The 57671-nt window shown below is 71.6% G+C and carries 48 protein-coding genes and 1 pseudogene (1 of these 49 running past the window's edge); 28 read left to right on the top strand and 21 right to left on the bottom strand.

All coding sequences use genetic code 11. The features are described 5' to 3' along the window. Nucleotides 1-587, top strand: partial view of an ROK family protein gene (locus tag AB0C75_RS29525; RefSeq protein ID WP_362894792.1) — the final stretch only. Its footprint begins 628 nt before the window's first position; only the last 587 of its 1215 coding nucleotides appear in the window; its start codon lies off the left edge, out of view; its stop codon occupies nt 585-587. Nucleotides 588-669: 82 nt separating this feature from the next. On the opposite strand, the gene AB0C75_RS29520 is transcribed toward AB0C75_RS29525, so the two are convergent. After that, the gene (locus tag AB0C75_RS29520) at nt 670-1251 is read right to left on the bottom strand and encodes a DUF4865 family protein (RefSeq protein ID WP_362894791.1); all 582 of its coding nucleotides are present in this window, start codon (nt 1249-1251) and stop codon (nt 670-672) included. Between the two features lie 10 nt (nt 1252-1261). Further along, nucleotides 1262-1840 carry a TetR/AcrR family transcriptional regulator gene (locus AB0C75_RS29515; protein WP_362894790.1) on the bottom strand — a complete coding sequence of 193 codons (579 nt, stop codon included), beginning with the start codon at nt 1838-1840 and terminating at the stop codon, nt 1262-1264. A gap of 197 nt (nt 1841-2037) precedes the next feature. On the opposite strand from AB0C75_RS29515, the gene AB0C75_RS29510 reads away from it, so the two are divergent. Then, entirely contained in the window at nt 2038-2340 is a 303-nt protein-coding gene (locus tag AB0C75_RS29510; RefSeq protein WP_362894789.1) for an SHOCT domain-containing protein, read from the top strand. Nucleotides 2341-2440: 100 nt separating this feature from the next. Here the strand turns inward: AB0C75_RS29510 and AB0C75_RS29505 are convergent, their stop codons facing one another. Beyond that, nucleotides 2441-2965, bottom strand: a complete 525-nt coding sequence (locus AB0C75_RS29505) for an ATP-binding protein (protein ID WP_362894788.1) — start codon at nt 2963-2965, stop codon at nt 2441-2443. Between the two features lie 214 nt (nt 2966-3179). After that, a complete protein-coding gene (locus tag AB0C75_RS29500; RefSeq protein WP_362894787.1) occupies nt 3180-3542 on the bottom strand; it encodes a hypothetical protein in 363 nt (120 codons plus the stop codon). A gap of 238 nt (nt 3543-3780) precedes the next feature. On the opposite strand from AB0C75_RS29500, the gene AB0C75_RS29495 reads away from it, so the two are divergent. Beyond that, nucleotides 3781-4914: a PLP-dependent cysteine synthase family protein gene (locus AB0C75_RS29495; RefSeq protein WP_362894786.1), complete on the top strand. Its 1134-nt coding sequence runs from the start codon at nt 3781-3783 to the stop codon at nt 4912-4914. 73 nt (nt 4915-4987) lie between these two features. Here the strand turns inward: AB0C75_RS29495 and AB0C75_RS29490 are convergent, their stop codons facing one another. Together AB0C75_RS29490 and AB0C75_RS29485 are read right to left on the bottom strand one after the other, a co-directional pair. Beyond that, the gene (locus AB0C75_RS29490) at nt 4988-5422 is read right to left on the bottom strand and encodes an SRPBCC family protein (RefSeq protein ID WP_362894785.1); all 435 of its coding nucleotides are present in this window, start codon (nt 5420-5422) and stop codon (nt 4988-4990) included. Nucleotides 5423-5504: 82 nt separating this feature from the next. Beyond that, nucleotides 5505-6335, bottom strand: a complete 831-nt coding sequence (locus tag AB0C75_RS29485; RefSeq protein ID WP_362894784.1) for a DeoR/GlpR family DNA-binding transcription regulator — start codon at nt 6333-6335, stop codon at nt 5505-5507. A 226-nt stretch (nt 6336-6561) separates the two neighbouring features. On the opposite strand from AB0C75_RS29485, the gene AB0C75_RS29480 reads away from it, so the two are divergent. Further along, a complete protein-coding gene (locus tag AB0C75_RS29480; RefSeq protein WP_362894783.1) occupies nt 6562-8958 on the top strand; it encodes a hypothetical protein in 2397 nt (798 codons plus the stop codon). Here AB0C75_RS29480 and AB0C75_RS29475 read toward each other — a convergent pair. From AB0C75_RS29475 to AB0C75_RS29460, 4 genes are all read right to left on the bottom strand, one after another. Beyond that, the gene (locus tag AB0C75_RS29475) at nt 8928-11354 is read right to left on the bottom strand and encodes a right-handed parallel beta-helix repeat-containing protein (protein WP_362894782.1); all 2427 of its coding nucleotides are present in this window, start codon (nt 11352-11354) and stop codon (nt 8928-8930) included. The genes AB0C75_RS29480 and AB0C75_RS29475 overlap by 31 nt on opposite strands. A gap of 134 nt (nt 11355-11488) precedes the next feature. Beyond that, nucleotides 11489-12103 (bottom strand): hypothetical protein, encoded by a 615-nt coding sequence (locus tag AB0C75_RS29470; RefSeq protein WP_362894781.1) that lies wholly within the window; start codon nt 12101-12103, stop codon nt 11489-11491. A 121-nt stretch (nt 12104-12224) separates the two neighbouring features. Then, a complete protein-coding gene (locus tag AB0C75_RS29465; RefSeq protein ID WP_362894780.1) occupies nt 12225-13049 on the bottom strand; it encodes an MOSC N-terminal beta barrel domain-containing protein in 825 nt (274 codons plus the stop codon). A gap of 45 nt (nt 13050-13094) precedes the next feature. After that, entirely contained in the window at nt 13095-13577 is a 483-nt protein-coding gene (locus AB0C75_RS29460) for a DUF6643 family protein (RefSeq protein ID WP_362894779.1), read from the bottom strand. A 240-nt stretch (nt 13578-13817) separates the two neighbouring features. Between AB0C75_RS29460 and AB0C75_RS29455 the strand changes: the two genes are divergently transcribed. Next, the gene (locus tag AB0C75_RS29455) at nt 13818-15122 is read left to right on the top strand and encodes a TerD family protein (protein ID WP_362894778.1); all 1305 of its coding nucleotides are present in this window, start codon (nt 13818-13820) and stop codon (nt 15120-15122) included. A 25-nt stretch (nt 15123-15147) separates the two neighbouring features. Here the strand turns inward: AB0C75_RS29455 and AB0C75_RS29450 are convergent, their stop codons facing one another. Further along, nucleotides 15148-16329 (bottom strand): glycosyltransferase, encoded by a 1182-nt coding sequence (locus tag AB0C75_RS29450; RefSeq protein ID WP_362894777.1) that lies wholly within the window; start codon nt 16327-16329, stop codon nt 15148-15150. 58 nt (nt 16330-16387) lie between these two features. On the opposite strand from AB0C75_RS29450, the gene AB0C75_RS29445 reads away from it, so the two are divergent. The 4 genes from AB0C75_RS29445 to AB0C75_RS29430 all read left to right on the top strand — a co-directional run bounded on the left by AB0C75_RS29445 (nt 16388) and on the right by AB0C75_RS29430 (nt 20003). Continuing rightward, entirely contained in the window at nt 16388-17179 is a 792-nt protein-coding gene (locus tag AB0C75_RS29445; protein ID WP_362894776.1) for an aspartate/glutamate racemase family protein, read from the top strand. Nucleotides 17180-17228: 49 nt separating this feature from the next. After that, nucleotides 17229-17792, top strand: a complete 564-nt coding sequence (locus tag AB0C75_RS29440) for a hypothetical protein (protein ID WP_362894775.1) — start codon at nt 17229-17231, stop codon at nt 17790-17792. A gap of 92 nt (nt 17793-17884) precedes the next feature. Beyond that, a complete protein-coding gene (lnt, locus tag AB0C75_RS29435; RefSeq protein WP_362894774.1) occupies nt 17885-19507 on the top strand; it encodes an apolipoprotein N-acyltransferase in 1623 nt (540 codons plus the stop codon). Between the two features lie 10 nt (nt 19508-19517). Beyond that, nucleotides 19518-20003, top strand: coding sequence for an NUDIX domain-containing protein (locus tag AB0C75_RS29430; protein WP_362894773.1), 486 nt, complete (start codon nt 19518-19520; stop codon nt 20001-20003). Nucleotides 20004-20128: 125 nt separating this feature from the next. On the opposite strand, the gene AB0C75_RS29425 is transcribed toward AB0C75_RS29430, so the two are convergent. Next, the gene (locus AB0C75_RS29425; RefSeq protein WP_362894772.1) at nt 20129-21001 is read right to left on the bottom strand and encodes a hypothetical protein; all 873 of its coding nucleotides are present in this window, start codon (nt 20999-21001) and stop codon (nt 20129-20131) included. Next, nucleotides 20998-21390, bottom strand: coding sequence for a helix-turn-helix domain-containing protein (locus AB0C75_RS29420; RefSeq protein WP_362894771.1), 393 nt, complete (start codon nt 21388-21390; stop codon nt 20998-21000). Before AB0C75_RS29420 ends, AB0C75_RS29425 begins: the two co-directional genes overlap by 4 nt. Nucleotides 21391-21508: 118 nt before the next feature. On the opposite strand from AB0C75_RS29420, the gene AB0C75_RS29415 reads away from it, so the two are divergent. Then, nucleotides 21509-22342, top strand: coding sequence for an enoyl-CoA hydratase/isomerase family protein (locus AB0C75_RS29415; protein WP_362894770.1), 834 nt, complete (start codon nt 21509-21511; stop codon nt 22340-22342). 29 nt (nt 22343-22371) lie between these two features. Here AB0C75_RS29415 and AB0C75_RS29410 read toward each other — a convergent pair whose 3' ends face one another. Beyond that, nucleotides 22372-23061 (bottom strand): SDR family NAD(P)-dependent oxidoreductase, encoded by a 690-nt coding sequence (locus AB0C75_RS29410; RefSeq protein ID WP_362894769.1) that lies wholly within the window; start codon nt 23059-23061, stop codon nt 22372-22374. A gap of 99 nt (nt 23062-23160) precedes the next feature. Between AB0C75_RS29410 and AB0C75_RS29405 the strand changes: the two genes are divergently transcribed. From AB0C75_RS29405 to AB0C75_RS29360, 10 genes are all read left to right on the top strand, one after another. Next, nucleotides 23161-23751 (top strand): TetR/AcrR family transcriptional regulator, encoded by a 591-nt coding sequence (locus tag AB0C75_RS29405; protein ID WP_362894768.1) that lies wholly within the window; start codon nt 23161-23163, stop codon nt 23749-23751. Between the two features lie 258 nt (nt 23752-24009). Continuing rightward, nucleotides 24010-24249 (top strand): phosphopantetheine-binding protein, encoded by a 240-nt coding sequence (locus AB0C75_RS29400; RefSeq protein ID WP_362894767.1) that lies wholly within the window; start codon nt 24010-24012, stop codon nt 24247-24249. After that, the gene (locus AB0C75_RS29395; protein WP_362894766.1) at nt 24246-25097 is read left to right on the top strand and encodes a siderophore-interacting protein; all 852 of its coding nucleotides are present in this window, start codon (nt 24246-24248) and stop codon (nt 25095-25097) included. Before AB0C75_RS29400 ends, AB0C75_RS29395 begins: the two co-directional genes overlap by 4 nt. A 99-nt stretch (nt 25098-25196) precedes the next feature. Then, on the top strand, nt 25197-26201 hold the full coding sequence (locus tag AB0C75_RS29390) for an ABC transporter substrate-binding protein (protein WP_362894765.1): 1005 nt from the start codon (nt 25197-25199) through the stop codon (nt 26199-26201). After that, complete coding sequence (locus tag AB0C75_RS29385; RefSeq protein ID WP_362894764.1) at nt 26198-27223, top strand: iron chelate uptake ABC transporter family permease subunit; 1026 nt, start codon at nt 26198-26200, stop codon at nt 27221-27223. Before AB0C75_RS29390 ends, AB0C75_RS29385 begins: the two co-directional genes overlap by 4 nt. 50 nt (nt 27224-27273) lie before the next feature. Continuing rightward, nucleotides 27274-28215: an iron chelate uptake ABC transporter family permease subunit gene (locus AB0C75_RS29380; RefSeq protein ID WP_362894836.1), complete on the top strand. Its 942-nt coding sequence runs from the start codon at nt 27274-27276 to the stop codon at nt 28213-28215. Next, a complete protein-coding gene (locus AB0C75_RS29375; protein ID WP_362894763.1) occupies nt 28212-28997 on the top strand; it encodes an ABC transporter ATP-binding protein in 786 nt (261 codons plus the stop codon). The genes AB0C75_RS29380 and AB0C75_RS29375 overlap by 4 nt, the downstream gene beginning before the upstream one ends. Before the next feature lies 1 nt (nt 28998). Continuing rightward, on the top strand, nt 28999-38970 hold the full coding sequence (locus AB0C75_RS29370; RefSeq protein WP_362894762.1) for an amino acid adenylation domain-containing protein: 9972 nt from the start codon (nt 28999-29001) through the stop codon (nt 38968-38970). Then, nucleotides 38967-40367 (top strand): MDR family MFS transporter, encoded by a 1401-nt coding sequence (locus AB0C75_RS29365; protein ID WP_362894761.1) that lies wholly within the window; start codon nt 38967-38969, stop codon nt 40365-40367. The genes AB0C75_RS29370 and AB0C75_RS29365 overlap by 4 nt, the downstream gene beginning before the upstream one ends. A 205-nt stretch (nt 40368-40572) precedes the next feature. Beyond that, entirely contained in the window at nt 40573-43581 is a 3009-nt protein-coding gene (locus AB0C75_RS29360; protein ID WP_362894760.1) for a family 16 glycoside hydrolase, read from the top strand. Nucleotides 43582-43674: 93 nt separating this feature from the next. Here AB0C75_RS29360 and AB0C75_RS29355 read toward each other — a convergent pair whose 3' ends face one another. Continuing rightward, nucleotides 43675-44463, bottom strand: coding sequence for a hypothetical protein (locus AB0C75_RS29355; RefSeq protein ID WP_362894759.1), 789 nt, complete (start codon nt 44461-44463; stop codon nt 43675-43677). 107 nt (nt 44464-44570) lie between these two features. On the opposite strand from AB0C75_RS29355, the gene AB0C75_RS29350 reads away from it, so the two are divergent. Beyond that, nucleotides 44571-45122, top strand: coding sequence for a YciI family protein (locus AB0C75_RS29350; protein WP_362894758.1), 552 nt, complete (start codon nt 44571-44573; stop codon nt 45120-45122). Between the two features lie 64 nt (nt 45123-45186). Here AB0C75_RS29350 and AB0C75_RS29345 read toward each other — a convergent pair whose 3' ends face one another. From AB0C75_RS29345 to AB0C75_RS29330, 4 genes are all read right to left on the bottom strand, one after another. After that, nucleotides 45187-47013 carry a sugar-binding domain-containing protein gene (locus AB0C75_RS29345; RefSeq protein WP_362894757.1) on the bottom strand — a complete coding sequence of 609 codons (1827 nt, stop codon included), beginning with the start codon at nt 47011-47013 and terminating at the stop codon, nt 45187-45189. Between the two features lie 89 nt (nt 47014-47102). Further along, a complete protein-coding gene (locus AB0C75_RS29340; protein ID WP_362894756.1) occupies nt 47103-48002 on the bottom strand; it encodes a carbohydrate ABC transporter permease in 900 nt (299 codons plus the stop codon). 3 nt (nt 48003-48005) lie between these two features. Then, the gene (locus tag AB0C75_RS29335; RefSeq protein WP_362894755.1) at nt 48006-48938 is read right to left on the bottom strand and encodes a sugar ABC transporter permease; all 933 of its coding nucleotides are present in this window, start codon (nt 48936-48938) and stop codon (nt 48006-48008) included. Nucleotides 48939-48960: 22 nt separating this feature from the next. Next, complete coding sequence (locus AB0C75_RS29330) at nt 48961-50331, bottom strand: extracellular solute-binding protein (RefSeq protein ID WP_362894754.1); 1371 nt, start codon at nt 50329-50331, stop codon at nt 48961-48963. A 271-nt stretch (nt 50332-50602) separates the two neighbouring features. Here AB0C75_RS29330 and AB0C75_RS29325 point away from each other — a divergent pair, with 271 nt between their 5' ends. Then, entirely contained in the window at nt 50603-51673 is a 1071-nt protein-coding gene (locus tag AB0C75_RS29325) for a LacI family DNA-binding transcriptional regulator (RefSeq protein WP_362894753.1), read from the top strand. On the opposite strand, the gene AB0C75_RS29320 is transcribed toward AB0C75_RS29325, so the two are convergent. Further along, on the bottom strand, nt 51654-52502 hold the full coding sequence (locus AB0C75_RS29320) for a sulfite exporter TauE/SafE family protein (RefSeq protein WP_362894752.1): 849 nt from the start codon (nt 52500-52502) through the stop codon (nt 51654-51656). The genes AB0C75_RS29325 and AB0C75_RS29320 overlap by 20 nt on opposite strands. Nucleotides 52503-52587: 85 nt before the next feature. Between AB0C75_RS29320 and AB0C75_RS29315 the strand changes: the two genes are divergently transcribed. The 4 genes and pseudogenes from AB0C75_RS29315 to AB0C75_RS29300 form a co-directional block, all read left to right on the top strand. Continuing rightward, nucleotides 52588-53385 (top strand): helix-turn-helix transcriptional regulator, encoded by a 798-nt coding sequence (locus AB0C75_RS29315; RefSeq protein ID WP_362894751.1) that lies wholly within the window; start codon nt 52588-52590, stop codon nt 53383-53385. Between the two features lie 90 nt (nt 53386-53475). Next, nucleotides 53476-54396 carry an AEC family transporter gene (locus AB0C75_RS29310; protein ID WP_362894750.1) on the top strand — a complete coding sequence of 307 codons (921 nt, stop codon included), beginning with the start codon at nt 53476-53478 and terminating at the stop codon, nt 54394-54396. 91 nt (nt 54397-54487) lie between these two features. Beyond that, nucleotides 54488-55054: a GNAT family protein gene (locus tag AB0C75_RS29305; protein WP_362894749.1), complete on the top strand. Its 567-nt coding sequence runs from the start codon at nt 54488-54490 to the stop codon at nt 55052-55054. 30 nt (nt 55055-55084) lie between these two features. Then, nucleotides 55085-55822: pseudogene (locus tag AB0C75_RS29300) on the top strand (SDR family NAD(P)-dependent oxidoreductase); the annotation flags it as partial. 54 nt (nt 55823-55876) lie between these two features. Here AB0C75_RS29300 and AB0C75_RS29295 read toward each other — a convergent pair. Next, nucleotides 55877-56422 (bottom strand): WHG domain-containing protein, encoded by a 546-nt coding sequence (locus AB0C75_RS29295; protein WP_362894748.1) that lies wholly within the window; start codon nt 56420-56422, stop codon nt 55877-55879. 104 nt (nt 56423-56526) lie between these two features. Here AB0C75_RS29295 and AB0C75_RS29290 point away from each other — a divergent pair, with 104 nt between their 5' ends. Further along, complete coding sequence (locus tag AB0C75_RS29290; protein WP_362894747.1) at nt 56527-57234, top strand: MBL fold metallo-hydrolase; 708 nt, start codon at nt 56527-56529, stop codon at nt 57232-57234. 112 nt (nt 57235-57346) lie between these two features. Continuing rightward, nucleotides 57347-57565 carry an MbtH family protein gene (locus tag AB0C75_RS29285; protein ID WP_362894746.1) on the top strand — a complete coding sequence of 73 codons (219 nt, stop codon included), beginning with the start codon at nt 57347-57349 and terminating at the stop codon, nt 57563-57565. The last annotated feature ends 106 nt before the right edge of the window (nt 57566-57671 follow it).

The raw sequence follows: 57671 nt of genomic DNA, 5'->3' as shown, positions 1-57671 counted from the left end.
ATCGGCACGGCGCGGGACGCGGCGCCCAGCACCTGCTCTGCGTCGCCACCGGGCACCGCGGGGTGGGTGGCGCCCTCGTCCTGGACGGCCGTCTGCACAGCGGGAGTTCGGGTCTTGCCCTGGAGGTCGGTCATCTCACGGTGAACCCCGAGGGCCGCCCCTGCCACTGCGGCGGACGGGGCTGCCTCGACGTCGAGACCGACCCCCTCGCCTTCCTCACGGCGGCCCGCAGGGAGCCCGGCCCCGAGGAGTCGCTGCTCAAGCAGTCGGGCGGCCTGCTGCGCACGGAGTACGGCGACCCCGATGTGCGGGCCGCCGCCGAGGAGCTGATCGACCGGCTCGGCCTCGGCCTCGCCGGGCTCGTCAACATCCTCAACCCGGACCGGATCATCCTGGGTGGCCTGCACCGCGATCTCCTGGAGGCCGACCCCGAACGCCTGCGCGCCGTCGTCGCCGACCGCAGCCTGTGGGGCCGCAGCGGAAGTGTGCCGATCCTGTCCTGCACGCTGAACCACAACAGCCTGGTGGGCGCCGCCGAGTTGGCCTGGCAGCCGGTGCTCGACGACCCGCTGGCCGCACTGGCCTGACCGGCGGCGGATCCACCTCATCGCCGAGCGAGTGCGCCGGCCGTGGCCGCAGTCGCCGCAGCAGAGGACCGTACGGACCGGGTCACCCCTGCTTGCCGTGCCCCAGCCGGTCACGCTCGGGCGACGACAGGTGCAGCACCTCGTAGCGGTCGCCCGGCGCGCCGGACGGCTCGTGCTCCCAGAGGGTGAAGTACAGCAGTTCCCAGTGGCGCGGGTCGACCGCCAGCGCGCTGACCACGGCTCCGGACGTGCCGGCCAGCCGGCGGCTCTCCTCCAGCGCGGCGTCCACCGCGTCGGCAGGGCGGACGGTGTCCGCGATCCACTCGCGGCGGCGGACAGCCGTGCGGGGGAGCGCACCCGAAGCCACTCCCTCCTGGTGGAGCAGCCCGGTCCAGTGCTGCACTTCGGGGCGGCCGAAGTCATCGACGATGCCCTGGAACCCGGGGCCCCGGAGGAAGGCGTTCATGCCCTCGGGGGCGGACCACAGATACAGCGGGGCGTACTGGTTGACCGGTGAGGCGGCGCCGCGTTCGCGGATCAGATACGCCTTGAGGCCCAGGCCGGGGAAGTCGTCGAGGAGGTGCCCCCGGGTCGCCACGCGCTCGCGGATGATCCCCATGTCGTAGTCGGCGGGCAGGGTGATCTCGTACTGCATGGCATGCATCGTGAGCTCCTCAGGCCGGACGGTTCGGTGTGACGTGTGTGCCGAGCAGGGCGAGCAGTCCCAGGACCGCCGAGTCGAAGGCGGCCGGCGAGCCCGACGCACGCGCCAGGACATAGCCGCCCTGGACCGTGGCCACGACGGCCGCAGCGACCTCCCGGGGTGCCAGGCCGGGGGAGAACTCACCGGTGTCCAGGCCCTCCTGGAGGATCTCGGCGATCCGGTCCCGCAGCCAGCCGATCGTCTCGTCCACCGGTGCGCGCAGCGCCTCGCTGGTCACCACATCGGGATCCATCGTCAGCCGCCCCACCGGGCAGCCCCGCAGCACCTCGCGCTCGCGCAGCAGATAGGCCGAGATCCGCTCGTACGCCGGTCCCGGGCCGTCCAGCAGTCGCCCGGCCGTCTCGCGCATCTCGGCGGAGGTGCGGAGCACGGCGGCGAGTGCCAGCTCGGGCTTGCCCGCGAAGTGGTGATACATGCTGCCCTGGCCCGCTCCGGCGTGCTGCTGGATCGCCTTGGGGCTCGTGCCCACGTATCCGCGCTCCCACAGGAGCTCCTGGGTGGCCTCGATCAACCGGTCCGGAGTGCTCATACCAGCACTGTACATACCAGTAGGTACAGGATCCATCGCGTCCGGTCCGGCCGGGAAGCAGGGTCTCGGCCTCGGCGTACTCCCGTGGCCGTACGTGAACTGCCGCCGCCCGTACGACGCTCCCGGCCCCCTCGCGGAGCGAGTCTCGTAAGTGACAGGAACGCACGGACGAAACCCTGACCGAGGAGCTGACCGAGATGAACACCCTGGCGAACCACGGAGGGCCAGGACCCTGGATCCTCTTCTTCCCGATCATCTGGGCGGCCGTCGCCGTCTGCGTCGTCACACTGCTGCGCCGCACCGTGTGGCGTGGCCGCCGGGGCCCGTGGCAGCGGCACGGTGTCCGGCGGGACGGCCCGGCGGGACGGCCGTCGCCGATCGATCTGCTGGGCCGGCGCTTCGCCGCCGGTGAGATCGACGAGGAGGAGTACTGGCGCAGGCTCTCCGTCCTGGACGAGCCCTACGGCCGCTTCGACAAGGGCGGCCCGGGCGATCTCTGAAGGCAGGTGAGGCCCGGGCGCGAACGGGCAGGAGCGCGTCGGTCACAGCGGACCGGCGCGCTCCTGTGTGCGCTGTGTACGGTGCGCGGCCGGATCCCGGTCAGCCGACGACGGCCGAGCGGGCCCGCGTCCGTGCTGCCGTCGGCTCCATGAGCCCCACGATGTCCGACCCGAACGGGCCGTCGGTCGTGGACCCGTACACCGGGAGTGGGGGCAGGGCGGTGGTGAACGACGGTGCGGGCAGGGTGAACCAGATGACCTTCCCCGCGTCGTCACTCGGTCGTACGCCCCAGCTCTCGCTGACCGCGGCGATCATCGCCAGTCCGCGCCCTGAGGTCGCGGACGAATCGGCGTCGCAGACGGTCGGCAGCCGGGGGTCGTGGTCGTGGACGGAGACCGTCAGCCGGTCGAGCAGCAGCTCGATCTCGACGGTGCATGATTTGTCCGGCTGTGCGTGCCGGTGGACGTTGGTCAGCAGTTCGGTGACACCGAGCGCTGCCGGGTCGATCAGAGGATCGAGATGCCAGTAGCGCAGTTGCGCCGAAATGATTCTGCGGACCTGACCGATCCGCGACGGCAGGGCCTTGAGCTCCACCGCGCAGTGCCTGCTTGGCTCGCTGATCACGGCTGCGACTCCCCGAAATAGGTCCGGAAGAAGACGAAGGAACGGATCCAGCAGATGGCTGACTGCTGTGTCTGGTCATGCGTGGTCCGCCCTGCGTGGCTCCCGGCGGGGGCGGCTTTCGCTGTCACCGCCGGTGCACCATCAGTGACGTGTGACCAGCGTGACTCAGGGGGTTGGGCTCCGCAACTCGCGGTGTGCGCACCGGGCCGTAGCGTCAGGTCCGTCGTCCCGCGGCACTGCGCAGCGCCTCCAGGAACCGGCGGACCGGCGCGGCACCGCCGGGCCTGCGGTTGCGCTGGCCCATGGTCAGCCGGTACCGCACCCCGTCGATGCGGGCGATCGCCGAGTCGGCGGCAAGGAACCACGGCCTGCCCGCGCTGACCGCGCTCACCGGGGCGCTGGCGATCTCCCGCCCGTTGCTCGTGAGCAGCGCGATCCGGCCGTCCTCGACGATCACTTGGCCGGCCCTGGTCAGGGACCGCGCCCACCGCCGGATACTGACGTCACTCGCCCTGAAGTCGGCCGCACCGAACCTCGGCGCACCGAAATCCGCAGCGCTGAACTCTGTCTCGGCCATGACGACTTCGCCCCCCTTGTACCGGCTCCTGCAAGTCTGCCCGGGGAGAGGGCCCGTACGCCAGCCCCCACGGCGACCGATTTGCGGCCGAAGACCCGGATCGGGACGTCCCGGTGTACGGCGGCGGGGCGCGCCTGGGCCAAGGGAGGCCTATGGGTCGTCAAAGTGAACGTTTGTGCAGGTAGGGGGCATATCGTGGAACGTACGGAGTACCGCCGTCACCCGAAGGAGACCGTTGATGGACACCGGTGAGCACACATCTGGCGGTGGCGTCATGGAGACCGTCGACGTCGACCGCAGCGACCCCGACTACCGGGCCTGGCTCAAGGAAGCGGTGCGCAAGGTCCAGGCCGACGCCAACCGCTCGGCGGACACCCACCTCCTGCGCTTCCCGCTGCCGGAGCACTGGGGCATCGACCTCTACCTCAAGGACGAGTCGACGCACCCCACGGGCAGCCTCAAGCACCGGCTGGCGCGTTCGCTCTTCCTGTACGGGCTCTGCAACGGCTGGATCCGCCGCGGCAAGCCGGTCATCGAGGCCTCCAGCGGCTCGACGGCCGTGTCGGAGGCGTACTTCGCGAAGCTGATCGGTGTGCCGTTCGTCGCGGTGATGCCCAGGACCACCAGCCCCGAGAAGTGCCGCCTGATCGAATTCCACGGCGGGCAGTGCCACTTCGTCGACGACTCGCGCCGGCTGTACCAGGAGTCGGCGGCCCTCGCGGCCGAGACGGGCGGTCACTACATGGACCAGTTCACCTACGCCGAACGCGCCACCGACTGGCGGGGGAACAACAACATCGCCGAGTCCATCTACCAGCAGCTGAGGCTGGAGCGGTACCCGGAGCCCGCCTGGATCGTCGCCACCGCCGGCACCGGCGGCACCTCCGCGACCATCGGACGCTACGTCCGCTACATGCAGCACGACACCCGGATCTGCGTCCCTGACCCGGAGAACTCCTGCTTCTTCGACGGATGGACCCGGCACGACCAGCTGGCGACCAGTGACTGCGGCTCACGCATCGAGGGAATCGGCAGACCCCGGATGGAGCCGAGCTTCGTGCCCGGGGCCATCGACCGGATGATGAAGGTGCCCGACGCGGCCAGCGTCGCCGCCGTCCGCGTGCTGGAGCGGGCCATCGGCCGCAAGGCAGGCGGCTCGACGGGCACCGGACTGTGGAGCGCCTTCAAGCTCGTGGCCGAGATGGTGGAGCGGGGGAGCACCGGAAGCGTCGTCACGCTGTTCTGCGACCCGGGCGACCGCTATCTCGACAAGTACTACTCCGACGCCTGGCTGAGCGGACAGGGCATGGACATCCGGCCCTACACCGGGACGATCGACCACTTCCTGGCCACCGGCACCTGGCCCGCCTGAGCCGGCCGGCCGTGGCGCGGACACGGCTCGCCAGGGGCCTGGAAGGCGTTCGACCGCGACCGCGTGCGGTGCGTCAGTCGTCGAGCAGGCTGGCGAGCTCGCGGGAGAAGACCCGCCTGCCCGCGGTCACCAGGAGTGGATCGGCCCAGCGGGGGAGCAGCCTCACACGCAGCTCCTCGACCCAGATCACATGCGAGCCCGAACCGGTCGGGCAGACGTCGATCGACGCGCGGCCACGCACCACGGAGCCCCGCTTCTCCAGCAGGCACACTCCCGCACGGCCGGCGGCGGGCGGGGTCCACCGCACCACTTCCATCGGATCGTCGAAGCCGAGCGGCCCCACGCCGGTACGGGCCACGAAGACCGTACCGGTGCGGGTGGGCAGGCCCGTCGGGACGGTGACCGAGGTGAGGGGGACGGTCCCGCCGTGCCGCTCCCAGTTCGTCACCCGGCGCCATGCCTCGGCGGCGGGCAGGGGAGTGAAGCGCTCTATGCGGAATACGGCCACCACCCGATCCTAGGACGTCCGCCACTCAGGAGAGCCGCAGCCGGAAGCCGCAGCCGCAACCGCGGGCAGCAGCCGTGGCCCGCTACTCCTCCGGCGGACCGCCCGCCACCACCAGGCCGGGCAGCTGCTCCTCGATCTCCTGCCTGGCCGAGTCCGGCAGGCCCGCGTCCGTGACGAAGGAGTCGACCTCGTCGAGCGAGGCGAACGAACTCAGGCCTACCGTGCCCCATTTGGTGTGGTCCGCGACCACCACGACACGCCTGGCCGCCCGCACGAAGCGGCGGTTCGTCTCGGCCTCGGCGAGATTGGGCGTGGAGAGACCGGCCTCCACCGAGATGCCGTGCACACCGAGGAACAGGACGTCGAAGTGGAGCGATCCGATCGCGCGGTCCGCCACCGGTCCGACCAGCGAGTCGGAAGGCGTACGGACCCCGCCGGTCAGCACCACCGTGGCGGCACCCGCCCGTGAGCCGACCGCCGTCGAAGGACGCTGCGCGCCGTGGAACACATCGGCGACCCGCACCGAATTCGTCACCACGGTCAGCCCCGGTACGTCCAGGAGGTGCTGGGCCAGCGCGTACGTGGTCGTACCGCCGGAGAGCGCGATCGCGCTGCCGGGCACCGCCAGCGTCGCCGCGGTGCGCGCGATGTCCTCCTTGGCACCGAGCTCCAGCGTCGACTTGGCCTCGAAGCCCGGCTCGTGCGTGCTCGCCTCGACGACCGGGACCGCGCCGCCGTGGACCTTCTCGATGACGCCCTGGCGCGCCAGCGCGTCGAGATCCCGGCGGATGGTCATGTCGGAGACGTTCAGCTTGCGGGTCAGCTCGTTGACTCTGACTCCGCCGCGCTTGCGCACATCGTCGAGAATCAGCGCACGCCGCTGCTCCGCGAGCAGGTTCTGGTTCTCGCTCAACGGGGGCCCCGGTCCTTCCCTCTGTCCGCACGGTCCGGCAGCGGTCCTGCGGGACGCCTTCATCCTGCCACGCACCCCCATGGGCCGTCCCACTGGGGAGATTCGGTGAGAGCCGCTGCGCCGGACGCCTCCCGTCCGCGATGGTGTTGACTGCGTATCAGCTCAGATCCAGCCGTCTCCCCCCACCGGCCGCGAGCCGGACGGACCAGAGAGCGAGTCACCGACCATGCCCCCCGACCTCACGCCCGAGGCCGCGCAGAGCAGCGGCGCCGCACTGGAACTGCTCGTCCACGGTGTCGGCGGCGCCACCCCGCAGGAGATGCTCGGTGATCCGCGTACGACCAGGATCACCGGAGACATCACCGCCGCCGTCCACCGGCGCACCGAGGACGTCGGCGCCGAACAGCACCCGGAGCGCCATCGTGACGGGCCCATCCCCGAGGCCTACTGCTGGTCCAACCTCACCTCGGGCAACGGCTCCCGGGCCCTGTGGCTGCTGCTGCTCCCCTTCATGGTGGTCAACCTCGCCCACTGGATGCGCCCTTCCGCACAGGGCCGCACCAGGACCGTCCGGCTCTACGGGCTGCTGGTGCGCCTCGTCGCGCTCAGCCTGACCGTGCTGCTGACCGCCGCGGTCTGCGAGGTCGCCCTCGACCTGGTGGCCTGGCAGTGCGCGGGGACACCCGACTGTGCGGGTCAGCGCTCCTGGCTCGGTTTCCTCTCCACCGGGCAGGGCGGATGGTTCGCCCAGCCCGGACGCCGCCTGGCCGTCGTGGCGCTCGTGCCCACCGCCCTGGTGGGACTGCTCTGGTACCTGTCCAACCGAACCTGGAGCGCCTACGAGTCGCAGCGCCCCCTGACCTGGGACGACCCGGAGAGCGACGAGAGCGACGAGAGCACGGACGCGGAGGCGACCTCCGGCGTCCCCGTGGTCCGCCCGGCCCTCGGCAGGCCCGGCTTCTGGTACGGCCGCAGGCTGGTGGCCAGGCTGCGCGCGGCCCACACCGCGGCCGGATTCCTCACGGTCGCGGCCACGGTCGGCGGCGCGGCCGCCCGGCACGACCGGGGCGCCGACGGACCCGTATCCGAGGTGACCGGCGTCCTGTTCGAGACCGTCCTCGTCCTGTGCGCCCTCGTCGTCGTCGCCGTGATCTGCCACCGGGGACGCAGCGAGCGGCGCCTCGACCACCGGCTCGACCGGGCCGTCACCACCTTCCTGCCGGGCACCGCTCTCGTCCTGCTGCTCTGGTCGGTGGTGTACGCGAGCTGGTCACGCCCCGGCTGGGTGTCCTCGGGCTCCCTCCCCGGCGAGGCCGTCTTCCGTACCCTCGCCCTCGGCCAGGGCCTGCTCGTCGTCCTGCTCGCCCTGGTGGCCCTGAACCTCCACCGGAGCGCCCCCGAGCCCCGCACCACCCTCAATGGTCTCGGTGGCCCGGCGGTCGCCATGCTCGCCTGCGCCCTCGGCGGAGTGATGACCGGCGGGATCGCCCAGCGCGTGGCCGACTGGCTCGACGGCCCCGGCACCCCCGGCATGGGCGAGGGCACCGACATCCAGGGACCGCCCGTGCTCCTCAGCTGGCAGGCCTCCGTCATCCCGGTCCTGCTGCTGCTCCTGCTGCCGCCCATCGTCTGGCTGGCGGTCCGCACCACCCGCCACGCCCGGCGGCTGGGACCCGCGATCGAGGCGGAGTACGAGGAGAAGCGCCCCGAGCCCGGACGCACCGCGCGGATCGCACGCACCCGGGCCACCGCGGCGCTCACCGACTCCGCCCCCGGCATCATCGGACTGCTGTCATCGGCCACCCTGCTGCTCGGCGCCGGAGCGGTGGCCGGTTCCTGGCTCACCGGCGACGTCCCGGGACTCGCGGCGGACAGCACAGGACCGTTCGTCGAATCGGTCGCCGAGACCGCCCAGTCGACCGGCTCCTGGCTGACCGGCTTCGGCGTGATACTGCTCGTCGCCCTGGGCCGCCGCGCCTACCGTGACGTCTCGGCCCGGCGCACCATCGGCATCCTCTGGGACGTCGGCACGTTCTGGCCGCGCGCCGCCCATCCGTTCGCGCCGCCCTGCTACGCCGAGCGCGCCGTCCCCGACCTCTCCTCCCGGATGAGCGCCTGGACCGGGCACACCCGCGGCAGGCTCGTCATCTCCGGCCACTCCCAGGGCAGTGTGCTCGCCGCCGCCGCGGTGTGGCAGCTCCCCGACCGGGCCCGGCGCAGGGTCGCGCTGCTCACGTACGGCTCCCCGATCGAGCGACTGTACGGGCGCTGGTTCCCCGCCTACTTCGGCCGGCTCCCCCTCGAAGGTCTTGAGCGGTCCGTGCACTGCTGGCGCAACCTCTGGCGGGCGACCGACCCGATCGGCGGGCCGGTCCGGATCGACGAGAGGGACGGCCAGGAGGTGGACAGGGGCCCGCTGAAGGACCCGCTGGTCTACGGCCGCACCACCGAACACCCGCTGCCCGAGCCCATCCTGGGGCACTCGGACTACCAGGCCGACCCGGTCTTCGCCGTCGAGCGCGCCGCCCTCCTGGAACGGCTCGGGCCCGTCGTGCCCCAGCAGGCGGGCGCGCACGACCTGGGTACGGCGGCTCAGGGCAGCGCCGGAAGGTCCTCGGGGTAGAGCATGGTGAGGTCGTCCGTGCTTGGCTCGCCGATCCGGGCGACCCGGCCGGCGTGCCGCTCCACCATCGACTCGAAGGTCTGACGGGCCGTTCGGCCGTTGCCGAAGGCGGGGCCCTTGGGAAGCGCCGTGAAGTACTTGAGCAGCGCTTCCCCCGTGCCCTCCGCCAGGCTGTACTCGTGCTCGTCGCTCTGCTGCTCGACGATCCGCAGCAGCTCGTCGGGCTCGTAGTCGCTGAAGGTGATGGTCCGTGAGAAACGGGAGGCCACGCCGGGGTTGACGCTGAGGAAACGCTCCATCTCGTGCGTGTACCCGGCCACGATCACCACCACGGCGTCGCGGTGGTCCTCCATCAGCTTCACCAGTGTGTCGATGGCCTCCCGGCCGAAGTCACGGCCGGAGTCCTCGGGCGACAAGGCGTACGCCTCGTCGACGAAGAGGACCCCGCCGCGAGCCCGGTCGAACGCCTCCTGCGTACGGATGGCCGTGGACCCGATGTGTTCGCCGACCAGGTCGACGCGGGACACCTCCACGAGATGGCCGCGCTCCAGGACACCCAGCGAGGCCAGGATCTCCCCGTACAGCCTGGCGACCGTCGTCTTGCCCGTGCCCGGGGACCCGGTGAAGACCAGGTGCCTGCGCACCGACGCCGCCTTCAGACCGGCCAGCCTGCGGCGCCGTCCCACCTCGATCATGTCCGTCAGCGCCCGCACCTCGCGCTTGACGCTGTCGAGGCCCACCAGCGCGTCGAGTTCGCCCAGTACGGCGCCCGAGTCGCGCGCCGGCTCGGCCGGGGCCGCCGGCTCGGCGGCCCGCTGCTCCGGTATCGCGCCGAGCAGCCCGGGCGTCGCCTGCGTCGCCGTCAGGACCGCGGGGGGCGGGGGAGCGGCGGCGTCGCCACGCAGACCGCTCTCGTCGCTGGTGCAGTCCTGTACCACCGGACCGCCCGTGTGCCCGTCGCCGCCCGCACCGTCGGCGAATTCGTAACCGCCCCGTGCGCAGCGCTCGGTCCTGCAACGCGTCAGCGTCGAGCGGCAGCCGTCCATCACATGGAAGCCGTAGCCGTCGCTGCCCGAGACCCGGCAGCTGTCGAAGGTGCCCCGGCCCTCTGCGGAGACATAGAAACCCGCCTCAGCGGGCGAGGTGACCGTGCACCTCTCGATGGTCGGATCGGCGCCCTTGGTGACGATGACGCCGGTCTGCGCCGCGTCGATGGTGCAGTTGTTCAGCGTGCCGCCGCTGCCGTGGTCGCGGAACCAGGCTCCGGTGGACGCCTCGCGGATCCGGCAGTCGTCGAGCTGAGCGGTGGCACCGTCGCTCACCGAGACCGCCGTGTTGCGGATCTGGGTCAGATCGCTGTCCACGACATCGGCGCGGGAGCCCCGGTCGAGGACGAAGAGCGCGTCGGGCACGTCGTGGACGCGGCACGAGTCGAGTATGACCGTGGCCCCGTCGCTGACCCACACGGCCGGGTAGTCGCCCGTACTGTCATGGATCTCGCACTGGTTGGCGTCGACACGGGTGCCGGGATCCCAGACCGAGAGGCCGTTGCGGCCGAACCGGCGGACGGTGGAACGGGTCAGGGTGAGGACCGAGCGGGAGCGCAGGTCGACCGCGTTCTCCGGGATGTCGTGGATGTCGCAGTCCGCGAGTGTGAGGACCGCGTCGGTGTCCAGGGTGACCCCGTCGGCGGACGTGCGGTGCACGGTGCAGTCCGTGAGGTGCGCGGTGCCGCGGGAGGCGACGTGCACCCCGCTGCCCTTGATCTCGTACACCTCGCAGCCCACCGCTTCCAGGCCGCTGCCCTCCCCGGTGACGCTCAGCCCCGCGCCCGACGCGTGGTGCACACGGCAGCGTTCGAGACGGGGGTGCGCTCCGCTGCGCACCGAGACACCCGACTGTCCGGCCGAGACGATCTCGCACTCGTCGAACACACCGCCGGCGCCGTCGAGTACGGCGATGCCCACCCCCGCCGGGTTGTCGACCGTGCAGCGGCGCACGGTGGGCCTGGCCGCGCCCCGCACCTCGATACCGGCGGCCGACCTGGTCACGACGCGCAGATCCGACAGCTCGGGAGCGCCCTCCTCGACCAGCAGCGCGGGAGCCGCCGAGTCCTGGCCCTCCACATGGATGTCCTGGACGACGGCGGAGGCACGGACCGTCAGGGGGACGCCGTCGGCCGGTGCGATCCGCACCGAGCCGGCGGACCCCTCGGGCCCGCGCAGTGTCACCGCGCGGTGGACGACGAGATTCTCCCGGTAGGTGCCGGGCGCGACGGTGAGGACGTCACCGTCCGCTGCGGCCTCCAGGGCGGCGGCGAGGGATGCGTACTCGCCCGTACGGCGCCGCCAGCGCGATGTGCCGGTGTGCGTCACCTGGACCGTGCCCTGTGCCATGGTGCTGCCGTGCCCCCACCTTGTGCCGTGTGCGCTGCCTCGTGCCGCCGGTCCACCGTAGCGCGCGCGAGGGGCGCGGGTTGACGGGCAGACCACCGGTCAGCCGTGTACGGGATGACCCGCGGCCTGCCGGGTCAGGTGCCCGTACCCGTTCTGCCCCAGTCGGGGCCGACTTGGGCCCAGGCGCGGTCGAGCCGGGCGTACCGTCGTTGCATCATGCGCCATACGACGAATCTGCGGGCCATTTCCGTCAGACCGCCGGCGAGCAGCGTCGAGCCCACGCCCGCGAGCACCCCGTGGATACGGGCCGTCGAGGTGTCCATGGGGCGCATCACCGAGCGGCCGTGGGCGTCCGTCCAGATCTGGATGCGGGTGCCCGGAGCCGTCTCCGTCGGCCCCGCCGTCACGGTGCCCGTCCGTGCCGTGCCGTCCGGGGCGAGCCACCGGGCCACCACCGAGGTACGCATGGAGCCCTCGGTGACGGCCGCGTCGGGGTCCTGGGCGATGCGGGACGTGCCGGGGACCGCGCGGACCACGAAGGCCGGGGTCGGGCGGCGCTGCTCGTGCTGGGTGCGCACCGTCCGCCGGAGTGCGTCGTCCGTGAGGGAGCCGGCTCTCCAGCCGAGCGCAGGAGCCGCCAGCATCAGCAGCAGCGCGACCAGCGCCACCCATGCCTCATGACGGTCGGTGGCACGGTACAAGGGATTGTGCCGCCATCGCCGGAGTCCCAGAACCGCTCGCACAGTCATGCACCCCCTTCTCCCTGTCCGTGATAGCCCGGGAGGACGGCGATCACGCCCTCCGGCAGAGAAGAGAGAGTAACCTCACGGCGCGGCCAACGCCCCACGCGCCCGCACGAGTTCCAGCCGGTCAGCACAGGACCCGCACGGGGTCCCCGACCCGGATCACGCCGGTGCCCTCCGGGATCAGGTTCTGGCCGAAGAGCAGGTGCCTCCCGTCCCGCCGGTGCCGGGCGAGCGTATGCAACGGCTCCTTGCCCCGCGCCGCCGTCCGCTGGTCGGTGGTCGTGATGACGCACCGCCCGCACGGCTTGGCGACGCGGAGGACGACCTCCCCGATCGCGATCCGCTTCCAGTCGTCCTCGGCCCAGGGCGGGGTGCCGTCCACGACCACGTTCGGCCGGAACCGGTCCATCGGCAGCGGACCCTCCCGCGGATGATCCCCCTGGGCCACCAGCGAGTTGAGGGCGTCCAGCGAGGCACGCGTGGTGAGGAGCAGCGGGAAGCCGTCGGCGAGCGACACGGTCTCGCCCGGCAGGGCGAACGCCGGATCGACAGGCCTGCGGTGCGACGGCGCGTCCAGATGGACGAGCCGGACCTCCGCACCGAGGCATGCGCTGAACCAGGCGTGCGCGGCGCTCCCGGCCACCGCCACCGTGACCTTGTTCCGGTGGAGCTCGGCGACGACCGTGCGGGCCGGATCGGGCACCTCCACCGTCAACGACGGCCTCCCCGGCGCCGACAGGGCCACTCCACCGCCGGTCAGTGCCTCGGCGGACAGCAGGGCCATACGTGGCTGCTGTCGCTGGGTGACGACCCTGTTCCCGTCGTCGATCAGCATCCAGCGGCGGTCCCCGGCGAGTCCCCATGGCTCGACGGCGACCGTGTCGGCCACGCATGCGGCCAGCGACTTGACCGGATGGACGTATGCGGCGCCGAGTACAGGTGAGAGCATGCCGTCATCCTGCCAGTGGTCACTGACAGTGGGCGGCTGCGTCCGTCAGTACCCGCGGCCCTGGTACGGGCGGTTGTACGGCTCCTCGTACGGCGACTGCGCGGGAGTGGGCGCGGGCCGGGGGGACGCGGGACGCATCGCCTCGTAACCCGTACCGGGCCGTTGCTGCTGTTGCGGCGGCTGCTGGTAGCCGCGGGGCGCCGACGGCTGCTGCGGGATGTACGGCGCCGGAGCCTGCTGCAGCTGTGCGGGCTGCATCATCGGTGCCTGCTGCATCCCGGCGTTCTGGTACTGCGGCTGCGGGTGGCCGTAGGACCCGGTGTGCTGCGACGGGGCCGCGGGCAGCGCCGGGAGCGCCGACGGCAGAGCCGGAAGGTAGCTGTTCCCGGTGTCGTAGGCGGCAGGGACCCGGATCGGCGCGATCTGAGGGGTACCCCGCTCGGCGACCAGGGAGTCGTAGATCGGCGTGTCGGGGAACGACGGCGCGGCGTAGTAGCCGCTGCCGTAGGTGGAGCGGGGGGAGGTCATGACACATAAGTTAAGCCCACGATGTGCTGGTTGGGGAGCCCCCAATCCTAGGGTTATCCGATTTACGCTGGTTTTGGGTGGCCGCCCTGTCAAAACCTCGCTAAAGGCTCCGTTAACAGCGAAGGCACTTCCGTGATTTCGGGGTTCCGGGGTTCCTGTAATTGCACGGGAGTGGAGTGTGGGCTCCCCGGGGGCCGGGGATTAGGTTGGCGGGAAACTCTCCGGGCAGCCGGACTGGTGATGGGGGCGAGCATGAGCATGCAAAAAGGAACCAATGTCGCGGTGCCGGCTCGGGCCGTACGGGTCGAGTTGGGCTGGCGTACCTCTCCCGGGACACCTGACGTGGATGCCTCCGCACTCCTTCTCGTGACGGGAAAGGTGCGCGGCGACGCGGACTTCGTCTTCTACAACCAGCCGGTGCACGCGTCGCAAGCGGTGCGCCACGAAGGCAAGCGGACGGCCGGGGACTCGGTCACGGACGCCCTCGCCGTCGACTTCGCACGGATGGAGCCGGCAATCGACCGTGTCGTGGTCGCGGCCTCTGCGGACGGTGGCACCTTCGGACGGGTGAGCGGCCTCTACGTGAGGATCGTGGACCAGGCGAGCGGCTCCGAGATCGCGCGCTTCGAGAGCGCGGACGCGACCGTCGAGACCGCGTTCATCCTCGGTGAGCTCTACTTGCGGCAGGGCGCCTGGAAATTCAGGGCGGTGGGCCAGGGGTACGACACCGGACTGGCGGGCCTCGCGACGGACTTCGGCATCTCCGTCGACGAGCCGCAGCAGGCGCCGCCGGCCCAGGCGGCCCCACCGTCTCCCGCGCCCCGGCAGGCGCCGCCGCCGCCTCCGCAGGCACAGGCCCAGCAGGTACCCCCGCCCCCGCCTCCCGCGCCGCCCGTCGCGCAGCCCGTACGGCTGACCAAGGTCACGCTGACGAAGGACGCCCCTTCGGTATCCCTGTCGAAACAGGGCGGCACCTCCGGAGCGTTGCGCGTCAACCTCAACTGGGAAGTGCGCAAGCAGTTCAAGGGCTGGGGGGCCAAGCTCGGCAGGGCCGTCGCACAGCACGCGGACCTGGACCTCGATCTCTGCGCGCTGTACGAACTCACCGACGGAAGCAAGGGAGTCGTGCAGGCACTGGGAAACGCCTTCGGTTCTCTCCGGCAGCCGCCCTATATCCACCTCGACGGCGATGACCGCACAGGTGCCGTCTCGACCGGCGAGAACCTCACGGTCAACCTCGACCACAAGGACCGGCTGCGGCGCGTCCTGATCTTCGTCACCATCTACGAGGGCGCCCGCAGTTTCGCCGATCTGCATGCCACCGTCACACTCCAGCCGCAGAACGGCGCGCCCATCGACTTCTCCCTCGACGAATGCACCGTGCCCTCCACCGTCTGCGCGCTCGCTCTGATCAGCGCCGAGGGAGGGGACCTCACCGTGCAGCGCGAGGCCCGCTATCTCGTCCCCCGGCGCGGGGTGAGCCCCCAGCGGACGATCGACGCCGCCTACGGGTGGGGCATGAACTGGACCCCCGGGCGCAAGTGACCCGCAGCGGGTGAACCGATGCCGCTCAGGGTTCCGGCGCGGCCTCGGGACGGGCGTACGTACGCCCCTTCCAGGCCGCGCCCAGCCCCCGGTAGTGCTGCACCGCGGAATCCACCGTCATCAGGAGGTAGAGGACCGCGGTGAAGGGCAGCAGCGGCGCCAGCCACAGCGACTGCCGGTAGTACCCGAGCATCGGCATGTAGGTCCCCGCCATCACGGCCCAGGCGACCCCGCCCGCCACCGCCGCCACCGGATCGTCCCCCAGCACCCCGGCGCCCAGCGTGACCGGCGGCGCGACGTAGACCAGTCCGAGACCGAGGACCGTGCCCGCCAGCAGCCACGGACTGTGCCGCAGCTGCGCGTACGCACTGCGCGAGACCATGCGCCACAGGTCCGCCAGCCGCGGATAGGGCCGCACGCTGTCCACACGGTCGGCGAGCCCCAGCCAGATCCGGCCGCCGCCGCGCCGTACCGCACGCGCCAGCGACACGTCGTCGATCACCGCCGAGCGGATGGACTCGGGGAGCCGCGCCCGCTCGACGGCTCCGGCCCGCAGCAGCACACAGCCACCCGCCGCAGCGGCCGTCCGTGAGCCCTTGCCGTTCACCCGGCGGAACGGGTAGAGCTGCCCGAAGAAGTAGACGAAGGCCGGCACCACAAGACGCTCCCAGGCGCTCGTCACCCGCAGCCTGGCCATCTGCGAGACCAGGTCGAATCCGCCCGGGCCCTCGCTCCCGGCCGCGGCGACGAGCTCCCGCAGACTGTCCGGCTCATGGGCGATGTCGGCGTCCGTCAGGAGCAGGAATTCAGGCTTACGCCGCCGGGCCAGCGCCATCCCGTGCCGCAGCGCCCAGAGCTTGCCGGTCCACCCCGGCTCCGGCTCGCCGGGTGCCACCACCGTCAGCGGCAGCCCCCCGTACCGCTCGGACAGGGCGCGGGCGAGCTCACCCGTGCCGTCCTCGCTGCAGTCGTCGACCAGGAAGATCTCCGCGTCCCCCGGATAGTCCTGGGCGAGCAGTGACGGCAGGCTCACCGGCAGGACCTCGGCCTCGTCCCTGGCGGGTACGACCACCGCCACCGAGGGCCAGCGGTCGGGCTCCCCGCGCACCGGCAGCCGCTGGTCGGTCCGCCAGAAGAAGCCCTGACCCAGCAGCAGCCACACCCACACGATCAGTGAACCCACGGCGACCCAGGCAACGGCACTCATCCGTCGAAGTGTGCCCCACTCCGGCGATACCGCAAGGGCCGTCGACTATGGTGACCGGGTGAAGATCGCACTCATGGACTCGGGAATCGGCCTGCTCGCGGCAGCCGCCGCGGTACGCCGGCTACGGCCCGATGCCGATCTGGTGTTGTCGTCGGATCCCGGTTCGATGCCCTGGGGGCCCCGTACGCCCGAGGAAGTGACCCGGCTCGCGCTCGCCGTCGCACGCGCTGCGGCGGCCCACCGGCCGGATGCCCTGATCGTCGCGTGCAACACCGCATCCGTCCGCGCCCTGCCCGCGCTGCGCGCCGAGCTGGAGCCCGGGCTGCCGGTCGTCGGTACGGTGCCCGCGATCAAGCCGGCCGCCGCGGGAGGCGGCCCGTTCGCGATCTGGGCCACCCCGGCGACCACCGGGAGCCCGTACCAGCGTGGGCTCATCCATGACTTCGCCCGCTCCGTGGAGGTCACAGAGGTCCCCTGCCCGGGTCTCGCCGACGCGGTGGAGCACGCGGACGAGGAGGCGATCGACCGCGCGGTGGCCGCGGCAGCCGCCCTCACCCCGGCCGATGTGACGGACGTCGTGCTGGGCTGCACCCACTACGAACTGGTGGCCGAGCGCATTCGCGCCGCCGTCGAGGCCGGCCGGCCGGGCCGCGCGCCCCTCGTGCTCCACGGCTCCGCGGACGCGGTGGCCGCCCAGGCGCTGCGCCGTGTCGGGGCGGCGCCCGCACCGTCGGCCGAACCCGTCGGCACGCTCGACGTCCTGCTCGGCGGACACGCGGCCGACCTGCCAGGAACCGCTCTGGTCTATGCCGAGGGCCGGCTGCTCAAGGCAGTGACCTCCGCCATCTGACCGCGCCCGGCGCCCCCCTACGGCGCGGAACGTGGGTACGCTGCTTGGCATGACGGACCACCCCGGTAACAGGTGGCACGGTTCGAGCCAGGCCGCGGGCACGGTCTGGACGGGACGGGCCACCAATCGCTTCCAGTGGCTGCTCGCGGCTGTCGGCGCGGCCTGCCTCGCGCTCGGCATCGAGCTGGCGGTCGACTCGGCCTGGAACGGCGGCTTCGCCCCGCTCCTCATGTCCGTCATCGGCTGCGTCGCCGCAGGGCTCCTGATCCTCTTCGGGACACTCGCCTTCGTCCACGTGGCCGTCAAGGTCGACGGCGACGCGCTCGAAGTGCGCTGCGGCCACGCCGGACTGCCCAGGCGCCGGATCCTCCTCACCCATGTGGTCGGTGCGGACTTCGCGCCCACGGTCACCCCCCGCCAGTGGGGCGGCTGGGGCTACCGCTGGCGGCCCGACCAGGGCACTGCCGTGGTCGTACGCCGGGGGGAGGCGCTGGTGCTCAGGCTGGGGGACGGCAGGACGTTCACCGTCACGGTGGACGACGCGGAGGCCGCCGTACGCTTCATCCGCGACCGCCTGCACCTCACCGGCGCCGGGAAGACCTCGGGGCGCTGAGCCCGGCAGGACCCGTCCCCGTCCTCTTCCGCTGTCGTGGAACGGCCGGAGCGGCTGCCGCTCTCACAGCCGCTCACCGTAGACTCCGGCAGGTGAGCGCCACCATCACCACCGTCGAACCGCCGCCCGCCCCCGCGCCCCGCAGCAGAAGGCTGTCGCCGCGGCTCGTCCGGCCGGCCGCCGCCCTGCTGTCCGGTGCGCTGCTCTACGCGAGCTTCCCGCCCCGGCCCCTGTGGTGGCTGGTGCTGCCGGGCTTCGCCTTGCTGGGCTGGGTCCTCACCGCGCGGCGGGCGCGCGCGGCGCTGGGCCTCGGCCTCCTCTCCGGCCTCGGCTTCATGCTGCCGCTGCTGCACTGGACGGGGGAGGAGGTCGGCCCTGTTCCCTGGCTCGCGCTGGCGCTCGCCGAAGCCGTGTTCATCGCCGTCGGCTGTATCGGTATCGCCGCCGTCTCCCGGCTCCCGTACTGGCCCGTCTGGGCAGCCGCCGTCTGGACCCTGGACGAGGCGCTGCGCGCCCGCGTCCCGTTCGGAGGCTTCCCCTGGGGCAAGATCGCCTTCGGCCAGGCCGACAGCGCCTTCCTGCCGCTCGCCGCGCTGGGCGGCACCCCGCTGCTCACGTTCGCCGTCGTGCTGTGCGGCTTCGGGCTCCTGGAGGCCGTCCGGCAGGTCCTCCGCTACCGCGCCACCCGTACCGTGCCCCGCTCCGCCGTCGTCGCCGCGGCCGTCACCGTGGCCGCCCCGGTCGTCGCGGCGCTGGCGGTCCTCCCGCTCGTCGACGACTCGCCCGAGGACGGCACCGCCACGGTCGCCGCGATCCAGGGCAACGTGCCGCGCCTGGGGCTCGACTTCAACTCCCAGCGCCGGGCTGTCCTGGACAACCACGCGAAGCGCACGGAACAGCTCGCCGAGGACGTGGAGGCCGGGAAGGTGCCCCGGCCCGACCTCGTCCTGTGGCCGGAGAACTCCTCCGACCTCGACCCGTACCGCAACGCCGACGCCCGTGACGTCATCGACCGCGCCGTGCGGGCCATCGGCGCCCCCACCGTCATCGGCGCCGTCCTCACCCCCGACACCGGGCCTCTCCGCAACACGCTGATCCAGTGGGATCCGGAGAGCGGGCCCGTGAGCACGTACGACAAACGGCACATCCAGCCGTTCGGCGAGTACATGCCCATGCGGTCCGTCGCACGGATCTTCAGCAAGGACGTCGACCGGGTCCAGCGTGACTTCGGCCCCGGCAGCAAGGTCGGGGTGTTCGACCTCGCGGGCACGAAGGTCGGGCTCGTGACCTGTTACGAGGCAGCGTTCGACGACGCCGTACGCGACACCGTCAAGCACGGTGGACAGCTGATCGCCGTACCGAGCAACAACGCGACCTTCGGGCGCAGCGAGATGACCTACCAGCAGCTGGCCATGAGCCAGGTGCGGGCGGTCGAGCACGGGCGGTCCGTGGTCGTGCCGGTCACCAGCGGCGTCAGCGCGGTGATCCGGCCGGACGGCACGATCGTGGAGAAGACCAAGATGTTCACCCCGGACGCCCTGGTCGACGAGGTGCCCCTGCGGTCCTCGCTCACGCCCGCCACCCGGCTGGGTGCCCTGCCCGAAGGTATTCTGGCGCTGCTCGCCGTGGCCGGTCTCGGGTGGGCCACGGCCAGGTCGGTGCGTGCGAGGAAGGCCCGCTCGGCCGGTACGGGGAACGTTCCGGACGCCACGTAGGCTCGGGCGCATGGCTACTCCAGACTTCATCCGCGACATCCGTGCCACCGCCGGTCACCAGCTGCTTCTGCTGCCGGGAGTCACCGCGGTCGTCTTCGACGACCAGGGCAGGGTGCTGCTCGGCCGGCGGTCGGACACCGGCAAGTGGTCGGTCATCGGCGGGATCGGCGAGCCGGGCGAGGAGCCCGCGGCGACAGCGGAGCGCGAGGTGTACGAGGAGACGGCGGTGCACTGTGTCGCGGAGCGGGTCGTGCTCACCCAGGCGCTGAAGCCCGTGCAGTACGCCAACGGCGACCGCTGTCAGTATGTCGACATCACGTTCCGCTGCCGTGCCACCGGCGGCGAGGCGCGGGTCAACGACGACGAGTCGCTGGAGGTCGCGTGGTTCGACGTGGACGCCCTGCCGTCGCTGGGCGAGTTCTCGCTGTTCCGGATCAAGCAGTCCCTCACTGACGGCCCCACCTGGTTCGAGCCCACCCCCGCCGCCGGGGTGTGACGGGCCCGGTTCGGACACCACCGGCGTCGGAGGGCGGTACCCGCGGCCTGGCCGGAGGCGTATGTGGTGGGACGTCATAGTTCGGACGGGCGGTGTGCGGGACGGCGCCACCCTGGGAACACGCCCTACGCGGAGGTGTCCCCGGGCAGCGGGAGCGAGAAGGCGTGGTCGCGCTGTGCGCCGCAGCCGTGGCAGATGCCGGTGAAGCGGGAGAGGGGATGCCCGTCTGCCTCGGAGACGGTGTTGTGCCAGAAGCAGCGGAACTCCCCGCATCCGCAGGACCGTTCGCTGACCGCCGCGAAGGCGCTGGTGTTGGAGTCGTGGCTCTCGGTGTCGCCGCTGTCGGTGTGGGGCAGCCCGCGGTGCCGCCGCATCGACGTCGCCTCCTCCGGGGTGAGGAGGCCCGTTCCGGCGCATTCGATGCACATGCCCGGATCGGAGCTGCCGGCGCACCAGCATCGCCCGTAGCCGCCTGTTCCGCCGCCGTAGGGCCTGCCCTCGCATTCAAGGCACATGCCCCAGCCGTGACAGTCGTTGCACAGCACCCCACCGGCTGTGCTGATCGTGAAGGGCGGCTCGCTCCACTGTCGTCCCGTGTACACGACCGGGGTCCAGCCGGTGAGCGTCAGGATCCCCCGGCCGCCGCCCCGGTGGACCCGCGCTTCGAAGCCCTCGCGCAGGGCCGTCGCCGAGTTCGCCCCGTCATGCCCCGAAGCCCACCTGCGCAGGGTCCAGCCGGCCTCGCTGAAGGCGCCGAGGATGTCCTCGAATCCGGAGGCCGGCGGGCGGCCGTCCCCGCCCGCGCAGAGGAGGACCAGGAAGCGGTGGCCGATGGGCGCGGGGTCGCGCCACCGTACGGGGTCGGCCCATTCGCGGATCGCCTGCGGTGGATGGTCCGGGAACAGCGCTGTCGCGATCTCCAGGAGCTCTCCTCCGAGCCACAGCGCACTCGCGGGGGGCGCAGGGGCGTCGTCCACCGGGCCCTCGTCGCCGGTCACGCCCGTGCGCCCGCAGGTGCCGTCCGCGCGTCGTACGCGCGTCGCACCTGCTCGATCTCGGCGCTGTGCTCGACCGTCCAGTCGTACAGGCGGGTGAACGGCTCACGGAACGATTCACCGAGGGGGGTCAAGGAGTACTCGACACCGACCGGCGAGGTCTCCAGCACCCTGCGCCGGACCATGCCGTTGCGCTCGAGGCGGCGCAGTGTCTGAGTGAGCACCCGCTGCGTCACTCCTTCGAGCTGCCGCTTGATCTCGTTGAAACGAGTCGGGTGTTCGAGCACCGCCAGCACCATCATCGACCACTTGTCCGCGACCTGGTCCAGGATCGGCCGGCTGGGGCAATCCACGCTGAACCGGGGCTCGGAGTGGGTGGCGTTCGGTTCCATGGTGGTGTCCTTCGTGATCCTTGGTGCCCGGAAAGTGCGTTCTTGACGGCATCTGGCCGGGACTCGACAGTAGGTATGCATCGCAAACCTATATGCCTGATGACAACCGGGAGAACCCATGGACCTGGCCGGCTTCACCACTCTCCACGTCGACATCCGGGACGGGATCGCACACGTCGTGCTGGACAACCCGCCCGTGAACGCGCTGGGCGCGACCATGATCCGTGAGCTGCACGAACTGCTCGGGGCCCTCGGTGGCGACCCCTCGGTGCGGGTGATCGTGTTCTCCAGCGCGAACGAGGAGTTCTTCCTCGCCCATGTCGACCTGCACATCTTGGAGGAGATGGACCAACTGCGGGCCATCGCCGCGAGCAACCCCGAGGTGAACGTGTTCCAGGCGACGGGTGAACTGCTGCGACACCAGCCGCAGATCACGATCGTCAAGCTCGCGGGCGTCGCACGCGCCGGCGGTGCGGAATTCGTCGCCGCGGCGGACATGGCCTTCGCGGCGAAGGGGACCGCCCGGATCGGTCAGCCCGAATCTCTGATGGGCATCCTTCCCGGGGGCGGCGGCACCCAGTACCTGCGTGAACGGGTCGGCCGGAACCGCACCCTCGAACTCCTCCTCGGCGCCGAGCTCCTGGACGCCGACAGGGCCGCCGCGTACGGCTGGATCAACCGTGCCGTACCCGCCGCGGACCTGGACGCGTTCGTCGAGACACTCGCCGCGAACATCGCGGCCCTCGGCCCGGAGATCGTCGCCCGGGCGAAGCGGGTCGTGCCCCCGTCGGACATCGTGGCTGGACTCCGGGAGGAGAACGACGCGTGGTCGGCGCTCGTGGAAACGGAGACGACCGCGAAGCTCATGTCCGGAGCGGTCGAACGTGGCATCCAGACCCCGGAGGTCGAACGCGACCTCGAAGGTCTGATGCGCGCCGTCGCCGCCGGGTGAGTCGGCCGTTCGCGAGGGGGCTCCGGGGGCTACTCGGTCATACGGACCCGGGTCCTGTCGCGATCCCGCACGAGGGACCAGAACGTCTCGGCGATCAGGGACGGCTCGATGGCGGTCGGGCTCGCCGTCGGTGTGCCCTTGACCGATCCGGCGATCGTCACTTCGCCGACGTGGACACCGGAGTCGCGCAGGCGCTCGGCGAGTACTCCGACGAGCTTGGACTTCGCGGCGTTCTCGAGGGCCACACCGTCGATGCCGAGCAGCTTGGTGAAGGCGTCGCTCTCCGAAGAGTGCTCACCCACCGAGCCGTTGGCGACGAGGACCGCTGCGCCCGGGCTCGACCGGAGGTCGTCGAGCACTTCCTGCACACAGGTGAGCAGGCCGATGATCCCGACGTCGAACACCCGGGCGACGTCCTCGGGGCGGGTCGCGAGGACATCCGTCACCCCGCCGCTCCTGAAGGCGGTCCAGAGAACCGCGGAGACGGTCCCGAGATCCTTCCGGACGCGTGAGACCGTCTGCCGGATCATCTCCGGATCCCTGGCGTCCGACCGGTAGGCCACGGCGTCGATGCCGTCGGCCTTCAGACGGGCCACGCCCTCGTCGAGCCTCTCGGCGTTCCTCGCGACCAGCGCGAGGGAGTAACCCTCGCGCCCGAACCGTTCCGCCGTCGCGTGCGAAATTCCTGGACCGTAACCGAAAACAATCAACACGCCCATGTGTGAGGCCTTTCAATCCGTTGGTGTCGGACGGGTAACCCAATCGGAGGGTCCTCCGATTGAGGCGTGACTCTATCCAAACGGAGTACACTCCGCAACGTGTCGCCCAACGAGTCGGACCCCCCGCGCGCCCGGGTCGCAGAGGCCCGCCGCAATCGGCGCAAGCTGATCGCCGTCGCCACGCGCGCCTTCGCGTCCGGCGAACGGCGGGTCCCGCTCGACGCGATCGCCAGGGAGGCGGGCGTCGGGATCGGCACGCTCTACCGCCACTTCCCCACCAGGGAGGCTCTGGTCGAGGCCGTCTACCGCGACCGGACCGAACGTCTGCGGACCGGCGCCGAAGAGCTTCTCGCCGCCCATCCGCCGGCCCGCGCGCTGCGTCTGTGGATGGACCTGTTCGCCGAATGGGCCGTGACGAAGCACGGCATGATCGAGACACTGCGAGCGGTCGTCGCGTCCGGCAAGCTCGAGTACGGCCGGATGCGCGAGGAACTGGTCGAGGTCGTACGCATGCTCCTCGACGCCGGGGTGGCCGCGGGCGACATCCGTGCCGACGCCGACGCCTCCGACGTGGGCGCCACCCTCGCCGGCATCCTGGCCGTCGCGGGCGCCCCCGAGCAGCGCGACCAGGCGGCGCGCATGCTCGATCTGCTGAGGGATGGTCTGCGGCCTTCCGCCGCGTCCGACTGACGGTGGCCTGATACGCCACCTCTTGTCCGTATTCCGTGTCCGTACGCCGCGTCCGTGCGGTGGCGTGACGGCAGGTCGTATCTGGCGGATTTGCGTGGTGAGAGGGCCGCGTCACATGGATCGGCCTTGCGTATGCTGCACCACGGAGCGCGAAGTTAGGTTAGCCTCGCCTAGGTTCTGGTGGGTGAGCCGTAGTGGCGTGATCGCGGCACCGGAGCCGACCGAGCCGTCGCTGTCCATCCACTCAGGAGTCATCCCATGAACCAGACCTTGTCGGCCGAACGTGTCCTGGCCGACGTCGCGGAACTGATCGGCTGCGACCCCGCAGAGATCGCGCCCGACGACAATCTGGCCGACCACGGCCTGGACTCGGTGCGGACCATGGTCCTGGTCGAGCGCTGGCGTGCCGCGGGTGCGGAGGCGCTGGAGTACGCCGACCTGGCGGAGCAGCCCGAACTGGCCCACTGGACCGAGCTGCTGACGGGTGAGGCCGCATGAGCCGGGTCGACCACCGCAGCCGCCATCTGGACCGGATCGCGGAGGTCCGGGCGGGCCTCCGGGCCGAGAAGGTGGGCTACCCGATCGGTATCCGGGAGACCCGGGTCGTCCGTACCGCCATGGTCGGGACCGGTCTGCTGCGGGTCACTCTGGGCGGCCCCGGCACCGAGGGGTTCGAGGCCCACGCGCCGGACGAGCACGTGAAGCTGATCCTGCCCGATCCGGACGGAACGCTGCGGCTGCCCGAGCCCGACGGGGCCATGCTGCGCTGGCCGCGCCCGGCGCCCGTCTCGCGGCAGTACACGGTGCGCCGCTACGACCCGGCCACCGGTGAGATCGACATCGACGTCGCCCTGCACGAGGGCGGACTCGTGTCGGAGTGGGCCTCGGCGGCCCGGCCGGGCGCCGTCATGCATCTCGCGGGACCACCCGGCGGGCTGATCGTCCCGCACTCCTACGACCGCTATCTGCTCGTCGGCGACCTCACGGCGCTGCCGGCGATCGCGCGCCGGCTGGAGGAGCTGCCCAGGAGCGCGCGGGGCTGGGCGTTCGTCGAAGTCGTCGACGCCGCACAGGAGATCGAGCTGGCCGCGCCGGAGGGGGTCGAGGTGCGCTGGCTGCACCGCGGCGACCGGCCGGTGGGTGCGGACGACGCGCTCGTGCGGGCCGTGACCGGCGTGACGGTCCCCGAGGGTGAACGGCTCTACGTGTGGGTCGCGGGTGAGGCGGGGCAGATCAAGCCGCTGCGCCGCTGGGTCCGTGACGAACTGCGACTGGAGAAGGCCGATCACGACATCACCGGTTACTGGAAGCGCGGCGTCGCCGACTTCGACGAGGACGACCACTGACCGACCGGTTGTCCGGGATGCGGACCTGTGCCGCCCCGAGGTGTCCCGGCCGGAAGATTTCAACTAAGGTAAGCCTTACCTAAATTTCAAGGAGCAGGAATGTCCATACGCAGAACCTCCGGTCTCGTCGGCGCCGTGTCGCTGGCCTTGGTCCTGACCGGATGCGGGTCCTCGTCGGACGACGGGGGCGGTTCGGACACCGCGGGCAAGGACAAGACCCGGGTGTTCGCCGCGGACAACGGCAAGATCACCATCCCGTCCGACCCGAAGCGTGTGGTGGCCACCGGCTACGCCGTGCCTGCCCTCATCGAGGCCGACGCGCCCCTCGTCGGGATCTCGTCGTGGAAGCGCGGCGAGCCGATGATGAGCAAGGAGGACCTCGCCGAGTACAAGAAGCTCACCAAGGTGGCCGGTGAGCAGGCGGCCGAGACCAACTACGAGGCCATCGCCGAGGCAGAGCCCGATCTGATCGTCATCGGTGTGCCCGCTCCCGTGCTCGGGGACATCGACGTCAAGCGGCTGGAGTCCATCGCCCCCGTCGTGGCGATCGGCCCGACCGTGCCGTCCGCCTGGCGCGGCCTCTCCCGCAAGCAGGCCGATGCCGCGGGGGCCCTGGAGAAGTTCGACGCCGCGCAGAAGACGTACGAGACCAAGGCCGCCGAGCTGGCGAAGAAGTACAAGGACGTGCTCCCCGGGCTCAAGCTGGGACACGTCGGCGCCTACGGCGAGGTCTCCAAGGGCACCTTCCAGCGTGAGTTCGGCGGCTCCTGGGGCACCAACATCGCCGAGGACCTGGGTGCGAAGTACTACGGCAAGGTGAAGGAGGCCGGCGAGGGCTCGCGCGCGGTCAGCGAGTACCCGTCCGTCGAGGACCTCCCGGACGCCTTCGGTGAGGCCGACGCCCTGACGTACTCCGTCCAGGCCGACGGCAGCGTCTCCGAGGCGGTGCAGTACGTCCTCGACTCCAAGCTGTGGAAGAACCTGCCCGCCGTCAAGGCCGGGAAGACCTTCCCGCTCCGTTACACCGAGGCCGCCACCTACGGGGAGGCCATGAACACCCTGGACGCGATCGACAAGTCGTTCGCTCCTCTGCTGGACCGGTGACCGTCGCGGGTCGCGCGTCCGGTCCGGCGGGGGTCAAGCGGACCGCCGGACCGCAGATCGGCCTGCTCGTCGGGGGACTGGTGCTGTTGGCGGTGGTCGCCGTGCTCAGCATGGGCGTCGGCGCCCACCCGGTCCCCCCGACCGAGGTCGTGCGCGCGTTGCTGGACTACCAGGGCACCGACGCCCACGTGATCGTGCGTGACGTCCGGCTGCCCCGCTCCCTGCTGGCCGTCGCGGTGGGCGCCGCTCTCGCGGTGGCCGGCGCGCTGATCCAGACACTGGCCCGCAATCCGCTGGCCGAGCCCGGCATCCTCGGGGTCACCGCGGGCGCCGGGTTCGCCATCACCGTCGGCTCGGCGCTCGGACTGGCCGCCGGACAGGCGGGCCAACTCGGCTTCGCCGTCATCGGATCCGTGCTCGCGGCACTGCTGGTGGCCGCCGTCGGGCGCCGCTCGCCGCTGCGCCTCGTGCTCACCGGCGTGGCCATGACCGCGGTGCTGAACGGTGTCGCGCTGGGCCTGCGGCTGATGCTGCCCGATGTCTTCGACATGTACAGGTTCTGGTCGGTCGGGTCGCTGGCGGCCCGGGAACAGGCGTCACTGGGGCTGCCGTTGACCGCCATCGTGGTCTGTCTGCTCGGTGCGCTCCTGCTGAGCAGGGCGCTCAACGCCCTGGCGCTTGGCGAGAGCGTGGCGCACACCCTGGGCGCCGGGGTCGGCCGGGTGCGTGCCGTCGCGCTGGTGCTGATCACCGTGCTCTGCGCCGCCGCGACGGCGGTGGCCGGGCCGATCCTCTTCGTCGGCCTGATCGTGCCGCACCTGGTGCGCAAGCCGGCGGCGGGCTCGGTGCCCTGGCTGATCCTCTACACGATGGTGCTGGGGCCTGTGCTGCTGCTGATCGCCGACATCGGGTCCCGGGTGCTGCTGCCGACCGGCGAGGTGCCGGTGGGCATCGTGACCGCGTTCCTCGGCGGCCCCATGCTGATCTGGGCCGTCCGGCGTTACGGGGCGGGGTCGCTGTGAAGACACTCGGACTGAGAATCGAACGCCGTACCGCCGTGCTGGTCACGGTCATGGTCGCCCTGATGCTCGGCCTCGGACTGCTCGGGCTGTGCTACGGCGCCTCCTGGGCGTCCCCTGCCAAGGTGTTCGCCGCACTGACCGGCACGGAACGCTCCGTGGTGATCTCGGACTGGCGGCTGCCGCGTGTGCTGGCCGGGCTCGTCTTCGGCGCCGCACTCGGCGTCGCGGGAGCGCTCTTCCAGAACCTCACCCGCAACCCGATGGGCAGCCCGGACGTCATCGGCCTCGACGCCGGCGCCTACACCGGTGCCCTGGTCGCCATCACCGTGCTGTCCGGCACGTCCGTGCAACTGGCCGCGGGCTCCGTGCTCGGCGGACTGATCGTCGCGGCGGCGATCTACCTGCTGGCGTACGGACGGGGCTTCTCCGGACTGCGTCTTGTGGTGATCGGCATCGCGGTCAACGCGATGGTGACGGCCATCAACTCCTGGATCGTGCTACGTGCCGAACTGGAGGTGGCGATCGCCGCCGTCGGCTGGAGCGCGGGATCGCTCAACGGTGTGGGCTGGGACGACGTGGGGATCCCGTTCGCGTTGATCGCCGTGCTGCTGGTCCTGATGACCACGCGGGCGCACGCCATGCACCAGGCGTCGCTCGGCGACGCGGTCGCGGCGACCACCGGGGTCGGACTCAACCGGCTCCGGCTGCTGATGGTGCTGGTCGGCGTCGGCTGCACGGCCACGGTGACCGCGGTGGCAGGACCCATCGCGTTCATCGCCCTGGCGGCCCCGCAGATCGGCCGCAGGCTCGCCGGCGCGGCCGGCGTGCCGCTGCTCCCCGCCGCGCTCACCGGCGCGGTCCTGCTCCAAGGCGCCGACCTGCTCGCCCAGATGCTGCTGGCGCCCGTCGCGCTGCCCGTGGGAGTGGTGAGTACCGCGATCGGCGGTTGCTATCTGATCTGGCTGCTGACCAAGGAGGTGAGGCGCGCGTGACCGCACGCCTGAGCGCGCGGGACATCACCCTGCGCTACGGAGACCGGGTCGTGTCCGCACGGCTGAGCCTCGATGTCCCCGACGGCGCGTTCACCGCCGTCGTTGGCCCCAACGCCTGCGGGAAATCGACCCTGCTGCGCGCGCTGGTGCGGCTGCTGCGCCCGGAGGAAGGGGGCGTGGAGCTCGACGGCCGCGAGGTCGGCGGGTACGCGCCCAAGGCGCTCGCCAAGCAACTGGGCTTCCTGCCGCAGGATCCACTCGCCCCCGACGACATCAAGGTCCGCCAGCTGGTGAGCCGGGGACGGTTCCCGCACCAGTCGCTGCTGGCGCTGTGGTCCGCCGAGGACGAGGAGGCCGTCACCGATGCGATGGCCGGAGCGGGAGTCGAGGACCTCGCCGACCGGCCGGTGCAGGAGCTGTCCGGCGGGCAGCGGCAGCGGGTGTGGATCGCCATGGTGCTCGCCCAGCGAACGCCCTACCTGCTGCTCGACGAACCCACGTCGTTCCTCGACATCACCCACCAGTACCAGCTGTTGAGCCTGCTGGCACGGCTGCGTGACGAGGGCCGCACCGTGATCGCCGTCCTGCACGACATCAACCAGGCGTGCCGGTTCGCCGATCACCTGGTCGCCATGAGGGACGGCAGGGTGGTCGCCGAGGGCGTTCCCGGAGACATCGTGGACGCCGCCCTGATGAAGGACGTCTTCGACCTGCCCAGCGTCATCGTCCCCGACCCCGTCACCGGCACACCGATGGTCGTGCCCACACTCCAAGGAGAGTAAGTTGAGCACCGCAAGCGTGCCCTCCGGCCGCCTCCCCCTGACCCACGCGCAGTTGGGCATCTGGAACGCACAGCGCCTGGAGCCGGACTCGCCGTACTACGTGGTCGGCGACGTGGTCGAGATATCCGGCAGCGAGCCGGTCGACGTCCAGGCGCTGGTCGAGGCGGTCAGGGCGACCACCGAGGAGGCCGAGACGCTGCGGTTGCGTGTGTACGACACCCCCGAGGGGCCGCGCCAGGCGGTGAGCGAGGATCCGGTCGAACCGCCCGAGGTGCTCGACGTCAGAGATGCGGCCGATCCCGTGGCCGCCGCCCAGGCGCTGGTCGACGCCGAGCGGGCGCGGACGGCCGATGAGTGCCGGGGGATGGTGGACCGGCCGCTCTGCTCACGTACCGTCATCCGGCTCTCGGACAACGAGGTCTGGTACACCCAGCTCGGCCACCACCTGGTGTTCGACGGCTACTCCGCCGCGATGCTCGCCCGCCGCACCGGCGCCCGCTACACCGCCCTCGTGCGGGGCACCCGGCCGGCGAAGTCGAAGTTCGGGAGCTTCGCCGACCTCGTCGCCGCCGACCAGGCCTACCGGGAGAGCGACCGGTTCGCCGATGACCGGGCCTACTGGGTCGAGCGGTTCACCCCGCTGCCCGAGCTCGGCTCCCTCGACGACCCCGGCACCGCCGGTGCGCCCGACCGCACCCTGACCGCCCGCGCCGTCCTCACCCCCGAGGAGACGGCACGGCTGCGCGCGTTCGCCGACGCCGAGGGCGTCACCTGGGGCGAGGTGCTGATCGCCGGGTACGCCGCCTTCCTGCACCGCATGCTGGCCCGCACCGACGTGGTGTTCGCGCTGCCGCTGATGTGCCGGGCGAGCTCCGTCGAACTGCGTACGCCCGCGATGGCGGTCAACGTGCTGCCGCTGCGGGTCACCGTGCGCGGCGGCGACCGGCTCGGCGAGCTGAGCACGCGGGTGGCGTCCGCCATGCGCGAGATGCGCGAGCACCAGCGGTACAGGGGCGAGGACCTGCCGCAGGACCTCGGCGCGCCCGGCGCCGGCGCTCTGCTGCACGGACGCGGCATCAACCTCAAGGCGTTCGACCTGGCGATCGACTTCGCCGGGTCGGGCGGTGTGATGCGCAACGTCGCCGGCGGCCCGCCCGAGGACATGGGCCTGAGCGTCCTGCCCACCCGTGACGGCGGACTGCTGCTCGGCTTCGAGGTCGACGCGCGGACCAACGACCAGGCGGCCGTCGACAGCCTGCTGTCCGGGCTGCGGACGTTGCTGGCCGCACTCGTCGACGGCACACCCGTCGGGCGGATCGCCATGACCGGCGACGTGGACCGGCTGATGGAGTCCTGGTGCCCGCCCGCGCTGCCCGGCACCCCGGTGGACGTGCCCACCGCCTTCGACACGATGGTCGCCGCAGGACCCGGACGTACGGCCCTGGTGTGCGGCGAGGTCCGGCTGTCCGCGGGCGAACTCGCCGACCGGGTACACCGGCTGGCCCGCGCGCTCCGTGCCCGGGGGATCGGCGCCGACGACGTCGTGGCGCTCGCGCTGCCCCGCTCCGCCGACTCCGTCGTCGCCCTGCTGGCGGTGCTGGACGCGGGCGCCGCGTTCCTGCCACTGGACGCCGCATACCCGCCCGAGCGGCTCCACGAGCTGATCGAGGACACCCGCCCCGCACTGGTGGTGACCTCAGGCGTGATGGACGGGCTGTCCTGGGACACCCTGCTCGGCGAGGCCGCCGGCCTGTCCGGAGCGCCCCTGACGGCCGGTGAACTGGCCGCGCCCCGGCACCCCGAGCACCTCGCCTACGTCATCCACACCTCTGGCTCGACCGGACGCCCCAAGGGTGTCCTGGGCCGGGTCGGCGGTCTGGCCGCACTGCTGCACCACCAGCGCTCCACCGTCGTCGCGGAGGCCGAACAGGCCGCCGGCAGGCAGCTGCGCGCCGCCCACACCTACTCGTTCGCCTTCGACTCCGCCTTCGACCACCTGGTGTGGCTGCTGTGCGGACACGTACTGCACGTCTACGACGCCGAGACGATCCGCGACGCCGACGCCCTGCTCGCCGCCTACACCCGTGACGGCATCGACATCGTCGACACCACGCCGTCGATGGCCGCGCCGCTCATCGAGGGCGGTCTGCTGGACCTGCGGCCCACGCTGCTGGTACTCGGCGGGGAAGCCACCCCGCCCGCGCTGTGGCAGCGGGTCGCCGGATCGGGGACGGCCGCGCGCAACATCTACGGCCCGACCGAGGCGACCGTCGACAGCACCACCGCCCGGATCGAGGGTGACGCGCCGACGATCGGCCACCCGCTCGCAGGCACCCGGACCTACGTCCTGGACAGCGCGCTGCAGCCCGTCCCGCACGGCACCACGGGTGAGCTCTATCTCGCGGGACCGCACCTGGCACGCGGCTACCTCGGCAGGCCTGGAGCCACATCCGAGCGCTTCGTCGCCGACCCGTTCGGCGCACCGGGGGACCGGATGTACCGCACCGGCGACCTGGCCCGCTGGGTGCCGGACCGCGGCCTCGCCTACGGCGGCCGGGGCGACGGACAGATCAAGATCCGTGGACACCGGGTGGAGACCGGCGAGGTCGAAGCGGCACTCGCCGCCGTCCCCGGGGTCACCGCCGCAGCCGCCAGGGTGCTGTCGTCGCGGCTGATCGGATACATCGTGTCCGCCTCGGTCGACGGGGACGAGGCACGTGCGCACCTCGCGGAGCGGCTGCCCGACCACATGGTGCCCGCGGCCGTCGTGGTGCTGCCCGAACTGCCGGTCACGCCCAACGGCAAGCTCGACCGCGCCGCCCTGCCCGCGCCCGCCTCCGCCGGCGGAGGCCGGGCGGCGAGCACCGAGCCCGAGCGGCTGCTGTGCGCCGTACTCGCCGAGACCTTCGAGGTCGAACGCGTCGGTGTGGACGACGACTTCTTCGCACTCGGCGGCGACAGCATCACCGCGATCACCGTCAGCAGCAGGCTGCGGGCGGCGGGTCTCGGACTGCGTCCGCGCGACCTGCTGGCCCGCCGCAGCTTCGCCGCCCTGGCCGCATCCGCCGAACTGCTGGTGGACGTGGCCGAGCCGGTGGACGAGCCGACAGGACCCGTGCCCGCGCCACCGATCGTACGTGGACTGCTCGACCCCCACCCCGATGTGGACGTCATCGCCGGATACGCCCAGTGGACCGCCCTGAGCGTCGACGCACTGGACCGGGACGCCCTGGTCAGGGGCGTACAGGCGGTGCTCGACCACCACGACGCCCTGCGGCTGCGCACGGCCGACGGCCTGGAGGTGCTGCCCCGGGGCACCGTACCGGCGGTCGTGGAGGAGGTGAGCGGAGAGGACGCCGACGCCCTGGCCCAGCGGCTGGCGGCGGACCTCGACCCCAGGACGGGCGACCTGCTGCGGGCCGCCCTGCTGCGCACCGGCGACGCCACCCCTGACCGGCTCGTCGTCGTCGTGCACCACCTCGCCATGGACGGGGTGTCCTGGCGCGTCCTGCTGCCCGACCTGCACATCGCCTCCACCGGAGGCGCCCTCGCCCCCGTCGGGGCCTCCTGGCGCAGGCACGCGCTGCTCCTCGCCGAGCAGGGCACGACCGGCGCGCGGCGGGGCGAACTCGACCACTGGCGCACCGCGCTGGCCGCCGCGTCCCGGCTGGGAGCCCGGCCGCTGGACCCGGCGCGCGACACGGTGTCGACCGCCCACCGCTCGGTCACCGTCGCCTCGCCCGAGGTCACCGAGGCGCTGCTGACCATCCTGCCCGGCGCGTACCGCGCCGGCGTCGACGAGGTGCTGCTGGCCGCGCTCGTGCTCGCCCTGCGCACCTGGGGCCTGCCGGGCGACGACGTGACCGTCTCGATGGAGGGCCACGGCCGCGAACACCTCGACCTGTCCCGCACGGTCGGCTGGTTCACCAGCGAGTACCCGGTCCGCGTCCCCGCGTCCGACGACGTGGGGCGTGCGCTGCGCGCCGCCAAGGAAGCCCGGCGCGCCGTGCCCGACGCCGGCATCGGATACGGCGTACTGCGCCACCTCGACCCGGAGACGGGCGCCGAACTCTCGGCCACCCCGCCCCCGGACGTGCTGCTGAACTACCTGGGCAGGTTCGCCCCGTTGTCCGACACCGGATGGCGGCTGCCCGAGCGCGACGCCTTCTCGGTGACCGAGCCCGGCGCCAAGGCCCTGGAGCAGATCCTGGCCCTCAACTGCTTCGTCCACGAGGAAGGCGCGCCCCGGCTCGCCGTCGAGTGGACCGCCGCGACCGAGGTGCTCGGCGCCGACGTCGTCGAGGCCCTCCAGAGCGCCTGGGCATCGGCCCTGGATGCCCTGGCCGAGCACGCGCTGCACACCCGGGGCGGGCTCACCCCGTCCGACCTCCCGCTGGTCGACCTCGACCAGGCCGCCATCGACACCCTCGAACGCACCGGCCGCATCGCAGACGTGTTGCCCGCCACCCCGCTCCAGGTCGGTCTTTCCTTCCACACCCTGCTCCGCGACGACGACGAGACCGATGTCTACGTCGTCCAGGCCGTGACCACCCTGGTCGGCGAGCTGATCCCGGAGCGGATGGCCGAGGCCGCGCGCGAACTGCTGCGCCGGCACCCCGCCCTGCGGGTGTATCTGGGCACGGCGGGCGACGACGTGGTGCAGGTGATTCCCTCCGACATCGCCCTGGACTGGCGGGAGGACGACCGGTTCACGGAGGCCGCGCGTGCCGACCTGGAGCGCCCGTTCGACCCGAGCCGGCCGCCGCTGATCCGCTTCCTGCTCTCCCGTGTGGGACCCGCCGAGCACAAGCTGGTGATCACCAACCACCACTCCCTGCTCGACGGCTGGTCCATGCCACTGGTCGGCCGGAGCCTGCTCGCCATCTACGCCGAGCTCGGCGGCGGGCCCGCCGCCCCCGCGAGCCGGCCGCTCTCGGAGTACTTCCGGTGGCTTGCGGGCCGGGACCGTGAGGCGTCGCTCGGCGCATGGCGCGACGCCCTGGCCGGCGTCGACGACGCGACGAGGCTGGCACCCGCGAGCACCGGGAGCGGCATCGAGCGCCCCGGCCGCGAAACCGTCGGTCTCGGCCGCGAGTTCAGCGACCGGCTGCGCGCCTTCGCCCGCGAGGAGGGCGTCACCCTGACCACGGTGCTCCAGACCGCGTGGGGACTCCTGCTGGGCCGGCTCACCGGGCGACAGGACGTCGTGTTCGGCTGCCCGGTCTCCGGGCGTCCCGCCGAGGTCGACGGAGTGGAGTCGATGATCGGCCAGCTCGGCACCACGATCCCGGTACGCGTCCGGCACAGCCGGAACATGACGGCGCGTGACCTGATGGCCCAGGTGCACGCCGAGAGCGTCGCGCTGGGCGAGCACCACCACGTCGGGCTGCCCGAGATCCAGCGGGCCACGGGAATCGGTGAACTCTTCGACACGATGCTCGTGATGGAGAACTTCCCGCTGTCCAGCCGGAAGCGAACCCCGCTCGCACCCGGGCTCGACCTGGCGGGCGTGGACATCACCGACGCCACCCACTACGCCCTGACCGTCATCGTGATCCCCGACGACGAGATCACGATCGGCCTCGGCTACCAGCCGCGCGCCTTCGACGCGTCGGCCGTACGCGACTACGGCCGCTGGCTGCACAACCTCCTGCGGGAGATCGTCGACGACCCGGCACGGCCGGCGATCCGGCTGCCCGCGCTCGACGCCGACGAGCGGCAGCGGATGCTGCGCACCGGCACCGAGACCGTCGCCGCCAGGACACGCGGTCACTGGCTGGACGAGTTCGCCGCCTGGGTGCACCGCAAGCCCGACGCCGAGGCGCTGGTCTGCCGCGACCGTAGCCTGAGCTACGCCGAACTGGACGCCGAGGCCAACCGGCTCGCCCATGCGCTGATCGCGCGCGGAGTACGACCGCAGGACCCCGTCGCGGTGCTGCTCGGACGTGACGTCGAGATGACCGTGGCGCTGTTCGGCGTGATCAAGGCCGGCGCCGTGTACGTACCGATGGACGCGAGCTACCCGCGCGAGCGGCTCGCCTACATGTTCGACGACATCGACCCGGCCGCCGTCGTGACGACGGGCGCCGAACTGCCCGTCGCACGCGAGATCCCGGTGCTGCGCCTCGACGACCCGGCCACCCTCGCGTCGGCGCCGGAGACCGACCCCGCCGAGGCGCGTGCCGCGCTCACCGACGACGCGCTCGCCTACGTCATCTACACCTCGGGAACCACCGGGCGGCCCAAGGGCGTCGGCGTGACCCACCGGGGCGTACCCGACCTGATCGCGCTCCAGGAAGAGGTCGTCGGCGTCACCGAGCGCGACCGCTACCTGCACTTCGCGTCGACCAGCTTCGACGTCGCGTTCTGGCAGACCATGGTGCCCCTGCTCTCCGGCGGCACCTCCGTGATCGCGCCCGAGGAGGTGCGCGTACCCGGCGACGAACTCCTCGACTACATCGTGGAGCACCGGGTGACCGGAGTGAACCTGCTCCCCTCGTTCCTCGCCGCGATGCCCGACGACCGCACCGTCGACCCCGACGTGTTCTTCGTCGTGGGCGCCGAGCGCCTCGACCCCGAACTGGCACGGCGCTGGGGCCAGGGCCGCAGCGCCATGTTCAACGCCTACGGGCCGACCGAGGTCACCATCAACTCCACGCTGTGGCGGTACGACCCGGACGACACCGGGCCGCTGCCCATCGGGCGGCCCGACCCCGACGTCCGCGCCTACGTACTCGACGACGGCCTCCAGCCGGTCGGCGTCGGTGTGACGGGCGAGCTGTACCTCGGCGGGCCGAGCCTGGCCCGCGGCTACCTCGGCCGCCCCGGCCTGACCGCGTCGACGTTCGTGGCCTCCCCCTACGGCCCGCCCGGGGAGCGGATCTACCGCACCGGTGACCTGGTGCGGTGGCGGCCCGACGGACAACTGGTGTTCATCGGCCGCGCCGACCACCAGATCAAGATCAGGGGCTTCCGCGTAGAACTGGGCGAGATCGAGTCCACGCTCACCGGCCATCCGGATGTCCGCGCCTGCGCCGTGATCATGCGGGAGGGCAGGCTCGTCGGCTACGTCATCCCCACCGACGACGCCGAACTCGACACCGCGCGACTGCGCGAGTACCTGGCCGGGGAACTGCCCGACCACATGGTGCCCACGGCGCTCGTGCCGCTCGGCCGGCTTCCGCTGAGCCCCAGCGGCAAGCTCGACACCTCGGCCCTGCCCGCCCCCGAGATCGCCGCCGCCGCACGGCGTGCACCCGCCACCGAGGCCGAGGCCCTGCTGCTCGCGGTGTTCCGCGACATCCTGGGCACCGACGACGTCGGCCTCGACGACGACTTCTTCGCCGTCGGCGGGGACAGCATCGTCGCCCTGCAAGTGGTCTCGCGCGCCCGGCGCCAAGGGCTCGGTCTCGCCGCCAAGGACGTGTTCGAAGGGGAGACCGTCGCCGGCATCGCGGCCCGCGCCAGGGGCCTCGACGCAGGTGAGGCGCCCGCCGTCGGGGACGCGCCGCTGACCCCGGTCATGCGGGACCTGCTGCGCCGCGCCGGGTCCGCCGCGGACGCGTTCTGCCAGTGGGTGGAGATCTGCGTCCCGCCCGGCGGCGACGAGTCCGGCTGGCGGGCCGTGCTCGACGCCGTGCTCGCCCGCCACGATGTGCTGCGGGCCCACCTGGCCGACGACGTCCTGCGCGTCCCGCCCGTCGGCGCGGTCACCGGAGCCGACGTACTGACCCGCGTGCCCGCGGGCGGCGACCTGCGGGCAGCGGCCGACTCCGGGACCGAGGCGGCCCGCGCGTCGATGGACCCGCGCACCGGCCCCCTGCTGCGTGCGGTGTGGGTGGACGCCGGCCCCGACCGGCCCGGCCGGCTGGTACTGATCGCCCATCACCTGGTCGTCGACGGTGTGTCCTGGCGCGTCCTGCTGGACGACGTGGAACACGCCCACTCCGGAGGCACCCTGGCCAGGCACGGAGAGTCGTTCCTCGGCTGGGCGCGTACGCTGCGCGCGGCCGACCGGCGCGACGAACTGCCGCACTGGCAGCGGATGAGTGCCGACCGGGCGCTCGCCCGCCGCCCGCTGGACCCCGCGGTGGACACCGTGGCCACGGCGACGCACCACGAGCTCCGGCTCGACACCGAGGCGACCCGCGCTCTGATCACGACGCTGCCCGCCGCCTACCGCACCACCCCGGACGCCGTGCTACTCACGGCGCTCGCCCAGGCCGTACGCGCCTGGCGCGGGACGCCGCAGCTCCTGGTCGCGCTGGAGAGCCACGGACGCCCGCGGCAGGTCGACCTGTCCCAGACCGTCGGCTGGTTCACCGCCGTCCACCCCGTACTGCTCGACGCGGACGACGACGTACAGGCGGTGAGGGAGCGGCTGCGCGCCCAGGGCGACGGACTCGGCCACGGCATTCTCACCACGGCCGGCCTGCTGGACCCCGTGCGACCCGAGATCGCCTGGAACTACCTCGGCCAGTACCCCGGAGCCCCGGCCGACGAGACGCCGTGGCAGGCGCCCCCGGACGCCGACCCCCTCGGCTCCGGCGGGTCCGACAGCATGCCCCTGCCGCACAGCCTGATGGTCAACGCCCTCGTGCGCGACGAGGCGCTCGGGGTCCGGATCACGTCACCCTCGGCCCTGTTCACGGCCGCCGAGATCGAGGAGCTGGCCGAGCATCTGCGGACCGCGCTCCTGCGCACCGCCGCCGCGCCGGAGATCAGCGCGCTCGGCCCCGACCGCCAGGTGGCCGCCGTACAGCCGCTCAGCCCGTTGCAGGAGGTGATGCTGCGGCACTCGCGCACCGAGCGGCCCGACCCGTACACCGCGCAGTCGACGTTCTCCCTCGCCGGCGCGCTCGACGTCGAAGCCCTGCGCGCCGCCGGCGACGCACTGCTGGCCCGTCACCCCAACATGGGCGCCGTCTTCCCCGCCACCCTGGCGGTGATCCCCACGGCACCCCGCCCGGACTTCCGGGTGACCGACAGGCCGGCCGGCGAGGTGCTCGCCGCCGACCTGGCCGAGCCCTTCGACCTCGCGGCGGGCCCGCTCGTCCGCCTCACCGTGATCCGGCGCGGCGCCGAGCGCGCCGACCTCGTGCTGACCACCCATCACGTCCTGTCCGACGGCTGGTCGGCGCCGCGCATCCTCACCGAACTGTTCGCCCTCTACACGGCGCGGCTCCGGGGCGTGGCCCCGGACCTGCCCGCCCCCGTACCGTTCGGCGACTACCTGACCTGGTGCGCCGAGCACGAACCCGACCTGTCCGCCTGGGCGGCCGAGCTGGACGGCCTGCCCGAGGGCGACCATCTCGGCGGCTTCGAGCCCGGACCGGCCTGGCAGGAACCCGAGGTCATCGACTTCGACCCGGCCCTGGTGGCCGGCCTCACCCGCACCGCGGCCCGGCGCGGTCTGACCCGCAACACCCTGGTGCAGGGCGCCTGGGCGGTGCTGCTCGCCCGGCGTTCCGGACGGACGGACGTCTGCTTCGGCGCCATGGTCGCGTCCAGGCCCCCGGAGCTGGACGGCGTCGAGGAGATCATCGGGCTGCTGGCCAACACCGTCCCCGTACGGGCACGGCTCGACGGCACCTTCGCCGAGACGCTCACCGCACTCCAGGCCAGGCAGCGGGCCCTGGTGGAGCACCAGCACGTCCCGCTGGCCGACCTGGAGCGGTTGACCGGCCGCAGCCGGCTCTTCGACAGCATGGTGGTGTTCGAGAACTACCCGGTCGATCCCGACCGGCTCCGCGAACCCGCCCCCGGGCTCAGGGTCGTCGGCACCCGCTTCCGTGAGGCCACGCACCACCCGGTGACCCTGACGGTCATGCCGGACGGCGAAGGCTGGACCGGCGTGCTCGCCCACCGGGCCGGGGTGGACACCGCCGGGCTCGCCGACGAACTGCTCGACCTGCTCAGGTCCCTGGACAAGCACCTGGACGCCCAGGCGCTCGACCTCCTGGAGGACCGATGAGCGGGGACGTCGCCCCTCCCGCCGAACGGGTGGACAGGCGGCTGCTTGGAGTCGCCTTCATCCTGGTGCTCGGCACCTTCATGGCGACGCTGGACGCCACCATCGTCAGCGTCGGCATCGACACCCTGACCGAGGAGTTCGGCGCCTCCGTCGCGGAGATCCAATGGGTCACCACCGCCTATCTGCTGGCGGTGGTGGCCGCGGTGCCGGCGTCCGGCTGGCTGGCCGACCGTTTCGGCGGGAAGCGGACCTGGCTCGCCGCCGTGGGCGTGTTCCTGCTCGGCTCCCTCCTGTGCGCGCTGGCCTGGTCGGCGACCAGCCTGATCATCTTCCGGGTGATCCAGGGCCTCGGTGGTGGGCTGCTGCCCGCCACCGGGCAGGCACTGCTGGCCCGTATCGCGGGACCTGAGCGCACCGGGCGGGTGATCAGTGTCGTCGCGGTCGTCCCGCTGCTCTCACCGGTGTTCGGCCCGCTGGTCGGCGGCTCCGTACTCGGCGTGGCGTCGTGGCCGTGGCTGTTCCTGATCAACCTGCCGATCGGTGTGATCGCCGCTCTGCTCGCCCGTCGCCACGTCCCCGCGGTGGCGCCGTCGACACGCCGGACGCCGTTCGACGCCCGGGGGGCCCTGCTGCTCTCGCCCGGCCTGGCCGTGCTGGTGTACGGACTCACCGAGGTCGCCAACGGCCGCCCCCTGCCCGCCGTGACGGGAGTGGTGGTGGGGCTCGCGATGCTGGCCGGCTTCACCGTGCACGGGCTGCGGACCCGCGGGACCCCGCTGGTCGACCCCCGGCTGTTCGCCCGGCCGCCCTTCGGCGCCGCCGCCCTCGCGCTGGTGGTGCTCGGCGCCTCGGTGTTCGGCACGACGTTCCTGCTGCCGCTCTACTTCCAGACCGGCCGCGGACTGTCGGCGTGGGAGGCAGGGCTGCTGCTGGCCCCGCAGGGGCTGGGCGCCGCCGCCGGATCGGTCCTGGTCAACCGAACCATCGACAAGGTGGCGCCACGGACGCTGGTGGTGACCGGCATCGTGCTGATCCTCGCGGGGACCGTCCCCTTCACCCAGCTCGGCCACGGCATCCCCGACGCCGTGATCGTCGTCGCGCTCGCGGTGCGCGGTCTCGGCATGGCGATGGTCGGCGCGCCCGTGATGAACATCGTCTACAGCCGCATCGAACCCGAGCACCTGCCCCGTGCGTCCGGAGCGCTCAACCTGCTCAACACCGTGGGCGGTTCGGTGGGCACCGCCGCCCTCGCTGTGGTTCTCCAGAGCCGGCTGTCCCACCGAGGCCAGGACATCCCCTCGGCGTTCGGCGACACCTTCTGGTGGGTGCTCGGCTTCTGTCTGCTGGCCGCCGCAGGGGCTACGAGGCTGCCGAGTACGCAGGTCAGGACACCATGAGGCCTTCTGCGAAAAAAGACTGACGAGACGTCAGCTAAGTGCCGACGGGGGGCGTGGGAGCAGTGGCCGAACTTTGAACTCGTAGATGACAAAGTATGGACTTCCCCGGCAGAAGTCCCCTAGCGTGGCGGCGCCACCGTAGGCCCAGTGCTCATGCGCGGATCAGTACAGCCCGACCGGAGTGCCACCCCCTGCTGGAGGACCGATGCATCCACGGCTGTTGTCACGTGCCCGAAGACGGCTCACCACCCTGCTCGTCGGCGCCTTCCTCGCGGGAGGTGTCTGGGCCGGCCACCCGGCCGTCGCCGCGCCCGACGACATCCCGCCCCAGGAACCCGGTGTCACCCTGCGCGTCTTCGACACCCAGGTGCCACTCAGCAAGTTGTGCACGCTCAAGCCGGGGCAGACGCCCAACCATGACAAACTGATGCCCACCGTGGACTGGTCCACGGTCGACGACTTCGGCGGTTACAGCGACAACTTCGTGGCGGAGGTGTCCGGCTACCTGGTCGTCCCGGCCGACGGGACGTACTCCTTCCGGCTCAACAGCGACGACGGCTCCCGGCTGACCATCGACGACCGGGAGGTCATCGACCACGACGGTCTGCACGGCACCGAGCCCAAGGACGGAACCGCCCAACTCACCGAGGGGTCGCACCCGTTCCGCGTCGACTACTTCGAGGGCGGTGGCGAGCAGCAGCTGACCCTCGCGTGGAAGCCGCCGGACGCGACAGACTTCGGCGTCATTCCGAGCGAGTCCCTGAGCACCGACGCCGGCGTCGTCCGGGTCACCGCGCCGGGCCGCAAGGAGTGCGAATCGGGGGCGGACAGCCCCGGCGACGGTCTGCCGCTCACCGATGTGCGCCCCGACCTCGACCTCACCGATCTGCGCCCGGACGGTTTCGAGCCGCAGGTCACCGGGATGGACTGGCTGCCCGACGGCCGCCTGGCACTCTCCACCTGGGGTGGCACGGACAACGTGACCGGCGAAGTGTACCTCCTCGACCACGTCACCGGTGACACCAGCCGCGACAAGGTGACGGTGAAGAAGGTCGCCGACGGACTGCGCGAGCCGATGGGCATCAAGTACGTCGACGGCTCGCTGTACGTCTCGCAGAAGCACGAACTGACACAACTCGTCGACACCGACAAGGACTTCGTCACCGACGAGTACCGCACGGTTGCCACCTGGCCGTACGGCGGGAACTTCCACGAGTTCGCGTTCGGCCTGCTCTACCGTGACGGCTACTTCTACGTGAACCTGTCCGTCGCCATCAACTACGGCGGTGCGACCACCACGCCCCAGCCGGTTCAGGGCCGCGGCACGACGTACAGGATCAGCAAGAAGACGGGGAAGATCCATGCGATCGCCGGCGGTCTGCGGACCCCGAACGGCATCGGCTGGGGCCCCGGCAAGTCCCTCTTCGCCATGGACAACCAGGGCGGATGGCTGCCCGCGTCGAAGCTCGTCCAGATCAAGCAGGACCGCTTCTTCAACCACTACACCCAGCCGACGGGCAAGTTCGACAACAAGCCCGTCACCGCGCCGGTGCTCTGGCTGCCGCAGAACGAGATCGCCAACTCTCCCAGTACGCCGCTGTATCTCACGAAGGGCCGCTTCGCCGGCCAGATGCTGTTCGGCGACGTCACCTACGGCGGGCTCCAGCGCGGTTACCTGGAGAAGGTGAAGGGCCAGTACCAGGGCGCCGTGTTCCGCTACACGCAGGGACTCGAAGCCGGCGTCAACCGCATCACGATGGGGCCCGACGGCGCCGTCTACGCGGGCGGGCTCGGAGCCGACGGCAACTGGGGCCAGGAAGGGAAGCTCAAGTTCGGCCTGCAGAAACTCACGCCGAACGGGGGCAACACCTTCGACATCAAGGAGATGCGTGCCGTTCCCGGCGGCTTCGACCTGGAATACACCCAGCCCCTGTCCGAGGACACCGCGGCGGAGCTGACGTCCCGCTACCAGGCTGAGCAGTGGCGCTACACGCCCACCTCCGACTACGGCGGCCCGAAGATCGCCGAGGAGGAGCTCGCCGTGAGCTCGGCGACCCTCTCCAAGGACAGCCGCACGGTGCGGCTGCGTCTCGACGGGCTGAAGCCCGACCGCGTCGTACACCTCCGCTCACCGCGCCCCTTCGCCTCCGAGTCAGGCGAGACCCTGTGGAGCACGGAGGCCTGGTACACGCTCAACGCCCTGCCGGGCAAGCAGCCGCCGCCGGCCACGCTGTACGAGGCCGAGGAGGCACGGCTCACCGGCACGGCAGGCATCCACACCGACCACACCGGATACTCGGGCAGCGGGTTCGTCGACCGCTACGCCACCGAGGACGAGGCCGCCACGACCTTCGACGTGACAGCGCCCAAGGTCGGCGACTACGACGTGAACCTGCGCTACTCCAACGGCCCCGACCCCTTCCAGGGCACCAAGTCCCTCTCCCTCTACGTCAACGGGAAGAAGGTGAGACAGACGAAACTCGCCTCCACCGGCACCTGGGACACATGGTCGACGCAGACCGAGCGGGTCCGCCTCCACGCGGGGCCGAACACCGTCTCGTACCGCTTCGACCCAGGTGACACCGGTCATGTCAACCTCGACCTGATCACCGTGCGCCCCCACGGCGCTCCCGTCGCCCTCTTCGACGGCACCACCGCCTCCCAGGCGCAGTGGCAGCACACGGACGGCCGGACCGTCGAATGGCCGCGGGCCGCCGAGCGGTCCATGGAGGTGTGCTGCGGCGACATCCGCAGCAAGGACGCCTACCAGGACTTCAGACTGAGCCTGGAGTTCCGGGTGCCGCAGTTGCCTGACGACGTGACAGGCCAGGACCGGGGCAACAGCGGGATCTATCTCCAGGACCGGTACGAGCTGCAGATCCTCGATTCGTACGGCGACACCACCCTCGACACGAACGAGGCCGGTGCCATCTACGAGAAGAGGGCACCCGACGTCAACGCGGCCACCGCCCCGGAGACATGGCAGAAGTACGACATCACCTTCCGCGCGGCGCGTTTCGACGCGAGCGGCAGCAAGACCGCCGACGCGCGCGTCACGGTGGTGTGGAACGGCAAGAAGGTCCACGACGACGTCGCGATCGACGGACCGACCGGTGCGGGTGCGCCGGAGGGGCCCTCGGCCGGAGCGATCCGTCTCCAGGACCACGGGAACAAGGTGCGGTTCCGTGACATCCGTATCGAACCGCTGAGTTAGTGCCCCTCCCGGCAGACATTGCCGGTCACGGCACCAGCGCCTTCCGTTCGGATCGGGCAGCGGGGCACCCGCGGACCACGCGGGTGCCCCGCGTCAGCCGGCCGGGGCACCCGACGCGCCCCAGGCGGTCGCGAGCCCTTCCAGCCACGCGGGCGGGAGCTCCGCGTGCTCCCATTCCGCCCGGAGCGCCGCCGGTGAGCCGGTGAGGCGTTCGAGTACGGCGATGCTCGTGGGGGAGTGGAGGAGGGAGTAGCGGCCGTGGACGGCGATGTGGCTGCCCGGTCCGTACCGCGCGTACAACCGGCCCAGCCGCTGCCGGTGGGCCTCGGTGAACCGCTCCAGCTGTCCGGCGTACCCGACCCGTCCCACCACACTCATCGTGCCGAGTACCGCGGTGAGGACCTCGTCCGACACCTCGGGGTCGAGATCCGAGGTGGTGCTGAACGCGAGGTGGAGCGGGGTCACGGCGACCTTCGCACGCTCCACGTCCACCTTCCCCACGGGGTGACGGCCTTGTGCGCCGCCTCCCGCCGAGCCGGACACAGCGGGACCGATGGCACGCTCGATGGCGCGCTCGGCGACGCGGGCGATTTCCTCGCCGACGGCCCGGGCACCGTCGTGCCAGCCGGTGCCGTACAGCTCGCCGTGCCCGGCAGGGGCACCAGCCGCCTTGCCGGCCTCGCCGCGCGCGTCGGCGACCGCGCCGGCCTCCACGAGCGCGATCAGTTCTTCGGCCTCGCCCCGGAACACTCCCGCGCGGCCGAGGAGTTCGAGGAGGGTGTTCCTCGCGTTCAGGACGCTGGCGGCGTCCAGCGGGTGCCGGCCCGTCTCGGCGGTGTCGATGGCGTCCCCCTCGTCGTCCGTGGTCCGGTGCTTCACCATAGTTCGAGTGTGCGGTGTGCCGCGGCGGCGTCGCCGCACCGATGACGGGGCCTGCTCCTTGTGGCGCAGCCTCGACCCGGGCACCTCCCGCAGGAGATCATCGGGGCATGGAGTTCCTCTGCTACCACCATGACCGGCCCGGCTCCGCGGCGCTGCGCGAAGAGCTGCTGGAAGAGCACTGGTCCTACATGGACCGGTACGCCAAGGAGATGATCGCCCGGGGCCCGACACTCGCCGACGACGGCGACACACCCACGGGAAGCGTGCACATCGTCGACCTGCCCGGCCCCGCGGCTGCCCGCGCGTTCGCCTTCGACGAACCGAACCACCAGGCCGGCATCTACCGGGACGTGCTGCTGCGACGCTGGCGCAACATGCTGGGACGCACGATGTGGGACTACCCCGGCGGGCCGGACGGCGGCAACCGGTACCTGGTGATCGGGCTCGGTGCCGGAAAGGCCGCGGACCTCGCGGTGCCGCCCGGCCGGGACGAGCTGATCGCCTACGGGCCGCTGCTGTCCGACGACGGTGACACCTGGCTGGGCACGGCGGCGCTCGTCCGGGCGCCGGACCCGGACGCGGCACGCGCCGTCCTGACCCCGGAACGGTACGCGGCCGTCGAGGTGCACAACTGGCAGTTCGGAGGACGGGACTCCTGACACGGGGTCACGGCCGCGGGCCCGCCCTCCTCCGCCCTGGGGCGCGCTACTTTCGAAACACGCCCTAGCGGTCGCCCTGCTCCTCGATGGCGGCGGGGCGTGACTGGGCGGCGCGGACGCGTGCCACGTCGAGCTTCGTGCTGCGGTCGAAGCGGTAGATGCCGTTCTCCTCCTGGAAGACGTCGGTCAGCTGCGTGTAGCAGTAGCCGAACATCGCGGGATCCTGGAGCAGCACTCCGGTGAGGCCGCTGAAGCGGGTGTGGAACTCCTCCTCGTCGCGTATCCGCTCGCCGTAGCCCCAGGAGGCGGTGCGGTCCTCGCCGGAGAGTTCGGCCGCGGCCTCCGGGTTCCACCAGATGCCGCCGAACTCGCTGACGAAGTACGGCTGCCCACGGTAGGGCTGGGAGTAGGCCGCCCCGTTCTCGTAGGTGTTGACGAACGGCTCGCCCTTGGCCAGGCCGGACATCAGCTGCCGGAAGGTCTCCGGATCCTGCTCGTAGTTGTGGGCGTCGTAGATGTCGGTCTCCGCCACCCGGTGCGCGTAGCCGGACGCGTCGATCACCGGCCGTGTGGTGTCCAGGGCCTTGGTGGCCAGGAACATGGCCCGGGTGACGTCGTCGAGCCCGGTGATGCGGTCGTGCAGCTTCTGGTACGTCTCGTTCAGCGGGCACCAGCCGACGATCGAGGGGTGCGAGTAGTCGCGTTCCACGGCTTCGAGCCACTGGCTGACATAGGAGGAGTCGGGCTGCTGGTTGTTCCCCGACGAGCCGCCCGTCTCGCAGCCCCAGTCCCCGAACTCGCCCCAGACCAGGTAACCGAGCCGGTCCGCGTGGTACAGGAAGCGCTCTTCGAAGACCTTCTGGTGGAGCCGCGCCCCGTTGAAGCCCGCCTCCATCGCGAGCTCGATGTCGCGTACCAGGGCCTCGTCCGTGGGCGCGGTCATCAGCCCGTCCGGGTACCAGCCCTGGTCGAGCACCAGCCGCTGGAAGAGCGGGCGCCCGTTGAGCGTGACCGCCTTGCCCCGCAGCCCGACGGCGCGCAGCCCGGCGTAGCTCTCCACCGAGTCGAGCACCTCGCCCCGCTCGTCGGTGAGTTCGAGCCTGAGGCCGTACAGATGCGGGTCGTCGGGGCCCCATTCGCGCCGCCTGTCCGCCGGGACCGGGAGGTGCAGACGGGGCGCGAGGTCGAGGTCGGCGCGGGCCTCGGCGCGGCTCACCTCTCCGTCCCCGTCGCTCAGGACGGCACGCACCCGGTGGCCCGGCAGACCGCCGCCGGACAGCGGGAGTTCCAGGTGGAAGGCGGAACCCGCCAGGTCGGGGGTGATCCGGGGGCGCCTCAGATGCACCGCGTGGACGGGCTCCAGCCAGACGGTCTGCCAGATGCCGGTCACCCGGGTGTAGTTGCAGTCGTGGTTGGCGTACCTGGTCGCCTGCTTGCCACGGGCCTGCGGGCCCCAGCGGGTGTCGCGGGCCCTGACGGTGATCACCACGTCCCGCCCGGATCCCGCGATGTCTCCGAGATCGGCCGTGAACGGGGTGAAGCCGCCGCGATGGCGTGCGACCTCGGTGCCGTCCGCCCAGACGGTCGTGTCGTGGTCGACGGCCCCGAAGTGCAGCAGGACCCGGCGCCCCGCCCACTCGGCGGGCAACGACAGGGCCCGCCGGTACCAGACGGCCTCCAGGAAGTCGGTGTCGCCGATGCCGGACAGCTCGGACTCGGGCGGGAAGGGGACGAGGATCTCGCTGTCCAGCTCACGGGTGAGGAGGCCCCGCTCGAGACCGCTGTCCCCCCGGTCGGTCTCGAACTGCCAGAGGCCGTTGAGATTGAGCCAGTCGCGGCGCGCGAACTGCGGTCGCGGGTACTCGGGGCGCGGTACGGAGTGGATGGGCACGCGTGCTCCAGTGGGTCGTCGGGCCGGCGGTGTACGGCGGCCCCGTGGTGGTACGGGGGAGGGAATGGAGGAAGGAGGAGAGGGGAAGGTCATGAGCCGCCGAGGCCGGTGGTGGCCACCGAGCTGACGATGCGGCGCTGGAAGAGCAGGAACACCACGACCAGCGGCAGCGCTGCCAGCAGCGCCGATGCCATGGCCTGGGCGTACTGGACACCGAAGGCGTCCTTGACGGTGGCGAGGCCCACCGGGAGCGTCATCAGGTCCGGATCGTTGGTGACGATGAAGGGCCACAGGAAGTTGTTCCAGGCACCGATGAACACGAAGATCGAGACGGCGGCCACGATCGGCCGGGACAGCGGCAGCACGACCGACCGGAAGACACGCACCTCGGACGCGCCGTCGAGCCGGGCCGCGTCCTCCAGTTCCCGGGGTATCCCGTCGAAGAACCGCTTCAGGATGAACACCATCATGGGTGCCACCACCTGGGGCAGGATCACCGCCGCGTAGGTGTCCACCAGGTTGAACATCAGCATCTGCTCGAACAGGGGCACGATGAGCAGCTGCGGCGGGACCATGACCGCCGCGATGGTCACGGCGAGCAGGACACGGCGGCCGCGGAAGGTCCCGCGCGAGAAGCCGTAGGCGGCCAGCGTGGAGATCGCGACGGTGATCAGCGTGACCACCCCGGCGACCAGGAAACTGTTGGCGGCCCAGAGGAGCACGTTGCCGCGTTCGAGGATCTGCTCGTAGGCGGACAGCGTGAAGGCGCCCTTGAAGGGGGAGAGGCCCGGCTTGGAGACGTCCTGCTCGCTCTGGAAGGAGGTGGCCACCGCCCACAGGAGCGGCAGCAGCCAGACGGCCGCCAGCACGGTGATCGCACTGCCGGCGATGATGCGCGGCAGCCGGCCGTGGCCAAGGAGCAGGGGGGATCCGGCCCGGTCCCTGGGTGGGCGGCGCCGAGCCCGCAGGGTCGTTGCGGTGGTGGACATCGGTCAGTCCTCCTGGCGGAAGAGACGGAACTGCGCGAGCGAGACGACGATGACGAGCGCGAAGAAGACGTAGGAGACCGCGGAGGCGTAGCCCAGCCGGTAGCCGGTGAACCCGACGTCGTAGACGTACTCGAGGAGGGGGCGGGTCGAGCCGTTCGGGCCGCCCTTGGTGAGGATGTAGATCTGGTCGAACACCTTCAGCGACGCGAGTACCTGGAGCATGGCGACCAGGACGGTGGTCCTGCGCAGCTGCGGGAGGGTGACCGACCACAGCCGCCGCCAGGCACCGGCGCCGTCGAGGGCCGCGGCCTCGTCGTACGTCGTCGGCAGGGACTGCAGAGCGGCGAGGTACAGCAGGAAGTTGAAGCCGACCGTCCACCAGACCGTGAGCGCGGCCACCGACCACATCGCGACGGACTCGTCGGACAGCCAGCCGACGGGGCCGAGGCCGAGCGCTCCGAGCAGTTCGTTGGCGAAGCCGACGTCCGGCTGGTAGAGCCAGGTCCAGATGAGGGTCACGACGGTCACGGGCAGCAGGTAGGGCACGAAGAAGGAAAGCCGCCACACCCACTGGCCCGCCAGTCCGCTGTGCACCAGGAGTGCCATGACCAGGGCGATCAGCACCAGCGGGATGCTGGAGACCGCGGTGAAGAAGACGGTGTTGCCGAGGCTGCTCCAGACGTCCGGGTCGCCGAACGCCTCCGCGTAGTTGTCGAACCCGACGAACGACGTGGCGCGCAGTGCGAGCGAACTGTCGGTGAAACTCATCCAGAGGCCCTGGACCACGGGCCACACCAGGAAGAGCACGAAGGGCACCGCGAAGGGCAGGACGAAGAGCATGCCAGGGCCGCGCCGGCGGGAGCGCCGCGGGGGAGCCGCGGCGAGTGGCGGTTCGCCGGTGGGCGCGGGGGCGCCGACGGGCGTGGTGGTGGTCACGTCGATAACTCCTTCTGCTCGGTCAGGCCACCGGGTTGGGCTGCCGCAGCAGCGTGTTCGCCTCACGGACCATCTGGCGTACCGCCTTCTCGGCGGAGGTGTTGCCCAGCAACGCCGACTGGAGCGGCTGGCACATGCGGTTCTGGAAGTTCGAGGCCGCGCCGGCGAACCAGTTCGGCGGATCGAGGACCGCCACCTTCCCGGCGTCGGCGTAGGAGGACTGCGGCTTCAGCTCGGCATACTCCGGCTCGGCGAGCACCGGCTGGTAGGCGGGGATGTGCCCGGCGCTCGCCCAGGTCAGGCTCTGCTTGAGGATTCCCGCGACATACCGGTGCGCCTCCCGCCGGCGTGCCGGGTCGGGGTTGTCCTGGTGCGGGAGGACGAAGCTGTGGGAGTCGGTGTAGACGCCGGGGTGGCCGAACACCTGGGGGAAGGGAGCGGCGCCCAGCGGGATGCCGGACTTCCGGAGCGTGGGCAGCTCCCACTCGCCGAGCATGGCCATCCCACCCCGGCCGCCGACGAATCCCGCCAGCGCGCTGTTGTAGTCGAGGTTGTTGGGATTGGTACGGCCGTCGAAGAGCTGCTGCATGAACGACACGACCTGCACCGCGGCGTCGGTGTCGATCTCGGCCGTACCGCCGTCCGGCAGCGTGAAGGCGGCACCGGTCTGCGCGTAGAGCGCGGCGAACTGCCGCCAGCTCTGGGCGGTGTCGGTGACATGGCCGAAGAGGATGCCGGACTCACCGGTCACATCTGCCAGGGACTTGCCCGCCTCCAGGAGGGCCTTCGGCGAACCCATCGGGGCGAGTTCGCCCTTCGGGTCGAGGAGCCCGGCCTTCGCGGCGGCGTCGCGGTCGTAGAAGACGATGAAGGGATGGACGTCCATGGGGATGGCATAGACGCCCCCCTGGTGCTTCGTACGCGACCAGACGGCCGGGGTGAAGTCCTTCTCGGTCACACCGAACTCGGCGAGCACATCCAGGTCGAAGGGGTCCAGCAGCCCGCCGGGGGCGTAGCCGGCCAGCCGGGACAGATGCAGGACCGCCACGTCGGAGGCCCGCCCGCCCGCGGCCGACATCGCGAGCTTGGTGTAGTACGACGGCCCCCAGTCCAGGATCGTTCGATCGATCTCGAAGCCGTCGGGACCCTTGGAGACGGCCTTGATCATGTCGTCCATCAGCATGCCGTCACCGCCCTGGAACAGGTCCCAGACGCTCAGTGCCGAGGCGTCGGACGCGGAGGCCGGTGAGGAGCACCCGGCCAGGGGGCCCATGGCGAGCACCGCGCCCGCGCCGGCGGTTCCGTAACGCAGGAAGCGGCGACGGCCGATCCCGGGTGCCGGGCCCGGGCCGGGCACGGCCGGCGCCTCGTGGGCGGGGGACGAAGAACTCATCGCGGACCTTTCGACGGCCGGACGCTCATGCCGGAGCGGCGGTGGACCGCAGGCATGAGCGGGTCCACCGCACGGGGCAAGTGGGTGGCGGCACTGGCTGAAACAGTGCGGTGACATGTTTTTACATCGATGTACATTGGCTGTAAAGAGTTCGGACGGTACGGGTGTTCGACACCCCGGGGTGCGCCTCGTGTCGCCTCCGGACGCCCCCGACGTCCCCCGGGCGGCCGGGACATAGACTCGGCAGCGATCGATGGCAGGGAGGGCGGCCGTGGCACGGCCCAGGATCAAGGACGTCGCACGGCACGCCGGGGTGTCGGAGAAGACCGTGTCCAACGTGATCAACGACTACGTCCATGTCTCCGACCGGACCCGGCGTGTGGTCCGCGATGCCATAGAGCACCTCGGGTACCGGGTGAACCTGGCCGGCCGTCATCTGCGCAAGGGCCGCACCGGCATCATCGCGCTCGTGGTCCCCGAGCTGGACGTCCCGTACTTCGCGGAGCTCGCCCGGCATGTGATCCGCGAGGCCGAGCAGCTCTCGCTCACGGTGCTGATCCACCAGAGCGGCGCGGACCGTGAGCACGAGCTGGCCGCCCTCGCCGGCTTCGGATCCGACTTCGTCGACGGGATCATCCTCAGCCCGCTCGCCCTCACCGCGGACGACGTACGGGAGCGGGCGGGCGCCCCGCCGACCGTGCTCCTCGGAGAGCTTCTCGAGGAGGGCGCCGACCATGTGGCCATCGACAACGAGAAGGCCGCGCGCCGGGCCACCGAGCATCTGATCGGCCTCGGGCGCCGGAACATCCTCGCGGTCGGCGGACGCGAGGCGCCCGGTCTCGGGACCGCAGAGGCCCGTACGCGTGGCTATCTCGCCGCCCTGTCCGAGGCGGGCCTCGCCCACCACCCGGAGGCACTGCTGCCGGTGGACGGGTTCAGGATGCCCGAGGGCGCCCGTGCGGTGGCCCTGGCCCTGCGGACCGGCCCACGGCCCGACGGTCTGCTGTGTCTCAACGACCAGCTGGCCCTCGGGGCGTTGCGCGCTTTGCACGAACACGGCCTCCGTGTGCCCGAGGAGGTGGCGGTGATCGGCTTCGACGATGTGGAGGGCGGCCGGTTCAGCGTGCCGACACTGAGCACCGTGGCGCCCGACAAGGCGGCGGTGGCCAGGGTCGCCGTCCAGCTCCTGAACCACCGGATCGAGGAAGCCGCGCGGACGGCGCAGGGCGCGGGCCCAGGGGAGCCCGGGGTCCAGGCACCCCAGGACCGTGTGGTGGCACACCGGCTCGTCCTGCGCGAGAGCACGGAGGGACCCGGGGGCCCTAGGCCGGGCGCAGCATAGCCACGGTCACGACGGTGAGCAGCCCGATGTAGGCCCATGCGTGGGCGCGGTCGGGAATGCGCGGCGGGCGGCGTCGCAGTATCGCGATCACCGGCAGCGCTCCGAGGAGCAGCGCCGAGGCGGCCCGGACGTCGACGAGTCCCGCCAGGTGTACGTGCGCGTCCGTGGCGGCAGGGACCGCGGCGGTGCCCAGGGACACCGCGGTGGCCGGCAGCGCGATGGCGAGGGTCAGGGGGTTGGCCAGCGCGGTCGCCGTGCGCATGGGGTGCCCGGCGCGCCGCATCGCGGGGACGGTCATGACGCTGCCTCCCACGCCGAGGAACGCGGCGACGGCGCCGACCGGTGCGCCGAGCACGGCGGGCAGCGGGCGTGGCGCGTCCGAGACCGACCCGTCCGAGCAGTCCGACCCGCCCGGCCCGTCCGACCTGCCCGACCCGTCCGGCCCGGACGCGCGCAGGAAGCCGGGGCGCAGGAGCAGGTCGGCGACGGTGAGGGCGACGTAGGCGACGAACGCCCAGCGGACCTGGCCGGCCGGAGCGAGACGTGTGGCGAGCGCACCGGCCGAGGCGCCGGCCGCCAGCAGGAGCAGCAGTGCACGGCTGCCCCGGAGCGCGACGAGCACCCGTCGCGGTGTGACGGCTGTGGCGAACCCCGCGTTCACCACCATCACCAGGGCCGATGTGGCCGTCGCGACCCGCATCGCGTCCCCGCCGAGCGCGGCATCCGCCCACACCACGACCGGCACAGCGACGAATCCGCCGCCGAACCCGAACAGCACGGTCGTCACCCCGGTGAGGAGCCCGACCCCGATCAGCGTCATCACGTCCATGGCCCCCACCCCACCAGCTCGGCCCGGCGTCCGGCATGCGATGGTCGGCACACTTCTTTCGCGTCCCGGCCGGTACGGTGAAGCAGTGAAGAACGTCCCGCTGACCGAGGTCGACCAGGTGGACCGGGTCGTCCTGCCGATCGGCACCGACTATCCGCCAGGTCACATGCTGGACTGGCACGAGCACCGGCGAGCGCAGTTCCTGCACGGAGCCACGGGCGTCATGGTCGTGGACACCGCCGACGGGGCCTGGACCGTCCCACCCGAGCGTGCCGTGCTCATCCCGGCGGTCACCCGTCACCGGGTCCGGATGCTGGGGGTGAGCACCCGAAGCCTGTACATCGAGCCGGATGCCGTCCCCTGGTGGCCCGCCCGCTGCACGGTGGTCGACGTCCCGCCACTGCTGCGGGAACTGCTCCTGGCCGCCGTGGACTTCGAGCCCGACTACAGCCTCTCGGGACGCGAGGGAACCATCGCCGCGCTCCTCCTGCATGAGATCTCCGAGCGAGCCCCTCTGCCGTTCCATGTGGGGATCCCCGCATCCGCCGATCTCGCGAGGCTCTGCCGCGCCTACCTGGCCGCCCCCGACGCAGGTGTCACCAACGCCGCCTGGGCCGCCGGGACGCATATGAGCGAGCGGGCCTTCACCCGGCGCTTCCGTACGGAGACCGGCGACAGCCCGGCCGTCTGGCGGGCCCGTGCCCGTCTGCTCGCGGCCGTGCCACTCCTGCGCACCGCGTCCGTCAGCGAGGTCGGTGGCCGCCTCGGCTACGCCTCTCCCGCAGCGTTCACCGCGGCCTTCACACGCGCCTTCGGCACGCCGCCGTCCCGCTTCGCCGCCGGCCCTGCGGGCAGAGGCGGCAACAGCCGGTCGACGCGGTGACCTTAAGCTAAGCCCTGGTCAACACATCGGCGGGCGGGCTTCGAGGAGCCGCGGGCAGGACGGCGGCTCCCGGCTTCGGCAAGGACGTTCATGCAGGGAGTACTCACCGGCTTCGCGGTGATCGCCGTCGTCATAGGCATCGGCTACGTCCTCGGGCGCCGCGGACACCTGGGGGACGACGGCCGGACGGTCCTGACCCGGCTCGCCTTCAACGTGGCGACTCCCGCACTGCTCTTCACCACGCTGGCGGGCGCTGACCTCTCGGTGGTCTTCTCCCAGCGGCTGCTCGTCACCGCGGCCGCGACGGTCTGCGCGGCCGCCCTCTTCGTCACCGTGGGGCTGGTACGCGGCTGGGGTGCGGGAAAGATCACCGTCGGCGCTCTGTGCTCCAGCTATGTCAACGCCGGCAATCTCGGAATCCCCATCGCCGTCTATGTGCTGGGCGACGCCTCCCTCGTCGCTCCCGTCCTGCTCTTCCAGCAGATCGTCGTCACCCCGCTCGCGCTGACCGTCCTCGACCTGAGCCGGCCGGGCGAGCCCCGTCCCCTGTGGCAGCGCCTGACCACCCCGCTGCGCAATCCGATCGCTGTCGGCTCCTTGTCAGGCGTCGTCGTGGCCGCCACCGGATGGACCGTCCCGTCCCCGGCCCTCGAACCGCTCACCCTCATCGGCAACATGTCCGTCCCCGCGGTCCTGCTGGCCTTCGGGATCTCCCTGCGCGGCAGCGGAATGCCGGCCCGTGGGGACAACCGGGGCGCCATAGTCCTGTCCGCGGCCCTGAAGACGACCGCCCAGCCGCTGATCGCCTGGAGCCTGGGCGTCGGCGTCTTCCATCTGCACGGTGCGGCTCTGCTGGACGTCGTCGTGGTCTCGGCGCTGCCCGCCGCCCAGAACCTCTACACCTACGCCTCGCAGTACCGGGTCGCCGAACAGCTCGCCCGGGAGTCCATCCTGCTGTCCACCGCGGTCTCGGTCCCGGCACTGATCGCCGTCGCCGCTCTCCTCGGGTGACCGTGCCCAGGCCGCCCAGCCCGTCGCTAGGGTGTACCACTCGACACGCGGGACGGCCGGGCGCCCGCACCGACACCGAAGTGGCAGGCCCATGAGCGACCTATGGACGGGGAAGAACGTACGCCTGCGAGGCGTCGAGCCCGAGGACTGGGAAGGCTTTCGCGACCTGACCCGGAACACCTTCGACGCCCGCGACGCAGGCCAGGTCGAACCCCCGCGTTCCGCCGAGGGTTTCCGTTCCTGGACCGCCGAGCGTGCCGGACGCCCGCCGGGAGGTGAGGCGTTCCGCCTGGTGGTCGAGGTGCTGGCCGACCAGGCGTTCGCGGGGTCGGTGACGGTCGGGGAGACCGACAGCCGCGCGGGGCGGTTCAGGACGGGTGTCGAGATCGCCCGCGGCCACCGACGCAGGGGATACGCGGCCGAGGCGAACCGGCTCGTCCTCACGTACATGTTCGCCGAGCAGCGCTTCAACAAGTGCGAGGTGGAGGTCCACGCCTTCAACGACGCCTCCCTCGCCCTCTACCGCGGTCTGGGCTTCGTCGAGGAGGGACGGCTTCGCCAGCACGAGTTCTTCGCCGGCGCCTACCACGACCTCGTACTGCTCGGGATCACCGCCGACGAACACTGGGCAGCGCACCCGCGTCCAACGCTCAGGTGATCTCCGGCGTCACGCCGTTACGCGGTCGCTGTCGTCGGCCGGTCGCCGCAGAAGGCGAAGGCGGTCGCGGATTCGGTCGGCGCGGACAGCTTCGTGGCCGACTTCACGCGCCTGGACGACGTCCGGCGGCTCGCCGCCGAACTGGCCGCCAGGTACCCCCGCATCGATGTGCTCGCCAACAACGCCGGAGGTGTCTTCGGCGACCGGGCCAAGACCGTCGACGGATTCGAGAAGACCTTCCAGATCAACCACCTGGCGCCGTTCCTTCTCACGAGCCTCCTCATGGACAGGATCGTCGATTCCCGGGCGGCGGTCGTCCGGACGACCACCCTGCACGGCGGCATGGTGCGCGCGCTCGATCTCGACGACCTCGACAACGACAAGAAGTACGACGCCGTCCGGGCCTACAACGCGGCCAAGCTCGAGAACGTACTGTTCACGAAGGAACTGCACCGCCGGTACCACGCGCGCGGAGTCTCCGCCGCCGTCTTCTATCCGGGCAACGTCGCGACCAACTTCGGCGCGGAGACCACCAGTCGTCTGATGAGATTCATCACCACCAACCGGCTCTCGCGCTCCCTGCTGCTCACCACCCCGGAGAAGGGTGCGGATCAGCTCGTCCGGCTCGCCGAAGGTGAGCCAGGTGTCGACTGGGTCTCCGGCGAGTTCTACGCGAAGCGCGTGCCGGGCAAGGGGCTCAACCCGCTCGCGCTGGACGCCGGCCTCGCCCGCGGCCTCTGGGAGCGGTCCGAGGAGCTGCTTCGCTGAGGGGCGCGGTGCGCCGGGCGGAAGGGGCGGCCGTGGCGTCGGCGAAAGCGGGGGTCAGGCCGCCGGGGGCCGCTCCTCGTCCGTGAGGGCCCGGCGGATGCCGCGCAGGCCGTACTCGAAGGCGCCGGCCACATCGCCCCCGAGCCGGAAGGCGCCGTTGAGCTCCATCTCGATGAAGCCGGTGGCCCACGCCGTCAGCAGGCGCGCGGCATCGAGCGCGTCCCGCTCGCCCGCGAGTTCTCTGGCCGCCCGCAGCACCGGGCCGGCCGCGCGGGTCAGGGAGCGGGGCGGTACGTGTGTGGAGTGCATCAGCCGGAACCCCTCGGGCCGGATTCCGGCGAACTGCCGGTAGCGGCGCATCAGTTCTTCGAGTGAGCCGTCGGTCGTCTCCAGTCGGGAGGCCAGGTCGTCGACGGTGGCCTCGGCCACGGCGGTGAGCAGGGCCGCGCGACCGGCCACATGCTTGTACAGCGACGGGGCTCTCACGCCCACCCGCTCGGCGACCCCCTGCATCGTCAGTCCCTGCTGGCCGCTCGCCTCCAGCAGGTCACGGCCCGCGGTGACGATTGCGCTGAACGAGGTCTTCTCAGGGGTCGGCATGGTCCATCCTTCCGCTCATGGCTATTGACGATAGCCATCATAGCTAAGTAGCTTAGCCATCACGTTCCTGTTCGTGTTCGCTGCCCTGACTTTCGGGAGACCTCATGAAAATCGCACCCCACCTGCACCGCCTCGGCAACGATCTGGTGGCGTGCTACCTCATCGACACCCCCGACGGCATCACGCTCGTCGACGCGGGGCTGCCCGGTCACTGGCGGGACCTGCAGCAGGAGCTCGAATCCCTGGGCAAGTCCGCCGATGACATCCGTGGACTCGTGCTGACCCACGGCGACTCGGACCACATCGGCTTCGCCGAGCGTCTGCGGAGCGAGCACGGCGTCCCGGTGTTCGTGCACGCGGCCGACGCCGACCGCGCCCGCACGGGCGACAAGCCCAAGGTCGCGGTCGGCCCCATGCGCCTGGCCGCGGCGCTCGGATTCTTCGGGTACTCGCTCCGCAAGAACGGCCTGCGCACGCGTTACGTCGGAGCGGTGACCGAGTTCGGCGACGGCGACGTCCTGGACCTGCCGGGCAAGCCCGAGATCGTGGGCATGCCCGGTCACTCCCCGGGGAGTGTGGCGGTCCATGTCCCCCTCGCCGACGCGGTCTTCGTCGGTGACGCCCTCACCACGCGGCACGTTCTCACCGGGCGCACCGGACCGCAGCCGGCCCCCTTCACGGATGACCCGGCCGAGGCGCTCGACTCTCTCGACCGGATCGCCCGGCTGTCGGCGTCCTGGGTGCTGCCGGGGCACGGCGCCCCCTGGCGGGTCTCGCCGGCGCAGGTGGGCGAGGCGGTCAGGAAGGGCTGAGGGGGCGGGGCTTGCGGGGCGGGAGCGTCAGGCGCCGGCGAACTGGGTAAGGTGGCATCGACAAGTGAAGTTAGCCTTACCTAAGTGCCTTACTCAAGTGCTAGGAGTACCGGTGACCAACCCCTTCGAGGACGAGAACGGCACCTATCTGGTGCTCGTCAACGACGAGGGACAGCACTCCCTGTGGCCTGCCTTCGCCGAGGTGCCCGGCGGCTGGACCGTGGCCCACCAGGAGGACACCCGCCCGGCCTGCCTCGACCACGTGGAGCAGAACTGGACCGACCTGCGGCCCAAGAGCCTGATACGGAGCATGGCGCCCGGCTCCGCGTAAGAGGGTCCCTTGGAGGCGCCCGACGCGCGAAGGCGTTCGTCCCGAACCGGGACGAACGCCTTACGCAAAATGCGAATTAAGATAACCAAAAAAACTAAATATCATA

Origin of the sequence: Streptomyces sp. NPDC048565 (assembly GCF_040650935.1) — a bacterium.
In the GTDB taxonomy this organism is placed as follows: Bacteria; Actinomycetota; Actinomycetes; order Streptomycetales; family Streptomycetaceae; genus Streptomyces.
This window is presented reverse-complemented; position numbering and strand designations above follow the sequence as displayed.

What these genes read in the sequence shown, in the direction of transcription:
- AB0C75_RS29360 (WP_362894760.1), top strand. Translation starts at nt 40,573, where the DNA reads ATGCATCCACGGCTGTTGTCACGTGCCCGAAGACGGCTCACCACCCTG.
- AB0C75_RS29320 (WP_362894752.1), bottom strand. Translation starts at nt 52,502, where the DNA reads ATGGACGTGATGACGCTGATCGGGGTCGGGCTCCTCACCGGGGTGACG.
- AB0C75_RS29330 (WP_362894754.1), bottom strand. Translation starts at nt 50,331, where the DNA reads ATGAGTTCTTCGTCCCCCGCCCACGAGGCGCCGGCCGTGCCCGGCCCG.
- AB0C75_RS29450 (WP_362894777.1), bottom strand. Translation starts at nt 16,329, where the DNA reads ATGAGTGCCGTTGCCTGGGTCGCCGTGGGTTCACTGATCGTGTGGGTG.
- AB0C75_RS29495 (WP_362894786.1), top strand. Translation starts at nt 3,781, where the DNA reads ATGGACACCGGTGAGCACACATCTGGCGGTGGCGTCATGGAGACCGTC.
- AB0C75_RS29365 (WP_362894761.1), top strand. Translation starts at nt 38,967, where the DNA reads ATGAGCGGGGACGTCGCCCCTCCCGCCGAACGGGTGGACAGGCGGCTG.
- AB0C75_RS29510 (WP_362894789.1), top strand. Translation starts at nt 2,038, where the DNA reads ATGAACACCCTGGCGAACCACGGAGGGCCAGGACCCTGGATCCTCTTC.
- AB0C75_RS29500 (WP_362894787.1), bottom strand. Translation starts at nt 3,542, where the DNA reads ATGGCCGAGACAGAGTTCAGCGCTGCGGATTTCGGTGCGCCGAGGTTC.
- AB0C75_RS29350 (WP_362894758.1), top strand. Translation starts at nt 44,571, where the DNA reads ATGGAGTTCCTCTGCTACCACCATGACCGGCCCGGCTCCGCGGCGCTG.
- AB0C75_RS29460 (WP_362894779.1), bottom strand. Translation starts at nt 13,577, where the DNA reads ATGACCTCCCCCCGCTCCACCTACGGCAGCGGCTACTACGCCGCGCCG.
- AB0C75_RS29390 (WP_362894765.1), top strand. Translation starts at nt 25,197, where the DNA reads ATGTCCATACGCAGAACCTCCGGTCTCGTCGGCGCCGTGTCGCTGGCC.
- AB0C75_RS29310 (WP_362894750.1), top strand. Translation starts at nt 53,476, where the DNA reads ATGCAGGGAGTACTCACCGGCTTCGCGGTGATCGCCGTCGTCATAGGC.
- AB0C75_RS29355 (WP_362894759.1), bottom strand. Translation starts at nt 44,463, where the DNA reads ATGGTGAAGCACCGGACCACGGACGACGAGGGGGACGCCATCGACACC.
- AB0C75_RS29455 (WP_362894778.1), top strand. Translation starts at nt 13,818, where the DNA reads ATGGGGGCGAGCATGAGCATGCAAAAAGGAACCAATGTCGCGGTGCCG.
- AB0C75_RS29440 (WP_362894775.1), top strand. Translation starts at nt 17,229, where the DNA reads ATGACGGACCACCCCGGTAACAGGTGGCACGGTTCGAGCCAGGCCGCG.
- AB0C75_RS29480 (WP_362894783.1), top strand. Translation starts at nt 6,562, where the DNA reads ATGCCCCCCGACCTCACGCCCGAGGCCGCGCAGAGCAGCGGCGCCGCA.
- AB0C75_RS29340 (WP_362894756.1), bottom strand. Translation starts at nt 48,002, where the DNA reads ATGTCCACCACCGCAACGACCCTGCGGGCTCGGCGCCGCCCACCCAGG.
- AB0C75_RS29305 (WP_362894749.1), top strand. Translation starts at nt 54,488, where the DNA reads ATGAGCGACCTATGGACGGGGAAGAACGTACGCCTGCGAGGCGTCGAG.
- AB0C75_RS29395 (WP_362894766.1), top strand. Translation starts at nt 24,246, where the DNA reads ATGAGCCGGGTCGACCACCGCAGCCGCCATCTGGACCGGATCGCGGAG.
- AB0C75_RS29520 (WP_362894791.1), bottom strand. Translation starts at nt 1,251, where the DNA reads ATGCATGCCATGCAGTACGAGATCACCCTGCCCGCCGACTACGACATG.
- AB0C75_RS29515 (WP_362894790.1), bottom strand. Translation starts at nt 1,840, where the DNA reads ATGAGCACTCCGGACCGGTTGATCGAGGCCACCCAGGAGCTCCTGTGG.
- AB0C75_RS29470 (WP_362894781.1), bottom strand. Translation starts at nt 12,103, where the DNA reads ATGACTGTGCGAGCGGTTCTGGGACTCCGGCGATGGCGGCACAATCCC.
- AB0C75_RS29415 (WP_362894770.1), top strand. Translation starts at nt 21,509, where the DNA reads ATGGACCTGGCCGGCTTCACCACTCTCCACGTCGACATCCGGGACGGG.
- AB0C75_RS29380 (WP_362894836.1), top strand. Translation starts at nt 27,274, where the DNA reads ATGGTCGCCCTGATGCTCGGCCTCGGACTGCTCGGGCTGTGCTACGGC.
- AB0C75_RS29290 (WP_362894747.1), top strand. Translation starts at nt 56,527, where the DNA reads ATGAAAATCGCACCCCACCTGCACCGCCTCGGCAACGATCTGGTGGCG.
- AB0C75_RS29420 (WP_362894771.1), bottom strand. Translation starts at nt 21,390, where the DNA reads ATGGAACCGAACGCCACCCACTCCGAGCCCCGGTTCAGCGTGGATTGC.
- AB0C75_RS29465 (WP_362894780.1), bottom strand. Translation starts at nt 13,049, where the DNA reads ATGCTCTCACCTGTACTCGGCGCCGCATACGTCCATCCGGTCAAGTCG.
- AB0C75_RS29475 (WP_362894782.1), bottom strand. Translation starts at nt 11,354, where the DNA reads ATGGCACAGGGCACGGTCCAGGTGACGCACACCGGCACATCGCGCTGG.
- AB0C75_RS29410 (WP_362894769.1), bottom strand. Translation starts at nt 23,061, where the DNA reads ATGGGCGTGTTGATTGTTTTCGGTTACGGTCCAGGAATTTCGCACGCG.
- AB0C75_RS29430 (WP_362894773.1), top strand. Translation starts at nt 19,518, where the DNA reads ATGGCTACTCCAGACTTCATCCGCGACATCCGTGCCACCGCCGGTCAC.
- AB0C75_RS29400 (WP_362894767.1), top strand. Translation starts at nt 24,010, where the DNA reads ATGAACCAGACCTTGTCGGCCGAACGTGTCCTGGCCGACGTCGCGGAA.
- AB0C75_RS29295 (WP_362894748.1), bottom strand. Translation starts at nt 56,422, where the DNA reads ATGCCGACCCCTGAGAAGACCTCGTTCAGCGCAATCGTCACCGCGGGC.